Genomic DNA, 43,228 nt, shown 5'->3' with positions numbered 1-43,228 from the left:
CATCTTGAATGGAACGATTACGCTGAAGCCCTATACCTAATACTAACCACACGGCTTGTTCCGCTGGTAAGCGGCGCTTTCTGAGCGATACTCGTCCAGTTTGTTGAACTGCTTCTTCAACCCACTCTAAAGGAATATGTTTGTTAAAGACATCGATTGGACGTTCGTGGCAAAACTCTGCGGTAACTTGTAACTCTTTTGAAAACTCAGACATAAAAAATCGGCCGTAACTTGCGTTACGACCGATTATGTAGCTTCTATAGGATCGTTCAAGTAGCTAAACGATCGGCATTAAGCCTAGTGCTCGGTTTTTTTGTGGCTATTCAAACTCTTTGCCTTTGTTTTCAAGTGTACGTTTGCCACAGTCTTGGCAGGTTATGTAGCGATCCATATCGTAGTAATGGCCGCCATTAATAAACGTATGCGCAAACAGCTTAATCTTGCCCATTAAGGATGGCTCGGTATCGTAACTGCTTGGCTTGCGTACCAGCATCTCTTTGTGACTGGTGGGTTTGTTGCAAGCTTGGCAGTAAGTTGAGCTTGTCATAGAGAACACCTCCTGTGCGTTAAAAACTGTGTGGTTAAAAGACACAAGATCATGACTCTCATTTAAGTGTAACAGGGCTATTGAAAGAAAAAGTGAGCGCATAAGAGATATGCATCGCAACTATTGGTGATAAATAGCGCAATCAAATTGCTAATCACGTAATGCGAAATGTCGGTCGATCGGTTACCATGCAAGCCCTTATCACGTGAACAAAAAAGGCGTAATGCGATGCTAAGAGTGGCAATCAATGGTTTTGGACGCATTGGACGGAATGTACTCAGAGCGCTATACGAAAGCGAGAAGAACGACCAAATCAAAGTCGTCGCCGTAAACGAACTTGCGCAGCCAGAAGCGATGGCTCATTTGCTTCAATACGATACCAGTCATGGTCGTTTTGATAAAAAAGTCACCCATGACCAAGAGCATCTGTATCTGACTCACAAAGATGGTCAGTTCGACACCATTCGTATTTTGCACTTAGAAGACATTAGTTTACTGCCTTGGAAGAATCTAGAAGTCGATATTGTTCTAGATTGTACTGGCGTGTTCGGTAGTCGCGCTGATGGCATGAAGCACATCGAAGCTGGTGCTAAGAAAGTGTTGTTTTCTCACCCTGGCAGCAATGATCTTGATAACACCATTATTTACGGTGTTAACCATCATACTCTTACCAAAGATCATAACATTGTCTCGAATGGCTCTTGTACCACAAACTGTATCGTACCGGTTATCCAAGCGTTAGATGAAGCCTTTGGTATCGACTCTGGCACCATTACTAGCATTCACTCTTCAATGAATGATCAACAGGTTATCGACGCGTATCATGGTGATCTACGCCGTACACGCTCTGCCAGTCTATCCATCATTCCTGTGGATACCAAACTTCACAAAGGCATCGAACGCATCTTTCCGAAATTTTCTAACAAATTTGAAGCAATTTCTGTAAGAGTGCCAACAATTAATGTCACCGCTATGGATCTTAGTGTAACTATAAATACGAATGTGAAAGTTAATGACGTAAATCAAGTCATTATTAATGCTTCTCGGTGTACATTAGACGGCATTGTTGACTATACTGAAGCACCGCTGGTTTCCGTGGACTTTAACCACGACCCACACAGCGCCATTGTTGATGGGACACAGACTCGAGTGAGTGATGGTCGTCTGGTCAAAATGTTGGTGTGGTGTGACAACGAGTGGGGCTTTGCTAACCGCATGTTAGACACCGCGTTAGCAATGCAAGCGTCTCAGTAGTATCAAGGGCGCTCTTGGGGAAAATATTAATTTTGAAGGTTGAAATTAATATTCATGAGCCCAATATAAGTAACCAGTTGATGAATTCTAAAACTTGGCAAGAAGCCGGGTTTCAAAAACTTTATTTATTTTTTAGTTGAGAGGACTAAACATGTCTGTAATCAAGATGACTGACCTGGATCTAGCAGGTAAACGCGTATTTATCCGTGCTGATCTGAACGTACCTGTTAAAGACGGTAAAGTAACATCTGACGCTCGTATCCTTGCGTCTCTACCAACCATCAAGCACTGTCTAGAAGCTGGTGCTAAAGTGATGGTTACGTCTCACCTAGGTCGTCCTACTGAAGGCGAGTACGCAGAAGAGTTCTCTCTACAACCTGTTGTTAACTACCTAAACGACGCACTTGAGTGTGAAGTTAAGCTTGCTAAAGATTACCTAGACGGTCTTGAGCTAAACACGGGTGAGCTTGTTGTTCTTGAAAACGTTCGCTTCAACAAAGGCGAGAAAAAGAACGAAGAAGAGCTATCTAAGAAGTACGCAGCACTATGTGACATCTTCGTAATGGATGCATTCGGTACTGCTCACCGTGCACAAGCGTCTACTCACGGCGTTGGCATGAACGCGCCAGTTGCGTGTGCAGGTCCTCTATTAGCTAACGAACTAGACGCACTAGGTCAAGCAATGGACAAACCAGCTCGTCCAATGGTGGCTATCGTTGGTGGTTCTAAAGTTTCTACTAAGCTAACGGTTCTTGAGTCTCTATCTAAAATCGCTGACCAACTTGTTGTTGGCGGTGGTATCGCGAACACGTTCATCGCAGCTGCTGGTCACAACGTAGGTAAGTCTCTATACGAAGCAGACCTAGTAGACACAGCTAAGAAGCTAATGGACGAGTGTGCAATTCCAGTTGCTACTGACGTTGCATGTGCAAAAGCATTCGACGAGAACGCAGAGGCTGAAATCAAGCACGTATCTGAAGTTCAAGACGACGACATGATCTTCGACCTAGGTCCAGACTCAACAGCTGAACTAGCGAAAATCCTAAAAGATGCTAAAACTATCCTATGGAATGGCCCTGTTGGCGTATTCGAATTCAAGAACTTCGAAGCGGGTACAGAAGGCATTTCTAAAGCGATCGCTGAATCTGAAGGTTTCTCTGTAGCAGGTGGTGGTGACACGCTAGCAGCTATCGACAAGTTCGGTATCAAAGCTGACGTTTCTTACATCTCTACAGGCGGCGGTGCTTTCCTTGAGTTTGTTGAAGGTAAAGTACTTCCAGCAGTAGCAATGCTTGAAGAGCGTGCTAAAGCATAATTATCTTTTTATAAGGCGGACTAATGAGTCCGCTTTTATCTATGCTGCAATGGCTGGTTAACTTTGATACAATGCCGCCCATTGTGAGCAAACGATTGCCAATTTTTATTTAAAACGACAGAAAATAGGACTTATTCCATGTCTAAGATCTTCGACTTCGTAAAACCAGGTGTTATCTCTGGCGATGACGTTCAGAAAGTATTTGAAGTTGCTAAAGAGAACAACTTCGCTCTTCCTGCAGTTAACGTAGTTAACACTGACTCTATCAACGGTGTTCTTGAAGCTGCAGCTAAAGTTAAAGCTCCAGTTGTAGTTCAGTTCTCTAACGGCGGTGCTGGCTTCTTCGCTGGTAAAGGCGTTAAGCTTGAAGGTCAAGGCGCGCAAATCCTAGGTGCAGTTGCTGGTGCAAAATACGTTCACGCAGTTGCTGAATCTTACGGTGTTCCAGTTATTCTTCATACTGACCACGCTGCTAAGAAACTACTACCATGGATCGACGGCCTTCTAGACGCAGGTGAAGAGTTCTTCGCTCAAACTGGTAAGCCACTATTCTCTTCTCACATGATTGACCTTTCTGAAGAGTCTCTAGAAGAGAACATCGAAATCTCTGGTCAATACCTAGCTCGCATGGCGAAAATGGGCATGACTCTAGAGATTGAACTAGGTTGTACTGGTGGTGAAGAAGACGGCGTTGATAACTCTCACATGGACGCATCTGAGCTTTACACTTCTCCAGAAGACGTAGCGTACGCATACGAGAAACTAACGGCTATCAGCCCACGTTTCACTATCGCGGCTTCTTTCGGTAACGTACACGGTGTTTACCAAGCAGGTAACGTTGTTCTAACTCCAACTATCCTACGTGACTCTCAAGCATACTGTGCAGAGAAGTTCGGTATCGCACCTAACGCTCTAAACTTCGTATTCCACGGTGGTTCTGGTTCTTCTGAAGCAGAAATCCAAGAGTCTATCGGCTACGGTGTTATCAAAATGAACATCGATACTGATACACAGTGGGCAACTTGGGACGGTATCCGTACTTACTCGGCTGAGAACTTTGATTTCCTACAAGGTCAAATCGGCAACCCAACTGGCGAAGCTGCGCCAAACAAGAAGTACTACGACCCACGCGTATGGCTACGTGCAGGTCAATCTTCAATGGTTGCTCGTCTAGAGAAAGCTTTCGCTGACCTAAACGCTATCGACGTACTATAAGATTAAATCGAATAAGATTTAACTGATAGTAAGATGAAAAAAGTCGCTCTTTAGAGCGGCTTTTTTTATGCCTGGTGGAAAATAACGTGATGTGATTAAAAAAACTGGCACAACCGCTCTTGATTGCGTAACCTTTTGTTATGTTTTGTGTATTGGTATTTGTAATCGATATGCTTTAACGTTTTTGCGCGCCTTTGCTAATAAGTCAGTGGTATTAGCTAAGACTCGCTTTGCTCATCATTATCCTAGAGGTACACAATATGGCCAATGAGTCTGTTGATATTGAAACTCCCCTTGTAGACAGTTTGTCTCATGCTGAGAAATGGTTAACTAACAACTCTGATCTTCTAGTTCAGTATGGTGTGAATATCATTTCTGCACTGCTTATCCTGTTCATTGGTAACATCGTGGTTAAAGCGATTGCCGGCAGCGTAGCTAAGTTGCTGCACAAGAAGAAAATGGATAAGGCCGTTGTCGAGTTTATTCACGGCATCGTACGTTACACCTTGTTTGTTATCGTGCTGATTGCTGCACTAAGTCGCATCGGTGTACAAACCGCATCAGTGGTTGCGGTTATTGGTGCTGCTGGTTTGGCTATCGGTCTTGCGCTGCAAGGCTCGCTGTCTAACTTTGCTGCTGGTGTATTGATTGTTGGCTTCCGTCCATTCAAGTCAGGCGATTATGTAGAGATTGGTGGTGTTGCTGGCTCAGTAGATTCTATTCAGATCTTCCAAACTATCCTAACGACACCTGACAACAAAATGGTTGTGGTACCAAATGCATCGGTCATTGGCTCTCCAATCACCAACTATTCGCGTCATGCGACTCGTCGTATCGACCACGTCATTGGCGTCTCTTACGGTGCGGATTTGAAGAAGACACAAGAAGTGATTCGCAAAACGCTTGAAGCAGATGAGCGTATTCTAAAAGAGCCTGGCATTACCGTTGGTGTAGTCGCTCTTGCTGACTCTTCTGTGAACTTTGTGGTTCGCCCATGGGTTCGTACTGAGCAGTACTGGGATGTGTACTTCGATACGCTACAAGCGATCAAAGAAGCGTTAGATGCAGAAGGTATTGAAATTCCATTTCCACAGATGGATGTGCATTTAAACAAAGTGGACTGATCGTCCAGGCGTTAATATCAAATGTAAAAAAGGAGAAGCTAGGCTTCTCCTTTTTCTATTTCAATGACTTGGTTTGGAACGCTGTCTAGCACCTGTTTGAGAGCGCTACCATCAATACCAAATGTCCAATCAGGTTTACCCGGTGTATAAAGAATCTCTTCGGCATCAAATAAACGGCTATCGACAACAATGGTGATGTCTTCAGGGAGTCCTATCGGACATACCGCGCCAGGGACACAACCAATCTGCTCAATCATTTCCTCATTGCTGCAGATAGAGGTACGTTTGCCGAGCGCGAGTTTTAGTTGAGCTTTGTCTAACCTAGAGTCTTTATCGGTTAGAAACAGAGCAAACCCGCCGCCTTTCTTTTTTAAGAATAGGCTCTTGCTGTGCAGACCTGTCCAGCCAAGTTCTTTTGCTATACGAACATCTGTTTCAAAGTCCAGAATAGGCTCATGCTGCCATTTCGAAAAGGAGACCGACAAGGTCTCCAATAACGTAAGGTTGGCGAGATAGATGCTTTCTGTTCTATCCATTCAGGTTTACTCCATTAACCCTTTTGTAAGTAGTAGAGCAACAGTAAACATCATGGCCGCTACCGCCAAGTCGATACCTTTCTTAACCTTAGGTTTTGATAGTGTTGGGCCGAGTTTTGCCGCCCCCATCGAGAGCGAGTAGAACCAAACAAAGGAAGCCAGTACAGTACCTATAGCAAAGGCAATTCGGTCATTACCTTCAAACTGGCCACCGATCGAGCCTAGAATCACCACAGTATCCAAATACAAGTGTGGGTTTAGCACGGTTACCGCAAGGGCACCTAAAACCACGGTTCGTCTTCCGCGAGCAAGGACTTCACCTGATGACTCTTTTGCTGCTGGTGTTTTAAATGCACTACGCAAAGAGAGCAAACCATAACCGGTTAGAAAAGCGATACCACCTAGAGTCACTGCCGTTAGTAGTAGTTCGTTTTGCGACAATATCGCACCGCCACCAAAGATACCTAGTGAGATGAACGTCATGTCTAGCAGGCTGCACACCGTCGCCGTTGTCAGGTGATGATTACGTTTAATACCCTGATTTAATACATAAGCGTTCTGAGCGCCAATTGGGATAATCATTGTCGCACCCAATCCGAAACCTTGAAGAAGCACCCAAAAATTCACTTTAATTTCCTCACCACTGCATAAAAGAGAGCGAGAGAATAGCGATTCGATTATGATTAGGAAAGTTAATAATATTAATGAGAAATAAGCTTTGCTAATGGCTGTTTTGAGGGGTTAAAAGATGCGCGGATTAGACTATAAATGGATAGAGGCACTGGATGCGATTGTTGAGCAAAAAAGCTTCGATAAAGCAGCGGAGCACTTGTATATCTCTCAATCTGCCGTATCTCAACGCGTGAAGCAACTGGAAAAATGGTTGGCGCAACCAGTATTGGTTCGAGAACAGCCACCACGACCAACCGCGGTGGGGAAAAAGTTGCTTGGGCTATATCGTCGTGTGCGTTTGCTAGAACAAGAGCTGGTGCCTGAGCTTGCTGCCGACCTTGGCGATAAGCCGTTATCGGTTTCTCTTGCTACGAACGCAGATAGTCTAGCGACTTGGCTGTTACCGAGTTTGTTTCCGCTTCTAGAGTCCAAGCGCGTAGAGCTTGATCTTATTGTTGATGATGAAGGTCGAACCATAGAAAAGCTCAAAAACGGGGAAGTGGTGGGGGCAATAAGTCTAGAGCCACAATCGATTCCTGGCTGTGTCGCCGATTACTTAGGACGCGTTGACTATCTTTGTGTGGCGAGCCCAAGTTTTATCAAACGATACTTCAGCCAAGGTGTGAACCGGGAAACCTTGATGAAAGCGCCAGCCGTTGCCTATGACCAACACGACAAAATGCATCAGAAGTTTGTGAATCAACACTTCAATATTATGCGTGGCAACATACTTAAACATACAGTACGAAGCTCAGAAGCGTTCGTGAAATTGGCAGTCGCGGGTGTGGCTTACTGCCTTATTCCTAAGCTGCAAATCCAAGATGAACTCGAGTCTGGCGCCTTGATTGAATTGACGCCCAATATCTTGCTGTCACACCAAATTTACTGGCACCACTGGCAGCTTGAAAGTGGAGTGCTGAGTGAGGTGTCAGATGCCATTATTGGCCACGCTAGGCAGTTTTTGCCTCAGTAGTGACAGATGGTGTTTGGTCAATGTTCTGTCAGCTTTTTAATGTCTGGGAACCTATAATCCAAACCTATGCCTAATATTGAGTATAAGAAAATAAGACGAGGAGTCTTCATGAAACAGTCATTAGTTGTTGGTAGTTTAGTCGTCAGTCTATTTTCGGCTCCGGTGTTTGCGAGTCAGCCGGAATTTGCCCACATTTCTACAACAGGCTACGGTGAAATCCAAGCCAAGCCGGATATGGCTGAGTTTTCAGTTCGCGTGGTTCAGTCTCAGATGGATGCTGACCAAGCCAAGCAAGGTGTGGATTCTGTCGTCGACAAATTTCTTGATGACTTAACCAAGAATGGTATCGACAAAGCGGATATCCAAAGCTCAAATCTCTATCTTTCACCGCAGTATCACTACCCAGAAAAGGGCAAGCCTGAACTGATTGGCTATCGAGCGTCTCGTACGGTGACGGTTCAAGTGATGGATCTCGATAAGCTTAATAACTATTTGGATCTTGCTCTGGAGTCCGGGATCAATCAGGTCGATAACATTCAACTAAAAGTGAAAGACCAAGGTCAGTATCAAGAAGCGGCTCGTATGGCGGCGATAAAAGATGCGCAAAGCAAAGCGTCTTCATTAGCGAAAGGGTTTGATCAGCAGCTTGGCAATGTGTGGCGTATTGAGTACCGTCAGCAGATGAACCAGCCGGTGGTGATGCGTGCGATGGCGATGGATAGCAAGGCGGAGTCGAATAGTTATCAGGATTCGGTGATTACGATTCGTGATCGGGTGGATGTGACTTATCGGATTGGTGAGTGATGGTTTTGGGGAGTTTAGTGGGTTAGTAGTGCTTGCTATAAGCTAAGGTGTCTACTTTAATTGCATAATTTGTTGTAAGTTCAGCGCATTATACCCCCCTCTAGCTCCCCCTATATTAGGGGGAGAACAGTAGGCTTGCTCCTATCGTAGCATCGCCGTTTTCGTATAAGGCGATGCGCAGCGAGCCAGTGGTTCCTCCCCTTTAAGCGGGGCGCGTAGCCGGGAGGCTAGGAGGGGTAAAGCTCTTCAAACAAATTAGTGAAGAATACGCGCTCGCAACGTCCCTTCAATCTGCTTCAATTTCGCCAACGCTTCTTCCGAGCGCGCTGTCTCAACATCAATTACTACATAACCGATATCCGCAGCAGTCTGTAGGTACTGACCCGCGATGTTAATCCCTTCATCCGCAAAGATGGTGTTGATTTGCGTTAAGATGCCAGGGCGGTTTTGGTGAATGTGCAGTAGGCGCGAACAGTCTGTGTGCTCTGGCAGTGATACTTCTGGGAAGTTCACGCTTGATAGCGTTGAGCCGTTATCTGAATATTTCGCTAGCTTGCCAGCAACCTCAACACCAATGTTCTCTTGTGCTTCTTGAGTAGAACCACCAACGTGCGGAGTAAGGATCACGTTGTCGAACTTCAATAGCGGTGACTCAAACGGGTCTGCATTGGTTTTTGGCTCTTCTGGGAACACGTCAATCGCTGCACCTGCCAGGTGACCGCCTTCAAGGGCGTCACAAAGGGCAGGGATATCAACCACAGTGCCACGCGCCGCGTTGATAAAGATTGAGCCTGGCTTCATACGCTCGAACTCTGCCGCACCCATCATGTTCTTGGTTCCAGGAGTTTCTGGAACGTGCAGTGAGATAACATCACACTTATTCAATAGCTCAGTCATGGTGTGCACTTGTGTCGCATTACCAAGAGACAGCTTGTTCTCGATATCGTAGAAGTAGACACGCATACCCAAGTTCTCTGCAATGATACTCAACTGAGTACCAATGTGACCGTAACCGATAATACCAAGGCGTTTACCACGAGCTTCATAAGAGTTGTCCGCACTCTTCTTCCAAATGCCACGGTGAGCGAGAGCATTCTTCTCTGGAATGCCACGAAGTAGCAATAGGATTTGACCAAGGACTAGCTCAGCCACACTTCGCGTGTTTGAGAATGGTGCGTTGAAGACAGGTACACCGCGCTTAGCCGCAGCTTCAAGGTTAACTTGGTTAGTACCGATACAGAAACAGCCAATCGCCACAAGTTTCTCTGCCGCATTGATCACCTTGTCTGTCAGGTTAGTGCGGGAGCGAATACCGATAAAGTGAACGTCTTTTACCGCTTCCATTAACTCGTCTTCAGGTAGCGAGCCTTTGTGGTAAGTGATATTGGTGTAACCGGCAGCTTGAAGAACCTCTACAGAAGATGGATGCAAACCTTCCAGCAGAAGAATCTTAATCTTGTCTTTTTCCAGTGAAACTTTGGCCATTGAACTCATCCTTAACATGGGAAATTTGGGCTAAATTGGCGCACATTTGACAGTGAGAATATCAGGGAGGGAGCTTCCAACTGCTTGAGGCAAACGTTTTCCTTGTGCGTCTTGTGACCAATAAAGTAACAAAAAAGTTTAACGATGGGTAAGAAAATTACGGAATAAGGCATAATTTTCTTATAGGAAAACGAAAAAACGGCACCAGGGGTGCCGTTTGTAGTCAAATGACGTAATCGCGTTCAATATATCGGCCAGTTATAAGGCCAGTGATAGCGTGAACGCGCGTGTCATTAATCTTCGATTTTTGCGCCTTCTGGCGTACCAGTGATGATCACATCGGCACCGCGGTGCGCGAATAGACCCACTGTCACAACACCCGCTAGACCGTTGATGCTGTCTTCCATCGCTTTTGGATCGGTGATTTGCATGCCGTACACGTCTAGGATCACGTTGCCGTTGTCGGTCACAACACCTTCACGGTACACAGGGTCACCGCCAAGCTTTACCAGTTCACGTGCTACGTATGAACGTGCCATTGGGATAACTTCTACAGGAAGTGGGAACTTACCCAGTACGTCGACTGCTTTGGTGCCATCAACGATACACACAAATTTGTCCGAGATAGCGGCTACGATCTTCTCACGAGTCAATGCAGCACCGCCGCCCTTGATCATGTCACGAGCTGCGTTGATTTCATCTGCGCCGTCAACGTAAACATCAAGCGCTGCTACATCGTTACAGTCGAATACTTCGATGCCAAGTGCTTCTAGCTTCTCAGTTGAAGCGACAGAGCTTGAAACTGCACCTTTGATGTCTTCCTTGATTGTGCCTAGCGCATCAATAAAGTGGTTAACAGTAGAGCCGGTACCTACACCAACAATGCTGCCTTTCTCAACATACTTAAGTGCTGCCCAACCAGCGGCTTTCTTCATCTCGTCTTGAGTCATGGTGAAATCCCAATGTTTAGAATTAAGGTCAAAATGCGGGCGAATTATATATCAAAAACCGCAAAAAATGACGGTTAAGTTGGCGAAATGAAGAAAAACAGCAAAAAACAGCAATCGATTGCTCTTTTCGAGACTGTTTTTACCAGCGCCAGATTTTGCTTGGCGTCATGATGGTACTAAGCGGAATATCCCATGATTCAATTGGTAGCCTGCCGACTTGCTGGCAATCGTGAGCCAGTCCAATGGCATTTGGACCAGTCTGATTCGTGGCAAACGGTGCGAGGGTTCGGTCATAGTAGCCGCCACCCATTCCGAGGCGTTGACCATCGTCATCGAACGCAACAAGTGGTGTAAAGATGACATCCAGATCAGCGACAGGACATATCGTCTGCTTATCAAGCTTTGGTTCGAGGATTTTATATTGATTGTGCACCAGAGGCGTGGTGTATGCGTAGCGCAAGAATAGGAGATGGCCTTTGGAAAAAGGATGGATAACCGGAAGGTAGGTCTCTATTCCTTGTTGCCAGCACCACTCAATCATAGGTTGAGTATCCAGTTCGCCATCAGTGGCTAGATAAAGCGCGACTTTTTGACCAGCGCGGAGTTCGGGTAGCTGCTTGGCGCGTTCGACCAAGTCGAGAGCGTAGTGAGCTTGCTGATCTGAACGGATAGCTTGTCGGCGGCCCCGAATCAAGGTTCGAATATGCTGCCTAGTCGATGGTGACATTAGGAATACCCCAGAGTGCCGTTGAGGATTGTGGCCCTTGAACCAGCTGGTTCAAGGCGGATCAGCAATGATAACCGTAGGCTTCTCGATACGAGCCGAGCTTGCTCAATAGCTATCAAGTACTAACCCTTTGGTATTGCTTATCGGCTCAGGGACTTAAATCCACTGACGCACACCCCAGGGTAAAATTAGGCTTGCTGTCCTTGCTTTACTTTGCTTATGGCATCATCAAGTGATGCCGCGAGCTGCTCCATGCGCTCGTTCATCTCAGTCACTTCTTGAAGTGACTCATTACTGCGGTTGTTAAGCTCATATGACATATTAAGCGCCGCAATGGTAAGCAGTTTCAACTCGTTGGTTACTTTAGTCCTTTGGGACATTTCTTGCAATCGGTTATCTAAGTCTTTCGCCGCTTGAACAAGGGTATCTTTCTGATCTTCTGGGCAATTTACCCGAGTCAGTTTACCCAAAATTTCCACTTCGACAGCTTGATTTTCCATAATGACAAGAACTCTTTTAAGTATCACCAATAGCGGTAATGTTGAGGGAGAAACTATAGGTAAAGCCACATTAAGATTCAAGCTTTTCTGGTGACTCCGTGCCAAATGCGTGGCTAATCACACACGAAATCGACAATTCGCACAAAAGCTATTCAGAAACGAGTGGGACACCATTTCCGCCATGAGTGGGAAGTGGTAGCATTGCACATCCAATTCGAATAAAAGCGGCACTACTGGTGACCCAGTTGGCTGCCCTACAGGACAACGAGAATCGTTATGAGTGAATCAACACTACCCGATTACATTGCGGTAGCGACAGAGCTACAACAAGCCGGCCTTGCCGTTTCCCCTGCTGAACTGCACGGCCTATTGGTTGGCATGTTAAGTGGCGGTTTAGGTTTGAAAGATGACAGCTGGCAACCTCTGTTGTTTGACTACACCAATGATGGTCTAGGTTGGCCTCAATCTCTATTAACCCGTTCAAAAGCGCTGTTGGATTTATCGATCAAAGAACTGACGGAAGAGCAAAGCTTTGAGCTTGCTTTGTTTATTCCTGGCGAGGGCGTAGACGCTAGCTTATTTGAGCAAGCAGATGGCCTCAGCGAGTGGGTGAACCACTTTATTTCGGGACTCGGACTCATTAACGCTCCTTTAGCAAAAGCGTCGGCCGATACCAAAGAAGCGCTGGGTGACTTGGAAGAAATTGCTAGACTGGGCATCGATGAAGATGACGATCTAGAAGAGCAAGCGCAATTGCTAGAACAGGTTATTGAGCACGTTAAAGCTTGCGTATTGACTATTCACGCTGAGTTTGGCGTAAAACCAAGTAAAGCGGCTGAATCACCGACGATTCACTAATCTAGGTGCGGGTCAGGTTGGCGAACAAGGAGAAAGTCTGTGCCCAAAAAGTATGATGTTGTTATTGCTGGTGGAGCGATGGCGGGAGCGACGCTCGCTATGGCGCTGGACACTAGCTTTGATCATGCACTCAACATAGCGGTTGTCGAGTCGTTTGCACAAGACAATGCAACTCATCCTGGGTTTGATGCCCGGTCTATTGCTTTGTCACATGGTACTGTCGAGATCCTGAAAGGTTACGGCCTGTGGCATGTGATTGAGGATCATGCCACACCCATCACTCACATTCATGTATCAGACCGTGGTCATGCCGGCATGACCGACTTCTATGCCGATAAAGAAGGCCTTGATGCGATGGGTTACGTTGTTGAGCTTGCCGAGATAGGTAGACGTTTTAATAACGAACTCGCTAAGCGCGAACACATTGACTTATTCTGTCCTTATTCTGTGAGTGAAGTCGTACAGCATCAGCAAGCTGTCACCGTTGACATTCGCTCGCCTCAAGATGAAACCTTGCAGCTAGAGGCGAAATTGGTCGTTGCAGCGGATGGTGCGGATTCAGCTATTTGTCAGGCGGTAGGGCTAGAACAGCATACCCAAGATTTTGAGCAAGTGGCCGTTATCGCCAATGTGCTAACCAGTGAAGCGCCAAGCGGTCGAGCGTTTGAGCGATTTACCGAGCATGGCCCGCTTGCGTTGCTGCCTATGTCACAATCGCGAAGCTCACTCGTGTGGTGCATGCCGCCAGAGCAGGCCAAGTCGGTACAAGCGTTGCCAGACAATGAGTTTTTAGATGCGCTTCAAGAAGCGTTTGGTTGGCGACTGGGGCGTTTTGTTCGTGTCGGTTCGGTCGTGAGCTACCCGCTTTTGTTGAGATACAGACCACAAATCGTTGCTCATCGCGTTGCGGCGGTGGGAAATGCGGCGCAGACATTGCACCCGATCGCTGGACAAGGATTCAACTTGGGCATTCGCGATGTTGCGACATTGGTGGAATCGCTGCTTGAAAACCGAAAAGATGTGGGCGATTACGCTAATCTAACTAAGTTTCAAGCGCAACGTCAGACTGATCGAGAGCTCACAATAACTATGACGTCAGGTTTGGTGCGCGTATTTTCCAATGATTTATTAACGCTCAAGATGGCGCGAAATCTTGGATTGGCAATGATGGACAATTTCCCACGGCTTAAGACACCTGTGTTTAATCGTGCTTTGGGTGTGGTGAATAGGTAATACGAAGATGCAAAGTTTTGATATCGCCATCGTCGGTGGCGGAATGGTGGGACTCGCGTTAGCGCGTGCTTTGAAAGATACGGGGTTGCGAATTGCGATTGTCGAGGGCACGACGCCTTCAAAAGATCTCTCTGGTGATCCTGATATTCGTGTCTCGGCACTGAGCCGAGCCAGTGAAATGATCCTCAAAAACCTAGGCGCATGGGAAGCGATTGCCAAGCATCGCAATGCGCCTTATCAGGCGATGGAGGTCTGGGAGCAAGACAGTTTTGCCCGTATCGAGTTTTCTGCGAGTCAAATGTCCCAGCCTAACTTAGGCCACATTGTTGAAAACAGGGTCATTCAGTTGGCGCTGCTCGAGCAAGTCGAGCAACAAAGCAATGTGACGCTCTTCATGCCACATCGTTGCCAGTCGATGGCGATTGGTGAAAGTGAAGTTTGGACGACACTGGACAACGGTCAGTCGTTTACCAGCAAGCTAATTGTCGGTGCCGATGGCGCGAATTCTTGGGTTCGTAAGCAGCAAGATATTCCGCTTACCCACTGGGACTATGGACACAGTGCGCTCGTGGCTAATATCACCACTGAAGATCATCATGCCAAAGTGGCGCGTCAGGTGTTCACCTCTCAAGGCCCTCTGGCGTTTTTGCCGATGAATGAAGACAACTTGTGCTCCATCGTTTGGTCAACTGAGCCTACCCGCGCTGAAAAGCTGGCAAAGATGTCTGATGCCGAGTTCAACAAAGCGTTGACGGCAGAGTTTGATAGCCGTTTGGGTTTGTGCCAGGTGCAATCAGAACGTCGTGTATTCCCTCTTACCATGCGATATGCTCGTGACTTTGTAACTGAGCGTGTAGCACTAGTCGGCGACGCGGCGCATACCATCCACCCACTTGCTGGACAAGGGGTTAACTTAGGTCTGCTGGATGCGGCAAGCCTAGCTCAAGAGCTGAAAAAGCTGTGGCATGAAGGGAAAGATGTGGGGCGTAAGCGTCATTTGCGTGAGTATGAGCGCTGGCGTAAAGCCGAAGCGGCGAAAATGATCGCAGCGATGCAGGGTTTTAAAGACTTGTTCGAAGGTGATAATCCTGCGAAGAAAATGATCCGTGGTATTGGTATGAGCCTGGTCGGGCAGTTACCTGGTGCGAAACAAGAGATCATGAGTCGAGCTCTTGGGATGCGAGGTCGACTGCCGGAGCTTGCTAAGTCATTGGTAAGTCAAGACTAATAAACAGCGTTTGATTGAAGGAAACGTAAAGGACAGCCTTGAGCTGTCCTTTTTAATGCGTGGTATTCTTGCTTGCGTAGTAGAAACGAAATGAGGATGAGACGCAGTGGCAAGTTTGACTAAAATTTCAGTTAGGCGTACGCGCACCTCAGTCTCATGACTTCTTGGTTGATCTCTTTTACCGCTTTGAAATGGCGCTGTTCTGCACGTTCAGGGATGATCAGTTTGCCGTTGTCGAACTCAAAGCCACCGAGTCCATAAACGTAGATCTTTCCCTTAAACAATCGACTTATGTGTTTAGCAATCATACTTGGCGTATAGCGCTTAAACAGTCTCATTTAACCTTCCTTATAGTGTACCTAACGTTGTCCTAGCTCGGGAATTATAGATAAAACCCTTACTAAATTGTGTGATTAAGGAGGCTTAATTGCCCTCTTGTTGGCGTCACTTTGTTGTTTTGTGCTACGTTTTGCATTTCTTCTAACTTATCGCCAATGCCACGTGATACTTAGCACAAAAGCTCATTCTGGGGGCTTCCATTCTTACTTCAATATTGTTTCTGGTAGCCTAGCTGGTGAAAAGTGAGAATCAACAATATCGCATGATCTCGATGGTTGGTTTTATAACCGCCGCACAATAGTTACGTATTAATAGACCGGACAAAGCAAGAAAAGTTGTCATCTGACATACAAATTTACACATTCATGACCGAATGGGATTGGAAAGTATGTGGGAGAAAAACAAGACAAAAAAAAGCCCGCACAGCGGGCCAAATGTCACAGATGCATTACACAAAAGTGGAGTTACTGCCCTAGGCAGAGATTCACTCTAGTGTGTGTTTCAATTTAACCTTGGGATTAAATTGGACACAAAACCACCATAACGCAAAATTGACGTCGTGACTATTTATGCTGAATAAATGTATAACTTTTCATTGTTGCGTGTGGTAAAATCCGACTAAGTTCACACTTGATCATCCTTGGTAGACAAAATGTTGCATTTTGTAGCGCTAAATTTAACGCTAGGACAATTACGCGCTGGTGGCGTTGACGGCGATAGACATTGGATTGGCAAGCAGGCGAGTCACAACGATTAACGAATGATGTCGCTCCAGAGTGGTGAGCATTGTCTGGTGAGGTCATCCAAAGCCAGTTCGATGCCAGCAATACGCTCGCCACTGCTAATAGTAATGGTAGACGTTGCTTTTAGCGTCGAGTCAAACAGGATGGGCATTGGGGTTTTGAGTAATAGTGGCGTTACTGTGCCAAGCTTGTAGCCGGTTAGCAATTCGATATCTTGGCTGTCAACGCAAGTCATGCGCCTAGATTGCAGTGCCGCTCGAACCTTTTTAGGATCGATTTGGCGATCGCCTGGACAGCACGCTAGCGCATAGTGATTCCCCATGTCTCTCAACACCATGGTTTTAACCATCATGTTGGGAGTGATGCCTCGCAGCATTGCCGCGTCTTCAATCGACACGGCTTCACGCTGCTGCATCAGTACCCGAAATGGAATGCCATTTTGCGTCAAATATTGTGTGATCGCAGTTTCAATTTCGGGTACGTCAGTCATCAGTGAAGACACTGTGCTTATTCGCTATCGAGCGAATATGGTGGAAGTGACAATGACAGGCGGCTATCTGGTTGAGACGCTAGGCGGAATTCAACGTCGTCATCTAGGTTGTTGTTGATGATGATTGACGCCTTAAATGTGTGGTCATCGTATTGGAATACGCTAAGGACATCGCCTGCTTTACGCCAGTTGTCACCGACAGAGCGTTCAATGATGATTTCCTCATCGCAAGTCACGGCTGCGGTTAAACGGCCAGTGAGTGTCGCTAGCATGCGTTTGTTAATGCCGCGATATTTGGCTCGAGCGACCGTCTCTTGGCCGGTGTAACAGCCTTTAGCAAAACTGATACCATCCAATGCCTGTAGATTGAACGCTTGAGGAATGTGCTGGTTTTGTTGCTTTGCACTCAGAGTAGGTAGCCCTGCATCAATGTCGAACTGAGTCCAGATAGATTCTTGCACCCACTGAGTCTCTTGAGCGTCTAGGGATTCAATAAGTTCATCGCTTGCCAGTACCAGCCAACGCCTTTCATCAATGCGTACTGCACTGCTGCCATTTTGCTGTCTAACGTCACCTGCTGATGGGAAATGCTCATCAACCCACGTTTGAGCTTGCCCTCCCATCACACCGATGCACGCTTTGCTGCTTTGGGTGAATTCAACTTTAGAGAAGATGGCGTATTTTTTCAGCTCAACTAACTCTTGACCAATCGCTGATAGTGGCTGAAACATCGCGTAGCCTTGTTCTGTATGGAACAAGCGAAACACACTCCAGGCTTTACCTTTTGCATCACAATGAGCGCCTAGCGTGGATTGCTGTGCCTCCAATGAGACCACATCACAGGTCACCTGACCTTGAAGGTAAGACTTACGGTCATCACCCGTCAGTTCAATCGCGCCCCAAGAGCTGAGCGGCGTCAACATCAGTGCGGGAAGCGTTGTCTCTGGGGTAAGGGATAGTGCTTGAATGCTAGGTTGCCATTCCATAGGTTGTGATCTCTTTGTTATACATGGTTGATATGTTAATCGCGACGTTACCATTTGTCAGCTTAAACTGCTCAGTGTCAATGGATATAGTATCAATGGATAGTTCAATAAGCTTGGAAACCCAAATAGGGCTTGTTGCACGAAATCTTGTGAGCAAAGTTGAGTTTGTGTGATGCAGAGTGTGGTGGGACATGCACTTGCTTGTTACACTCGCCCAATAATGAGTAGTAGATGGAGATTAGAATGTACTCTAGTGAAGAAAAAGCGCGCATCAAGTGGGCGTGTCGTAGAGGTATGTTGGAGCTCGACGTCGTGATTATGCCTTTCTTTGAGGAGTGCTTTGATACTCTCAATGACCAAGAGCAACATGACTTCGTATCGCTGCTGGAATGCGACGACCCGGATTTGTTCACTTGGGTGATGGGGCATGGGCGTAGCGAAAACCTAGGTCACGCGTCGATGGTCGACAAAATCGTGGCACACAACTTAAGTAAAGTTCGCTAATCGAATTATATGGGGCAGGGCGAGGTTCCTCATCTTGACCTGCACCTGTCTTCTTGTTCCCTTCCTTCGGTTATTGATAGCCTAGTCAAATTCTCGATTTGTTTCGCCGTTCTCTTTTCGCCTCTGCCTCTAGCGATCTTGCCATTGGTATGGGGTGTGGTTGTGTCGACGTCAATGATACGGCCTTGTGCCACTGGGCGTCTGCGCTTTAAAGACGATAAGTGGCACCTTAATGAAGAAAGGCTAAATAAGGCGCATTTTAATCTCGCCTTATCATCATGGGTGATTGCCCTCTACGATGCTAAACACGGTTGGCGGCTTATTTGGCGTACAGCCACCACAGAGCGAAGTTACCGGCATTTAGCGGTAGTGGTAAAAGGGTGGCAATAAAAAAGCAGCCAGTGAGGTGGCTGCTTTCGGTTCTAACTTGATTAGGAGGATTAATTACGGCTCCAGAATCGTTGGACCACTGTTTTCTAGCATCTCAGGATAGTCGAGCGTGTAGTGCAGACCGCGGCTTTCTTTACGTTGCATGGCACAGCGAACCATCAGCTCAGCAACTTGCAGCAGGTTACGCAGTTCTAGCAGGTTGTTCGATACCTTGAAGTGGCTGTAGTATTCATGAGTTTCTTGTTGAAGTAACTGAATACGACGCAGTGCGCGCTCAAGTCGTTTATCAGTGCGTACAATGCCCATGTAATCCCACATAAACAGGCGCAGCTCGTGCCAGTTATGCTGAATGATGACCTCTTCATCAGAGCAGCTGACTTGGCTTTCATCCCAAGCTGGCAATGTGTCTGGATGAGTTGCGCTGTCGAATTTTTCCATGATGTCTTTGGCCGCAGACCAAGCGTATACCACGCACTCAAGCAGTGAGTTTGACGCCATGCGGTTTGCCCCGTGAAGACCGGTGTAGCTCACCTCACCAATCGCATACAACTGCTCAAGATCCGTGCGACCCGACTTATTTACGATGACGCCACCACAGGTGTAGTGTGCCGCCGGAACAATTGGGATCGGCTCTTTGGTCATGTCGATGCCGAGATCTTGCAAGCGCATGTGAATGGTTGGGAAGTGCTTGATGATAAACTCTTCCGGCTTATGACTGATGTCGAGATACATGCAATCTGCACCTAGTCGTTTCATCTCGAAGTCTATAGCACGAGCAACCACATCACGCGGCGCTAGCTCTTCGCGTTCATCAAAGTCCGGCATAAAGCGGGTGCCATCAGGGCGTTTTAGGTAAGCCCCTTCGCCTCGCAGCGCTTCGGTTAGCAGGAAATTACGTGCGTCTGGATGGAATAAACACGTTGGGTGAAATTGGTTGAATTCTAGGTTAGCAACCCGGCAACCAGAGCGCCATGCCATTGCAATACCATCACCTGAAGAAACGTCTGGGTTTGAGGTGTACTGGTACACTTTTGATGCGCCGCCTGTTGCCAGCACGACAAACTTAGCGCGCACGGTTTCAACGTGTTCTTGGTTGCGGTTCCAAATATAGGCACCAACAACTTTGTCTTTGCTGCCACCCACTTTATCTTCCGTGATCAAATCAAGGGCGTTGTAGCGCTCAAAGATTTCGATGTTTGGGTGATTCTGCACGTTGTCTTGCAGCGTAGTCTGCATCGCCATTCCCGTTGCATCTGCTGCGTGCAGAATACGACGATGGCTGTGTCCGCCTTCACGCGTTAAGTGATAACGAGGTGCTTCGTCCTTTTCGGTTTCAACTTGGTCAAATGGAACACCGCCATCGATCAGCCATTGCACGCACTCTTTCGCGTTTTCTGCAATAAACTGCACCGTGTCTTCTTCACACAGGCCAGCTCCGGCAATATTGGTGTCATTAACGTGTGACTCGATGCTGTCGGCTTCGTCGAAAACTGCGGCAATACCGCCTTGAGCGTAATAGGTTGCCCCTTCACTCAACGGCCCTTTACTTAAAACAATAACCTTACCGCGCTCAGCAACTCGTAGCGCGAGAGAAAGACCAGCAGCGCCACTTCCTATAACTAAAACATCACAAAGATGTTCTCGGTTTGTGTTCATAATTCTATTAAAATCCTGACCTATGGTAGAGCTAGCAAACTCTACCCAGCTAAAAGTGCACGATAGGAAGCTGCGTAATGCAGCTGGCGAAGGGCACTTGCTAATTGGATTACCGCCATGTGGAACGGGTTGAAAAACTCGTTGTGTTGTGGCGTTAACTAATCCATTCTAGTGAGTTGAGCCCATTGTAGTGGGCGCCAAATCACATTGTGAATGACAAATAACAAAAAAATCCAGAAAGTTTTGAACTTTCCCATTTGCATAGAGTCACAATAGTGCTCATGTTAGCGGTGGTGTCAAGACTACAATATGCATAATTAATACTCATATCTGAGAAGGTAAGGGTGAGAACGAATAGGAGTGAACGCTCGCATGAACGAGCAGCCGACCGATCAGGTGTTGATTGAGCGCGTTCAAAGTGGAGATAAACAAGCATTTAACCTGTTGGTTTTGCGCTATCAAAACAAGGTTTGCAATCTCATATCAAGATACGTGAGCAATTCGGGCGACGTAGCGGACATAGCCCAAGAAGCGTTTATTAAAGCGTATCGTGCGATCCCAACGTTTAGAGGTGAAAGCGCCTTCTATACTTGGTTGTATCGCATAGCAGTGAACACCGCAAAGAACCACATTGTTGCGCAGAGTCGCAGGCCACCGGCCAGCGATGTGGACGCAGAAGATGCCGAATTTTTTGAAACCGGTAACGCTTTGAAAGAAATTTCGAACCCTGAGAACTTAACGTTGTCGAATGAATTGAAGCGAACAGTTTTCGCTGCAATTGAAGCGTTACCAGAAGATTTGAAGACTGCAATGACCCTTCGTGAACTCGATGGTTTGAGTTACGAAGAGATTGCAGAAGTAATGGATTGCCCAGTAGGAACGGTACGTTCGCGTATCTTCCGTGCTCGTGAAGCGGTAGAGAAGAAGATTAAGCCTCTTCTTCAACGCTAAAACTAGTTACAACTATGGTGAATATAATGGCTGACAAACAGAAGCTTTCAGCATTCATGGACGGAGACCTGATCGACGACGCGCTAATCGAAGCGCTTGAGAATGATCAGGAGAGCAAACAAACCTGGCAAAACTACCACCTAATCGGTGATGTAATGCGTGGCGATGAGCCACAGAGCTTGGATTGGAATATTGCTGAGAGCGTCGCACTGGCACTCGATGATGAGCCAGCACATCAAGCGGTAAGTAAAGAGACAGTGATGCCGATTGAGGCACAACCTACACCGTCGCAAGCGAAACGTCAGCTACCTGCATGGTTAACTCAGTTTGGCCAAGTGGGCATTGCAGCGTGTGTATCGCTCGCCGTTATTTTAGGTGTGCAGCAGTTCTCTGGACAAGATGCAACGCAACCTGAAATTGAGCAGCTACCTGTTTTGCAAACTATCCCATTTGCGGGTAGTGCAGAGCCGGTAAGCTTGACTCGTGATTCAGTCGCGAGAACTAACCAGAATGAAAGCACTAACGTGCAAGAGCAGCGTCGCCGCATTAATGCTCTGCTTCAAGACTATGAGCTACAGCTACGCTTAAACAGTGACGATCAATCGTCTCTGACTACGGATACAGAATCGGTAATTGAATGAAAAAACTTCTGACCAGTTCGTTATTGCTGTTCAGTTTGTTTGCTAACTCGGCCTTTGCAGAAGAGCAATCTTCTGTAGAGGCTTTATTGCATCAAATGAATGACGCCAGTCAGCAATTGAACTACGAACTGTCCTATATCCTGATCAAAAAGAACAGTATTGAGCCTTTGTTGTATCGACATGCGAGGCATGAAGAGCAGCAATTGGCGCATTTGGTTTACTTGAGTGGCCCGGTTCGCGAGGTTATCCGCCGTGGCAACGAAGTCAGCTACATCGAACCTGGCGCCGATCCGTTCACAATAGAGTCGGGCAAGATGGTGGCACCTTTGATGCCACTGCTTAACAGTGATATCAAAAAACTGAGCCAGTATTACGACTATGTTCGCGTTGGCCGTGCCAGAGAAGCTGGAGCGGCGGCACAAGTATTTCGTGTGGTACCAAAAGACGGTCTTCGCTACTCCTATGTGTTGTGGGTGGATGAAAAAAGCAAGCTTCCATTGCGCGCTGATCTTCTCGACCGAGATGGTGAGATCCTCGAACAGTATCGTGTGATTTCATACTCCATCAACGACCACATCGCGACCATGCTTAGCTCACTCGATGAAGTACAACTGCCTGCGGTATTGTCGCTGCCAAAAGGCAATATCGAACAAACCTTCTGGCAAGTTGGTTGGGTACCAAGTGGCTTTACTCCGAAAGATCTTAATCGTTATCGCATGATCGCCACTGAAGATGTGGTGGAGAGTCAAATGTACACCGATGGCTTATTTAGCTTCTCTGTGTATGTCTCAGATCGAGACAGTAACTCGATGAAAGGCCAGTTAATTCGCCAAGGACGCCGCACAGTGCACAGCATTGTCACTGGAGACATGCAGGTCTCTGTGGTTGGCGACATTCCTCCTGCCACCGCGCAGCGTATCGCACAATCTGTTAAACTGAACAAAGTACAGCAAGCAGATGAAGGCGTAACCCCATGATGACCGCTCTTGCAACGGTGACCTCGGTTAAAAGCCGTGGTCATCGTTACCAAGTTAAATTGAGCTGCGACCAACAAACCAGTTGCAGCTCTTGCCAATCAAAAAACAGTTGTGGAACCGGTATAGTCACTAAAGCGGTCGGAAACAAGCAACTGAGCTGGCATCTACTGACCTCCAAAACCGTCAACCCTGGCGATGTTGTTGAAATTGCGTTTCCAGAGAAAAGTCTGCTGCAATCGGCGGCATTGATCTATTTATTGCCCCTGCTTTTTCTATTTTTAGGCGCGATGGCTGGCCAGTTGTGGCTGGCGCCACTGCTTGGCGGTAGTGAGCTGGTGGTGATTGGTTTTTCAGCAGTTTCTGCTTACCTTGGTTTCCGACTCGCGAAAAAATGGGTGTCACCAATGGAAGCAGCATCGCACCAACAGGTTGAATTGGTGCGGGTGCTCGGGCAGTCCATTGCCTAAATAAGGTGCGAACCGCAACGAAATTGGGTAGAATCTGCCAACTTAATTGAAATGCGTGTTTTTTCCGCTATTTCATTCCCTAATTGTTTAAGAGTTTAGCTACACCAAATCTATGAAGCACATTCGTAACTTTTCTATTATCGCCCACATTGACCACGGTAAGTCGACGCTGTCTGACCGTTTGATCCAAGTTTGCGGCGGCTTAAGCGACCGTGAAATGGCGGCACAGGTTCTTGATTCTATGGATCTAGAGCGCGAGCGCGGTATCACGATTAAAGCTCAGAGTGTTACTCTGGATTACACGGCGAAAGATGGGGAAACCTATCAGCTAAACTTTATCGACACTCCAGGACACGTTGACTTCTCGTACGAAGTATCACGTTCATTGGCTGCCTGTGAAGGCGCACTACTGGTTGTTGATGCGGGTCAGGGCGTTGAAGCTCAGACACTGGCTAACTGCTACACGGCGATTGAAATGGAACTTGAAGTAGTTCCAATTCTCAACAAGATCGATCTTCCAGCGGCAGAGCCAGAGCGCGTTGCTGAAGAGATCGAAGAGATCGTCGGTATCGACGCGATGGAAGCGGTTCGCTGTTCTGCGAAGACCGGTCTGGGTGTTGACGACGTTCTTGAAGAGATCGTAAAAGCGATCCCAGCGCCAGAAGGCAACCCAGAAGATCCACTGCAAGCGCTTATCATTGACTCTTGGTTCGATAACTACTTAGGTGTTGTTTCTTTGGTTCGTATTAAAAACGGCAAACTGAAGAAGAATGACAAGATCAAAGTGATGAGCACTGGGCAAGTTTGGGGTGTAGATCGTTTAGGTATTTTCACACCAAAGCAGATTGACACGACAGAGCTTAACACTGGTGAAGTTGGCTGGGTTGTATGTGGTATCAAAGACATCCTTGGCGCGCCAGTAGGTGATACACTGACTACGGCTAAGAATGGCTGTGAAGTTGCACTACCAGGCTTCCAAAAAGTAAAACCTCAGGTATACGCGGGTCTATTCCCTGTATCGTCTGATGATTACGAAAACTTCCGCGATGCACTAGGCAAACTTAGCCTAAACGATGCGTCACTGTTCTATGAGCCAGAAAGTTCAGCTGCACTTGGTTTCGGTTTCCGTTGTGGCTTCTTGGGTATGCTTCACATGGAGATCATCCAAGAGCGTTTAGAGCGTGAATACGACCTAGACCTGATTACGACAGCGCCGACGGTAGTTTACGAAGTAGAGAAAACTGACGGTTCACTTCACTATGTTGATAGTCCAGCGAAACTGCCGGCAATCAACGATATCGAAGAAATCCGTGAGCCAATTGCGCGTTGTAATATCCTGGTACCATCAGATTACCTAGGTAACGTCATTACGCTTTGTGTTGAGAAACGTGGCTCTCAGGTAGATATGGTTTATCACGGTAATCAAGTTGCTGTGACTTACGATATCCCGATGGCAGAAGTCGTACTCGACTTCTTTGATCGTCTGAAGTCGACGTCTCGTGGTTATGCATCACTGGACTACAACTTCCAGCGTTTTGAAGCGTCGAACATGGTGCGTGTGGACGTACTGCTGAACGGCGATACGGTAGACGCACTAGCAATCATTACTCACAAAGATCAATCTCAGACTCGTGGTCGCCAATTGGTTGAGAAGATGAAAGAGTTCATCCCTCGTCAGATGTTCGATATTGCGATTCAGGCTGCGATCGGTAACCACATCATTGCGCGTTCTACTGTGAAACAGTTACGTAAAAACGTAATCGCGAAATGTTACGGTGGTGACGTGAGCCGTAAGAAGAAACTGTTGAAGAAACAGAAAGAAGGTAAGAAGCGTATGAAGCAGATCGGTAACGTCGAGCTGCCTCAAGAAGCGTTCCTTGCGATTCTACACGTAGGCAAAGACTAATCCTTTTGCCTGACGTGGCGACATAATACAGCAGAAGTGAAAGTGCTCAGTGAGTGCTTTCACTTTCGTTATTTTTAAAGATACGAAAATTAAGGGAATTGAATGGCTAATACCTTCTCATTGATCCTCGTCATCGTGACGTTAGTGACTGGTGTTGTTTGGGTTTTGGATAAGCTCGTATTGAGAAAGCAGCGTCAGCAGAAGCTGGCGGGTATCCAAGCGCAAGCAAATCAAATTGATGAAGAGACAGCAAACAAAGCGGTCGCTCCATCTTGGTTTGTTGAGAATAGTGTTTCAATTTTCCCTGTAATTGCCTTTGTTTTGGTGCTGCGTTCGTTCATCTACGAACCGTTCCAAATCCCATCAGGCTCAATGATGCCAACACTACTGGTTGGTGATTTCATCCTAGTTGAGAAGTATGCCTATGGACTAAAAGATCCAGTATGGCGAACTCAGTTGGTTGAAACTGGCAAACCTGAGCGAGGCGATGTTGTCGTATTTAAGTACCCACCGCAGCCAAACATTGACTACATTAAGCGTGTGGTTGGCCTGCCGGGTGATACGGTTCGTTACAGCGCTCGTAAGGATATCTGTATTCAGCGTCCTGGTGAGTCAAGCTGTAAGCCGGTTAAGCTGTCTAATGTCCAAGACAGTCCGTTTATCCAAAATGGTATCCCGCTTATCCAAATGGATGAAAAGCTGGGTGAAGTCGGTCACCAAGTACTGGTGAATCCACTGCGTCGCGACCGTGTTGATCAATATCAGCCTCGCAACGGCGTGAACGAATGGGTTGTGCCAGAAGGTCAGTACTTTGTGATGGGTGATAACCGTGACAATAGTGCCGACAGTCGTTACTGGGGCTTTGTGCCAGAAGGCAACCTAGTAGGCAAAGCCGTGGGCATTTGGATTAGCTTCGAATTTGAACGTGGTGCAGATAGCATTCTGCCTACATGGATCCCAACTGGTGTCAGATTTAATCGCATCGGTGGAATAGACTGAACGAGAGAGCATGAATTCTCCTATTAAACTTTTAGAAAAAAAGCTCGGCTATCAGTTCAATGATAGCGAGCTGTTGATGCTGGCGCTGACTCACCGCAGCGCCCACGGCAACCATAACGAACGACTAGAATTTCTGGGCGATTCAATTTTAAGTTTTGTCATTGCTGACGATCTTTACCATCGTTTTCCTAAGGTAAACGAAGGGGACATGAGTCGAATGCGTGCCACCTTGGTTAGAGGTAACACTCTGGCTGAGCTAGGGCGTGAATTCGTCTTGGGAGATTACTTAAAATTAGGTCCAGGCGAGCTGAAAAGTGGCGGATTCCGTCGTGACTCCATCTTGGCTGATGCTGTTGAAGCGATCATTGGTGCAATTTATCTTGATAGCGATGTCGAGATGGTTCGCGGTATTGTATTGAGCTGGTATCAGTCGCGCCTTGAAGCGATCCAGCCCGGTGTGTCGCAAAAAGATCCGAAAACTCGCCTACAAGAGTTTCTACAAGGTCGAAGAAAACCACTCCCTGTCTATACAGTGACTAATATTAAAGGGGAAGCGCATAACCAAGAGTTTACCGTTTCCTGTGAAATAGCAGGTGTGGATAAGCCTGTTATCGGCAAAGGCACCAGCCGCCGCAAGGCAGAACAAGCGGCTGCGGAACTGGCTCTAGAGAAACTGACCAATGTCTGATAAACCAAACTCTGATCAAGAATTCGATCTCGATGCGTACTTCGCTTCGTCAAGTGAGTCAACGAGCTCTGAAACTCAAGAAAGCACAGGTGATCAACACTGTGGTTTTATCGCTATTGTGGGTCGCCCTAACGTGGGTAAGTCGACGCTGCTAAACCGCATCTTAGGACAGAAAATCTCGATCACCTCACGTAAACCGCAGACAACGCGTCACCGCATCATGGGTGTGGACACCGAAGGTGACTACCAAGCGATTTATGTGGACACTCCGGGTCTGCACATTGAAGAGAAGCGCGCGATCAACCGTCTAATGAACCGTGCGGCAAACAGCTCTTTAAGTGATGTGAACTTAGTGCTATTCCTTGTTGATGGCACGCAGTGGACTGACGATGATGAGATGGTGCTGAACAAGCTACGTAAATCAAATTTCCCGGTTATCTTATGTATCAACAAAGTAGACAACGTCAAAGATCGCAACGACGTAATGCTGCACATGCAAGAGATGACCAAGAAAATGGAATTTGTTGATGTAGTGCCGATTTCGGCTAAGCACGGCAAAAACATCGACGTGATTCGTCAACACGTTCGCAACCACCTTCCTGAAGCGGTTCACCACTTCCCTGAAGAGTACGTGACTGACCGTTCTCAACGTTTCATGGCGTCTGAAATTCTGCGTGAAAAGCTGATGCGATTCACGGGTGACGAGCTCCCTTACTCGGTGACGGTTGAGGTTGAACGCTTTGATTACAACCCTGATACGGATGGTTTCCACATCAATGCGCTGATTCTTGTTGAGCGTAGTGGCCAGAAGAAGATGGTGATCGGTAAGGGTGGCGAGAAAATCAAAACTATCGGCCGTGAAGCTCGTCTTGATATGGAAGAGCTGTTCGATCGTAAAGTGTATCTAGAGACCTGGGTAAAAGTGAAATCAGGTTGGGCTGATGATGAGCGTGCGCTGCGCTCTCTTGGCTACATCGACGATATCGAAAATAAATAATACCGTAGATCAGAGTGGCACCAGCCGCTCTGATCCCTTTTAGACAGAATATGACCTATGGATGGATTGCAACGCTGCTTTGTTTTGCATCGAAGACCTTACAGTGAATCGAGCTTAATACTCGATGTATTTAGTGAGGAATTTGGTCGCGTCACGCTGCTTTCCAAAGGCGCTCGAAGTAAGCGCTCGAACCTCAAAGGCGCTCTACAGCCTTTTACCCCATTACTGTTAAAGTGGTCCGGCAATGGCTCAATGAAGACATTGAGGCAAGCGGAAGCCATCAGTCTTGGTCTGCCGTTAACCGGTGTGAACCTCTATTCTGCCATGTACGTGAATGAGCTGATTGCTCGCGTGTTGGCAAGTGAGATCCCGTTTCCTGAATTATTTCACGACTATCTTCAAGCTTTAACAGAGCTCGCCCATAATACCAATCCTGAACCTGCCTTGCGGCGTTTTGAACTCGCTCTCCTTTCTGCAATGGGATACGGTGTAGACTTCTTGCATTGTGCTGGTACCGGCGAACCTATAGATCCGACAATGACTTATCGTTATCGGGAGCAGAAGGGATTCATTGCCAGTGTGCGGAGAGACAACCTGACCTTTTTAGGTGAAGAGCTCATTGCCATCAGTGAGCGACGTTTCCTGAGTAAAACACAGTTACAAGCGGCAAAACGCTTTACACGCATAGCATTAAAGCCGTATCTTGGCGGAAAACCATTAAAAAGCAGGGAGCTGTTTCGAGTGAAGCAGTCCTGATCATGGAGTAATCATCGATGAGTTCTATCCTTTTAGGTATCAATATTGACCATATCGCGACCCTACGTAATGCTCGCGGTACTAAGTATCCAGACCCAGTACACGCAGCAGAAATTGCTGAGCGTGCCGGTGCCGACGGCATCACGATTCACCTTCGTGAAGACCGCCGCCACATTCTAGACCGCGACGTGCGTATCTTGCGTGAAACGCTTCAGACTCGCATGAACCTAGAAATGGCAGTGACCGATGAGATGATCGACATCGCGTTAAAAACTAAGCCTGAATTCGTGTGTCTGGTACCAGAGAAGCGTGAAGAACTTACTACTGAAGGTGGTCTAGACGTTAAAGGTCAGTTTGAGAAAATCAAAGCAGCGACAGAGAAGCTTACGGCAGCTGGCATTAAAGTGTCTCTGTTTATCGATGCTGACCGCGAGCAGATCGATGCGTCGAAAGCAGCAGGTGCGCCATTTATCGAACTTCACACCGGTCACTACGCGGATGCAGAAACCGAAGAGGATCAACAAGACGAACTGAAGAAGATCGCGGCTGGTGCAAGCTACGCGGCTGACATCGGTATCACGGTTAACGCGGGTCACGGCCTGACTTACCACAACGTTGGTCCTATCGCGGCATTGCCAGAGATCTACGAGTTGAACATTGGTCACTCAATTATTGGCCGCGCTGTGTTTGATGGTCTTCATAAAGCCGTTGCCGACATGAAAGCGGTCATGGAAGCGGCGCGCCACGGTTAATCCGCGCGCGGTAAATAACGAGTAGAGGCTATATTGAGTGGCAATCTTAGGGCTTGGAACAGACATTGCGGAAATCGAGCGTGTAGAAAAGGCGTTATCACGAACGGGTGAGGCGTTTGCTAAGCGTATCTTGACTGACAATGAACTGATTCAGTTCCAAAATCTAAAGCAACAAGGGCGCTTTCTAGCGAAGCGCTTTGCTGTCAAAGAAGCCGCCTCTAAGGCGCTCGGTACCGGTATTGCCCATGGGGTGACATTTCACGACTTTGAAGTGTCCAACGATGAGCACGGCAAGCCCATCCTAACGCTCAATAAAAAAGCCGCACAGATTGCGGCTTCTATGGGGGTGGTCTCTAACCACCTCTCTATTTCTGATGAGCGACACTACGCTGTTGCAACGGTTATATTAGAAAGCTAGAACGATCTAGGCGTTGGAATCTAAGATCCCGACTCTTCTTTTCCCTTCAGATATAACTCAGAACTTTTCAACACCTTCTCCATCTCATCTTGCAGTTCAAACAGTTCAGGCTCAATGTCTTCCAGACTGTCCCCCGCACGCAGGGCTTTCTCTATCGTCGCACAGATGGATTTGAGTCGTGGTACACCGCAGTATGAGCAGCTGCCATGCAGCTTATGGATTAGGTGGATCACTTGATCCACGTCGTCAAAGCCATTGTCGAGTATGTTGTCGGCAAGCTCACCCACCTCAGGGATAAAGTCGACCAACATTTGTAGCATATCGATGGCGAGGTCTTCTTTATTGGCTGCTTGTTTAAGCGCTGCATTCCAGTCAATGACTTGTGATGTTGGCTTTTCCACCACGATAGGTGTGGCTTCAGCCGCAGCGCTAACATCGGTAGGGGCGACAAAGTCTAAGCAGGCTTCCGGCTCTGCTGGGCGCACAGGCACCCATTTGTTGAGTACCTGAAGTAGCATAGTTTCATCAATCGGCTTGGTGAGATAGTCGTCCATGCCTTCTGAAAGTAGGCGGTCACGTTCACCACTCATTGCGTGAGCCGTTACCGCAACCACAGGTGTGGCTGCGTTTTGCTGAGTCTCTTTAATGAGCTTACAAGCCGTCACGCCATCCATTTGCGGCATCTGAATATCCATGAACACGATATCAAAGTGCTGTTCTTGCGCTTTTTGCACTGCAGCCTGACCTCTCGTGCAAGACACCACGGTTTCGACGCGCTCAGAGAGCAGCGCAGTGATAAGCTTAAGGTTTGCTGGGTTATCGTCTACAGCCATGACGTTGAGGCTGCGTTTTTCTGTTGAAATCACCTCGACTGCAGGCGCTAGCTGAGCAGGCTGTTTATCGACTAACGATTGCAGCAGCTTTTTGCGTGACAGGGGTTTAGTCAAACATTGCACTTGGTGCGTTTGCATCAGGTAATCTGACAGTGCCAACTGGGTGCTAGCCGTACCTATGATGATGTTTGACGTCGATTGTTTGCAGCGTGTGATCCACTCTTCAATGACTGCGAGCGGCACTTCTTCATTGGTCGGTAAGCAAACAATAATGTAATCGAACGACTCGACACGCTCTGGCAATGTAGAGCGGTAGGTGACCATCACGCCTTCGTTGGTAAGCGTTTGTTGCAGCACCGACGCTGCTTGCATGTTCGGCTCTACCAGCAGTAGTCGCTTGTTATGGATAACTGCAGGGTCGATAGGGTCGAGCATTGGAATGTCGGTTGAGCTGAGTTTCACGGTAAACCAGAATGTAGAGCCTTGGTGCAGGCGACTGGTGAGGCTAATATCACCGCCCATTTGACCAACTAATTTCTGGGTAATAACCAGACCAAGACCGGTGCCGCCATAACGTCTTGAGATACTTGCATCGGCTTGACTAAACGCTTGGAACAGCTGCGCTTGCTGGCGTTCGGAGATGCCGATACCGGTATCGCGAACCATAAATTGCAGCTCGACACGATCCTCTTTACTGCTTTTTAGCTCCACCGAAATGTCGATATTGCCGCGCTCGGTAAACTTAATCGAGTTGCCAACTAGGTTAGTTAAGATCTGTTGAATACGCAGCGGGTCGCCGACTAGGCCGCTTGGGATTTTCGGATCCACTTTCAACGTCAGCTCAAGGCCTTTTTCGTGGGCGCTGGTGGCTTGCAGAGCAACCACTTCATCTAAGCTGTCTTGGAACTCAAATGGGATGTTTTCTAGCGCCAGTTTACCCGCTTCAAGCTTCGAGAAGTCGAGAATATCGTTGATGATGTTGAGCAGGTTGTTGGCCGATTTTTCGATAGTCTGTAGGTAATCAGTCTGGCTGTTGGTGAGTTGAGTTTTTAGCATCTGACGGGTAAAGCCAATCACGCCGTTGAGCGGTGTACGTAGCTCGTGAGACATGTTGGCCAAGAACTCAGATTTCACCCGAGCAGCTTCTTGAGCGCGCTTTTTAGCGATGTCGAGTTCCACGTTCTGGATTTCAAGCTGCTCAAGCGTCTCACGAAGGTCTGAGGTGGCTTGGTCGATACTGTGCTGCATCTCCACGTGGTATTCAGACAGTGATACTGCCATGGCGTTGATACCATTTTTTAGCGAGTCGAGTTCACCGTGCATTTTGCCTTCAATACGCACATCCAGATGACCTCGGCGGATGCGATCCACCATGTTTTTCATGTGTGAGATAGGGCGAGTGACGTCATACATCAAACGATAGGCAAAGATGCCGGACAGAATAAGCCCTAGCACCAAAACCAAGATGGCCGAGAAGACCTCCTGATACTGCTGCAATCGCAGCGAGGATAGGTCAAGCTCAATCGCCACGTAGCCAAGCATTTGACTTGTGGGGGTTAGCTCTCGGGCATCGGTCGCGAGCTGACTCTCTGCAATCACAGGAGCTCTGAGAATTAAGGTGTTGTCGCCAAACTCAGAGGAGCTAAGAAACGGGATGGGTTTGTCCTTGGGAAACGTCAGCGTGTCGAAATTTGGATGAAAGTTGGAGGTAACAAACAGCTCATGAGAAGCGTCGAAGACGGCGATACTGCGGACAAACTTGGAGTTTTTACGGTGCGCGTAACTAATCAGGCGTCTGACCGACTCTCGGTTTTGATTCACAAGCCCCTGCTCACTGGCAATCGCTAGCGGTTCAATAATACTTGAACCAGCATTAAGTACCTGTGACTCAAGGTCGTGATAACGGTTATATGAGAAAAAGGCACTAAGAAGAAGACCGATGATAAGGGTCGGTGCCAAGGTTAATGTGATTACGCGAGCGCGAAGGCCGTATCTGGTCATGTTAATTCGACATCATTATTTACCAACAGAGTGTCATCTGATGGGGGGATATGGGACAATACCCAGTATTGCATCCTCAAGATGACGTAAGCTTAATCAAAGCAGCGCTGTTCGACAATCATTCAGACCCAGAATAGTGAAACTCTAACAATATTTTATAGGCGCAAAGCATTAATGCTTTGCCTTGGAATTGGTCATGGCACGTTTTTTTAAACCAACAAAGAAAACCTCTTTCTCCAAAAAGCACCAAGAAGTGCAAATTGAACGCATGGATCACCACGGTGCCGGTATCGGCTACCTCAACAACAAACCAGTGTTTGTTGAGGGCGCGCTTGCGGATGAGAAGGTGTTGGTGCAGCTGACCGAAAGCAAAGCCAAATTTGCTAAAGCGAATCTCATCAAAATACTCAAGCCCGCTGAGCAGCGTGTTGAACCATTTTGCCCGCACTACAATGAGTGTGGTGGTTGTAATCAACAGCACTTAGAGCGCGAAGCACAAATTACCAACAAAGAGCGCGTATTGTCGCAGTTGATGACAAAGTTTGCCGGCCAAACGCTGGATTTATCCCCATCCATTACTGGCGAAGGGCTAGGTTATCGCCGCCGAGCAAGGCTTAGTATCCACCTCGAGAAGCAGCGCGGTCTAGTGATGGGCTTTCGCCGTAAGCAGAGCAATCAGATTGTCGATGTCGACCATTGCCCTGTGCTTGATGACAAGCTCAATGCTTTGATCCCTCAGCTACGTAGTATTTTTGCTGACTTCAAGCAGCCAGCGACTTTGGGACACCTTGAACTTGTGCTTGGTGACGCTGAGCCGGTTGCGGTAATTCGTCATACCAAGCCTTTGACTGGTAAAGACCAAGCGCGTTTGAAAGCATTTGCAGAGCAAGCCGGCGTGACGCTCTACCTTATGCCAGAAGCAAATCAGCTCGATAGAGTCGTCGGCGAGCAGCCGTTTTATGGCGAAGTCGGCGTGAAGCTGCCATTTTTGCCATCGCACTTTATTCAAGTTAACCAAGCGATTAATGCGCGTATGGTGGCTCAAGCGCTTGAATGGCTAGCACCAGAGTCAACCGAACGCGTACTAGACCTGTTCTGTGGCCTCGGCAATTTTACCTTGCCGCTTGCTAAGCAAAGCGCCCATGTGGTTGGTGTTGAAGGGGTACAAGACATGGTCGATTGGGCGGCGGACAACGCGAAACTTAATGGCCTTTCGAATGTCGAATTTTATCAGGCGAATTTGGAACAAGAGCTGTCGCAGCAGCCTTGGGCATCCCAGCAGTTTGATAAGATTTTGTTAGACCCAGCGAGAGCGGGTGCGAGCGGTGTAGTGGACCAAGTTTCCGCATTAGGTGCGACACGTGTCCTTTATGTTTCTTGCAATCCTGCTACCCTTGCGAGAGACAGTCAGAGCCTACTCGAACAAGGCTATACATTGACTCGTTTGGGTATGATGGATATGTTCCCTCATACCAGTCATCTTGAGTCGATGGCGTTGTTTGAAAAATAATGCAGATGTCATAGTAATAACGCTAACTGGGATAGGTTAGCGAACCAATAAACTAGGAAGAAAAAGAAATGGTTGCGGTAAGAAGCGCGCATTTGAACCCAGAAGAGCAGTTCAATTTGGATAATTGGATTGCGTCACTTAAGCAAGATAAAAACACCTCAAAAAGATTGAAAGACGTTTACCGTCAGTGTGAGGAAATCGTTGCCGATAGTGAGCAAGGGGCCTTGCTGTTGTGGCGCGGGAGAGAGATGAATGAAATCCTCATTACCCTGTCTATGGATAAAGCCACGTTGGTGGCAGCACAGCTCTATCCAGTCGTCTCTAGTGGCCTTTACGATCGTGAGCTACTAGAAGAAAACTACGGTAAAGAAATCATCAAACTGATCGACGGCGTTGAAGAAATGGCCGCCATCGGTCAGCTCAATGTCACCCTTGAAGACTCTGAGGCGTCGGGACAGGTCGATAATGTACGTCGCATGCTACTTGCGATGGTAGACGACTTCCGCTGCGTGGTGATTAAGCTTGCGGAGCGTATCTGTAACCTACGTGAAGTGAAAGATGAGTCAGATGACGTGCGCCGTGCGGCCGCAAAAGAGTGTGCCAACATTTACGCACCACTCGCTAACCGTCTGGGTATCGGTCAGCTCAAATGGGAAATCGAAGACTACGCCTTCCGCTACCAGCAGCCAGATACCTACAAACAAATTGCCAAGCAGCTTTCCGAGCGTCGTATCGTCCGTGAGCAATACATCAAAGACTTTGTTGATGACCTCACCAGTGAGATGCAAGCCTCTAGTATCCTTGCAGAAGTGAGTGGTCGTCCAAAGCACATCTACAGCATCTGGCGTAAGATGCAGAAGAAGAGTCTGGATTTTGATGAGCTGTTTGACGTGCGTGCGGTGCGAATCATCGCCGAGCGTTTGCAAGACTGCTACGCGGCACTGGGCGTCGTGCATACCAAATATAAACACTTACCTAGTGAGTTCGACGATTACGTCGCCAACCCAAAACCGAATGGTTACCAATCGATTCATACTGTGATCTTGGGGCCAGAAGGTAAAACCATTGAAATCCAAATCCGCACTAAGCAGATGCACGAAGACTCCGAGTTGGGTGTTGCTGCGCACTGGAAGTACAAGGAAGGCGGCAGTAGTGGCCGCAGCGGATACGATGAGAAGATCACTTGGCTGCGTAAGTTACTCGACTGGCAAGAGGAAATGTCAGACTCTGGCGAGATGCTTGATGAGCTTCGTAGTCAGGTGTTTGATGATCGCGTCTATGCATTTACTCCACGCGGTGATGTGGTCGACCTACCAATGGGCGCGACACCGCTTGATTTTGCCTACCACATTCACTCTGAAGTGGGACACCGATGCATTGGCGCTAAGGTAGCTGGACGTATTGTTCCGTTTACCCACAAGCTAGCAATGGGTGATCAGGTTGAAATCATCACGGCGAAAGAACCTAACCCATCTCGTGACTGGCTCAATCCGTCAACGGGTTTTGTACACTCTGGTCGAGCGCGCGCGAAGATCAATGCGTGGTTTAGAAAGCAAAGCCGCGAGAAGAATCTCGAAGCGGGTCGTGAGATCCTTGAGGCTGAACTGGCCAAGATCGGAGCTACACTTAAAGACGCTGAGCAATACGCCCTGAAGCGCTTCAACGTAAACTCTGCGGATGAGCTGTATGTAGGTATCGGCAGTGGCGATCTGCGTATCAACCAGATCATCAACCACATCAACGCCTTGGTAAACAAGCCAACCGCGGAAGAAGAAGATCAGCAAGCGCTTGAGAAGCTGCAAGAGTCAGAAAACAAAGCGCCAGCGCAAAGTCGCCCGCATAAAGATGCGGTAGTGGTGGAGGGGGTTGATAACCTTATGACTCACTTAGCGCGCTGCTGTCAGCCAATTCCAGGTGATCAGATAAAAGGCTACATTACCCAAGGACGCGGCATCTCAGTGCACCGCGCCGACTGTGAGCAGTTAGAAGAGCTCAGCCACCACGCGCCAGAGCGTATTATCGATACGGTTTGGGGTAACGGGTTTGTTGGTTCATACATTTTGACAATTCGTGTTGAGGCGATGGAGCGTGGTGGTCTACTTAAAGACATCACCGCTTTGTTGACCAACGAAAAGATCAAGGTGACCAGCATGAAGAGCCGCAGTGATTACAAGCGTCAGCTATCTATCATGGACTTTGATCTGGAAGTGAACAATATTGAGGTGTTGTCGCGCGTGACTAAGCGTATTGAGCAGATTAAAGATGTGATGAATGTGAAGCGGTTGGGGTAGTTTAGCGTACTATTTTAAGCTTGGCGATTTTACCCCCTCTAGCTCCCCCTTATTAAGGGGGAGAACCTATACTAGCTCCTAGCGTCGCATCGTATTTTGTAAGGCGATGCGCAGCGAGCCAGTATGCTCCTCCCCTTAATAAGGGGAGGCTGGGAGGGGTAAAAAACCACGCGCTCCCAACCAAAAAAACACAACCAAGGGCGAGTGCTACCACACTCGCCCTTGTCGTAACCAGGAACTTAACATGACCCAACCTATAGACCAACTCCTCACCATCATGGCGCAGCTCCGCGATGAAGAAAAAGGCTGCCCATGGGACAGAAAACAAACCTTCGAAACCATTGTTCCTCACACCATCGAAGAAACCTTTGAGGTTGTCGATGCGATTCACAACAAAGATTGGCCGAACCTAAAAGAAGAGTTGGGCGACTTACTTTTCCAAGTCATCTTCTACAGTCAGATGGCCAAAGAGCAGGGCTTGTTTGATTTTAATGAGGTAGTAGAAGGGCTTAACGAGAAGCTCACACGCCGCCACCCGCACGTTTTTTCTGACGTTGAGTTTGAAGATGAAGCGGCGATCAATGCCAACTGGGAGGTTGAGAAACAGAAGGAAAAAGCGCAACTAGGCAAAACCGCGCAAAGTATTCTAGACTCAATACCACAGTCGCTTCCTGCGCTTTCTAAAGCCAACAAAATACAGAAACGTTGCGCAAAATTTGGCTTCGATTGGGATGCACTTGGGCCGGTGGTCGAGAAGGTTCAAGAGGAGATTGAAGAAGTCGTTGAAGAAGCGATTCAAGTCGATGTAAACGAAGATAAACTGGAAGAAGAAGTGGGCGATCTTTTGTTTGCAGTAGTGAATCTTGCGCGCCATTTGAAGAAAGAACCTGAAGTGGCGCTAAGAAAAGCCAACGACAAATTTTCTCGCCGATTTAAGGGTGTAGAAACGCGTGCTGCGGGTGAAGGTAAGTTACTGACAGACTTTAGTCTTCAAGAGCTGGATGCGTTTTGGAATGATGTAAAAAAACAAGAAAACTGCTCGGATTTGTGAACGGCTTCTCACTGGTGTACGTTTCTACTATTGATTTGAAGCAAAAAATAAAAATTTTGAATGTGATAAGTTTCACGTTGTGGCGGTAATGGGCTTCTGGTATATTTGCATCCCGTCCAGAAGAAATCCATTTTCCCTCATTCAACCAACTTCAGGTTAAACATGACGACAAATTATATTTTTGTTACTGGCGGGGTAGTATCCTCTCTAGGTAAAGGTATTGCAGCAGCATCTCTTGCAGCAATTTTAGAAGCACGTGGTCTTAAAGTGACCATGATGAAGCTTGACCCTTACATCAACGTTGATCCGGGCACAATGAGCCCAACTCAGCACGGTGAAGTGTTTGTCACGGAAGATGGCGCTGAAACTGACCTGGACCTTGGTCACTACGAGCGTTTCATCCGTACCAAGATGACAAAACGCAACAACTTTACTGCTGGTCGTGTTTACGCTGACGTTCTACGTAAAGAGCGTCGTGGTGACTACCTAGGTGCGACTATTCAGGTTATCCCACACATCACAAACGCTATTAAAGATCGTGTCATTGCTGGCTCTGAAGGCCACGACGTTGCGATCGTTGAAGTTGGTGGCACAGTTGGTGATATCGAATCTCTACCATTTATGGAAGCAATCCGTCAGCTAGCGGTTGAGCTTGGTCGTGAGCGTGCAATGTTCATGCACCTGACTCTAGTTCCTTACCTAGCGGCTGCAGGCGAAGTGAAAACTAAGCCAACGCAACACTCGGTGAAAGAGCTTCTATCTATCGGTATCCAACCAGATATTCTTGTTTGTCGTAGTGATCGTGCGATCCCTGCAAACGAGCGTAAGAAGATTGCTCTGTTCTGTAACGTACAAGAGAAAGCGGTAATCTCAATGAAGGACGTAGATTCTATCTACAAGATCCCTCAGTTGATTAAAGCACAAGGTCTTGACGATCTTGTTTGTACTCGCTTTGGTATCACCGCTCCAGAAGCAGACCTATCTGAGTGGGAACAGGTTATCTACGAAGAAGCGAACCCAACAGCAGACGTTGTTATTGGTATGGTTGGTAAGTACATTGAGCTTCCAGATGCGTACAAATCGGTAAACGAAGCGCTTAAGCACGCGGGTCTTAAGAACCGTCTGAACGTGAAGATCAAGTACGTTGACTCACAAGATGTTGAGAGCAAAGGCGAAGAAGCACTAGCAGGTCTAGACGCTATTCTTGTTCCAGGTGGCTTCGGTGACCGCGGTATTGAAGGTAAGATCCTTGCTGCGAAATACGCTCGTGAGAACAAAGTACCTTATCTAGGTATCTGTCTAGGGATGCAAGTTGCGCTTATTGAATACGCTCGTAACGTAGCGGGTATGGAAGGCGCACATTCAACAGAATTTAACAAAGAGACGAAATACCCTGTGGTAGGCTTGATCACAGAGTGGGTTGATGGTGAAGGTAAAGTTGAAGAACGTACTGAAACCTCTGATCTTGGCGGTACAATGCGTCTAGGTTCCCAGCTATGTCACCTTGAAAAAGGAACGAAAGCGTACGAACTATACGGCAATGCGAAGATCCACGAGCGTCACCGTCACCGCTATGAAGTCAACAATGTACTTCGTCCTCAGATTGAAAAAGCAGGTCTAAAAGTTTCTGGTCTATCAGCAGACAAGAAACTGGTTGAAGTGATCGAGAACCCAGCACACCCATGGTTTGTTGCTGCGCAGTTCCACCCAGAATTCACTTCAACACCACGCGATGGTCACCCACTATTCTCTGGCTTTGTTAAGGCAGCAGGTGAATACCAGCGCGGTACTGAAGAAAAGTAAAAAGGATACGGGCGGCAGCGAAGGTTGTGCGGCTGCCCTAAATTTGACATTTATATTTAATGAGAGGAAACATTAATGTCTAAGATCGTTAAAGTTCTAGGTCGTGAAATCATCGACTCACGTGGTAACCCAACTGTTGAAGCTGAAGTTCACCTAGAAGGCGGTTTCGTAGGTATGGCTGCGGCTCCATCTGGCGCATCTACTGGTTCTCGCGAAGCTCTTGAGCTACGTGACGGCGACAAAGCACGTTTCCTAGGTAAAGGTGTTCTTAAAGCTGTTGAAGCTGTGAACGGTGCAATCGCTGAAGCTCTAGTTGGTAAAGACGCTAAAGCTCAAGCTGACGTTGACCAAGTAATGATCGACCTAGACGGTACTGAAAACAAGTCTAAGTTCGGCGCGAACGCTATCCTAGCTGTTTCTCTAGCAAACGCTAAAGCGGCTGCAGCGGCTAAAGGCATGCCTTTGTTCGAGCACATCGCTGAACTAAACGGTACTGCTGGTCAGTTCTCTATGCCTCTACCAATGATGAACATCATCAACGGTGGTGAGCACGCAGACAACAACGTTGACATCCAAGAGTTCATGATCCAACCAGTTGGTGCTAAGACTCTTAAAGAAGGTCTACGTGTAGGTGCTGAAGTATTCCACAACCTAGCTAAAGTTCTTAAGTCTAAAGGCTACAGCACTGCAGTTGGCGACGAAGGTGGTTTCGCTCCTAACCTTAAGTCTAACGCTGAAGCTCTAGAAGTTATCGCAGAAGCTGTTGCAGCTGCTGGTTACGAACTAGGTAAAGACGTGACTCTAGCTATGGACTGTGCAGCATCTGAGTTCTTCGACAAAGAAGCTGGCATCTACAACATGAAAGGCGAAGGTAAAACTTTCTCTTCTGAAGAGTTTAACCACTACCTAGCTGAGCTAGCGAACAACTTCCCAATCGTTTCTATCGAAGACGGTCTAGACGAGTCTGACTGGGATGGCTTCAAGCACCAAACTGAACTACTAGGTGACAAGCTTCAACTAGTAGGTGACGACCTATTCGTTACTAACACTAAGATCCTTGCTGAAGGTATCGAGAAAGGCGTAGCTAACTCTATCCTTATCAAGTTCAACCAAATCGGTTCTCTAACTGAGACTCTAGCTGCTATCAAGATGGCTAAAGACGCAGGTTACACAGCTGTAATCTCTCACCGTTCTGGCGAAACTGAAGATGCAACTATCGCTGACCTAGCGGTAGGTACAGCTGCAGGTCAAATCAAGACTGGTTCTATGAGCCGTTCTGACCGTGTTGCTAAGTACAACCAGCTAATTCGTATCGAAGAAGCTCTAGGTGAAAAAGCACCTTACAACGGTCTTAAAGAAGTTAAAGGTCAAGCTTAATCGCTGATTTTTAAGACTATTTAATGAAGCCGCTCTGAAAAGAGCGGCTTTTTTTGTACCTGATTTTTGTGAGTAGGTTAACTAAAATGGGTAACGGTGGAGTAACAGTATCCAGTATGTTACTTATGAATTAGCTCAGATGCGCTAAAGTGATAACAGTTCAATAAAACGTATCCCTACTTACTAGAGGAAAAGATCATGGCTAAAGTGACCAGCCCTACTACTACGTTTAACAACGAGTATTTCTCATTCATCGTTTCTGAATCTTGGAAGCACATCGGTGCTGACCAAACTCACGCAGATATCCTAGCGCACAACCTACTAGTAGGTGGCCTGCAAGGTAAACTACACCAAGGTCTTGGTGTAATCGAAGCGGTTACGATCCCTTACGAAGCTGGTATCCTAGATCCATCTACTACGCCGGAAATCGAGTCTGAAGGCGATACTTGGGCAGTTTACAACGGTAAGAAGTCTTCTGGTCACTATGTTTGTACTCTAATGGCACAAACAGCTATCGAGAAAGCTCGCAAGCACGGTATCTCTATCGTATTTGGTTACGACCACTGTGACGGCGGTAACTTCTCTAACTACACACAGATGGCAATGAAAGAAGGCATGTTCGCAATGTCTTCAAACAACTCTGTACCTCTAAACGCACCATTCGGCGGTATGGATCCAGCAATGTCTTGCCCTCCGTTCGATGCTGCACTAGTAGGCGGTGAAGAGCTACCTCTAGTAACGTCTATCATGATCGGTGAAGGTTACGACTCTCACATCTGTGATGCTATCGTAAATGACCGCGACCTACACGTTGCAGCTCTAGTTGACCAAGATACTGGTGAGCTAACGGCTGACGCGCGTAAATGGGGTTCTCTAATTGAAGGTTACGGCCGTGTTGCTGACTGTAAAGCACCATGGACGTTCCTAACGCCACGTCTTTACTCGCTAAACATCTGGAACGAAGTAATGACAGCAATCATCAACCCGAAAGGTAAGATTGCTCCTGAGCTTCCAGCAGTACCAAGTGATTTCTTCACTATGGAAGATGCGCCATGTCCAGTAGGTGGTTCTTACATCCTAGTTATCGACCCAAGCCACTTCGGCCCAATCGAAGAAGTGAAGCGTAAGAGCGACATGTTCGTTAAAGCAATCAAAGAAAACCGTCCACGCGCTGGCTTTGACAATGTTTACATCCCAGACGAGTGGGGCCTAAAAGCACTAGCAAACGCAACTGATGAGCACCAAGTAATGGACGCTCACTGGGACGGTTTCAAGTCTTTCCTAGAGCGTTCTGGCACTTCAATCGAAGAGCTAAACGCGAAGTGGGAAGCGAAAGTTGGCGCTGAGCGCGCTGCGGAAACTATCCGTAAATAATTGAAAATCATACGCACATGATTTTAAGCCCAGTCCTTTGGACTGGGTTTTTTTTGCTTGTAACCAACTGTTACTGGCTTAGTGAGATTGGTAGGGTTATTTTGAGGCGGACTGTCTGTATTGCTTTGGGCTACAGCCCTCAAACTTGTTGAACGCTCGAAAAAAGGGTGGTGCAGAGTGGTAGTTGAGTAGCTCTGCAATTTCAGCAATCGGCAGCGAGGAATTCGCCAAATACTCTTTGGCAAGCTGCATTCGGGTATCCAATACCAGCTGCTTAAAGGTGGTGTGTTCCGCTTCGAGTTTGCGTCTAAGCGTGCGAGAGGTCATGTTGAGGTCGTCTGCCACCATTTCCATGGTGGGTAAGCCATACTTCATTTGACTGAGTAGTTTAAAGCGAATTTGGTAGCTCAGCGGAGAGTCGAGGCTATTGTCGAGTCGCTGGCTTTGCACGGTGGCGATATGAGCAATGATCGCGGGTTGTAGCGTAATGTCATGGTGCACCCAATTGACGGGAAAGCGCAATTGATTGTTGTTGGCGTTAAAACTCAAGTTGTCGGTAAATATCTCTCGATACAATGGAGCGTAACTTGGCTCTTCGTAGGAAAAATCGACAAAAACATATTGAGATTTGAACAAGTCGCCAAGAAAATTTTTGAGTCCAAGGTAGTAGTGGCACAGAGACTCTTCAACATTATAGTGCTGCGCAGAACGTCCTTCAGAGCGGTCAACAATGGTGATGTAAGCCCATTCGCTATCGTAGCCAATATGAATATCCACATAATCTTTGGTCACAAACGAAAATTGTAACCCGGTATCGAGCAACTGCTTAATATTTTGACAGTTGATCATCGCATAGCCCCAGGCGCCCATATCTTGTAGCTTGAGTCGCTTTGCGATGCGCAGCCCC

Annotated in this window: 42 protein-coding genes and 1 other RNA gene (1 of these 43 running past the window's edge); 28 read left to right on the top strand and 15 right to left on the bottom strand. The window is 47.4% G+C overall.

The genetic code is table 11. The features are described 5' to 3' along the window. Positions 1-214, bottom strand: a 214-nt coding sequence (locus L4C42_RS07205; RefSeq protein WP_429759919.1) for a transposase domain-containing protein, incomplete at its 3' end; no start/stop codon positions are given. 105 nt (positions 215-319) lie between these two features. Next, positions 320-556 (bottom strand): hypothetical protein, encoded by a 237-nt coding sequence (locus tag L4C42_RS07200; RefSeq protein ID WP_418642257.1) that lies wholly within the window; start codon positions 554-556, stop codon positions 320-322. A 219-nt stretch (positions 557-775) separates the two neighbouring features. On the opposite strand from L4C42_RS07200, the gene epd reads away from it, so the two are divergent. The 4 genes from epd to mscS all read left to right on the top strand — a co-directional run bounded on the left by epd (position 776) and on the right by mscS (position 5,455). Next, positions 776-1,801: an erythrose-4-phosphate dehydrogenase gene (gene epd, locus L4C42_RS07195; protein ID WP_353497168.1), complete on the top strand. Its 1,026-nt coding sequence runs from the start codon at positions 776-778 to the stop codon at positions 1,799-1,801. Between the two features lie 151 nt (positions 1,802-1,952). Continuing rightward, a complete protein-coding gene (locus L4C42_RS07190; RefSeq protein WP_353497167.1) occupies positions 1,953-3,116 on the top strand; it encodes a phosphoglycerate kinase in 1,164 nt (387 codons plus the stop codon). Positions 3,117-3,254: 138 nt separating this feature from the next. Further along, positions 3,255-4,331: a class II fructose-bisphosphate aldolase gene (gene fbaA, locus L4C42_RS07185; RefSeq protein WP_353497166.1), complete on the top strand. Its 1,077-nt coding sequence runs from the start codon at positions 3,255-3,257 to the stop codon at positions 4,329-4,331. 260 nt (positions 4,332-4,591) lie between these two features. Further along, complete coding sequence (mscS, locus tag L4C42_RS07180) at positions 4,592-5,455, top strand: small-conductance mechanosensitive channel MscS (protein ID WP_042496213.1); 864 nt, start codon at positions 4,592-4,594, stop codon at positions 5,453-5,455. Between the two features lie 38 nt (positions 5,456-5,493). On the opposite strand, the gene L4C42_RS07175 is transcribed toward mscS, so the two are convergent. Next, positions 5,494-5,991 carry a YbaK/EbsC family protein gene (locus L4C42_RS07175; protein ID WP_353497165.1) on the bottom strand — a complete coding sequence of 166 codons (498 nt, stop codon included), beginning with the start codon at positions 5,989-5,991 and terminating at the stop codon, positions 5,494-5,496. Positions 5,992-5,997: 6 nt separating this feature from the next. After that, on the bottom strand, positions 5,998-6,618 hold the full coding sequence (locus tag L4C42_RS07170) for a LysE/ArgO family amino acid transporter (RefSeq protein ID WP_429759915.1): 621 nt from the start codon (positions 6,616-6,618) through the stop codon (positions 5,998-6,000). Between the two features lie 121 nt (positions 6,619-6,739). On the opposite strand from L4C42_RS07170, the gene L4C42_RS07165 reads away from it, so the two are divergent. After that, positions 6,740-7,636 carry a LysR family transcriptional regulator ArgP gene (locus tag L4C42_RS07165; RefSeq protein WP_429759914.1) on the top strand — a complete coding sequence of 299 codons (897 nt, stop codon included), beginning with the start codon at positions 6,740-6,742 and terminating at the stop codon, positions 7,634-7,636. Positions 7,637-7,744: 108 nt separating this feature from the next. Beyond that, the gene (locus tag L4C42_RS07160; protein WP_429759912.1) at positions 7,745-8,440 is read left to right on the top strand and encodes an oxidative stress defense protein; all 696 of its coding nucleotides are present in this window, start codon (positions 7,745-7,747) and stop codon (positions 8,438-8,440) included. Between the two features lie 255 nt (positions 8,441-8,695). Here the strand turns inward: L4C42_RS07160 and serA are convergent, their stop codons facing one another. The 5 genes from serA to zapA form a co-directional block, all read right to left on the bottom strand. Next, a complete protein-coding gene (serA, locus tag L4C42_RS07155) occupies positions 8,696-9,925 on the bottom strand; it encodes a phosphoglycerate dehydrogenase (RefSeq protein WP_353497161.1) in 1,230 nt (409 codons plus the stop codon). Positions 9,926-10,218: 293 nt separating this feature from the next. Next, a complete protein-coding gene (rpiA, locus tag L4C42_RS07150; RefSeq protein ID WP_353497160.1) occupies positions 10,219-10,875 on the bottom strand; it encodes a ribose-5-phosphate isomerase RpiA in 657 nt (218 codons plus the stop codon). Between the two features lie 139 nt (positions 10,876-11,014). After that, entirely contained in the window at positions 11,015-11,602 is a 588-nt protein-coding gene (locus L4C42_RS07145; protein ID WP_353497159.1) for a 5-formyltetrahydrofolate cyclo-ligase, read from the bottom strand. Between the two features lie 3 nt (positions 11,603-11,605). Then, a non-coding RNA gene (ssrS, locus tag L4C42_RS07140) (6S RNA) lies at positions 11,606-11,789 on the bottom strand. Position 11,790: 1 nt separating this feature from the next. Continuing rightward, positions 11,791-12,102 (bottom strand): cell division protein ZapA, encoded by a 312-nt coding sequence (gene zapA / locus L4C42_RS07135; RefSeq protein WP_353497158.1) that lies wholly within the window; start codon positions 12,100-12,102, stop codon positions 11,791-11,793. Between the two features lie 276 nt (positions 12,103-12,378). On the opposite strand from zapA, the gene L4C42_RS07130 reads away from it, so the two are divergent. Genes L4C42_RS07130 through L4C42_RS07120 form a run of 3 tightly spaced genes read left to right on the top strand, consistent with a single transcriptional unit; the run spans position 12,379 to position 15,421 of the window. Further along, positions 12,379-12,960 carry a YecA/YgfB family protein gene (locus tag L4C42_RS07130; RefSeq protein ID WP_353497157.1) on the top strand — a complete coding sequence of 194 codons (582 nt, stop codon included), beginning with the start codon at positions 12,379-12,381 and terminating at the stop codon, positions 12,958-12,960. Positions 12,961-12,999: 39 nt separating this feature from the next. Beyond that, entirely contained in the window at positions 13,000-14,193 is a 1,194-nt protein-coding gene (gene ubiH, locus L4C42_RS07125) for a 2-octaprenyl-6-methoxyphenyl hydroxylase (RefSeq protein WP_429759909.1), read from the top strand. A gap of 7 nt (positions 14,194-14,200) precedes the next feature. Beyond that, the gene (locus L4C42_RS07120; RefSeq protein ID WP_418641948.1) at positions 14,201-15,421 is read left to right on the top strand and encodes an FAD-dependent 2-octaprenylphenol hydroxylase; all 1,221 of its coding nucleotides are present in this window, start codon (positions 14,201-14,203) and stop codon (positions 15,419-15,421) included. Positions 15,422-15,552: 131 nt separating this feature from the next. Here the strand turns inward: L4C42_RS07120 and L4C42_RS07115 are convergent, their stop codons facing one another. From L4C42_RS07115 to ygfZ, 3 genes are all read right to left on the bottom strand, one after another. Further along, positions 15,553-15,759: a DUF1107 domain-containing protein gene (locus L4C42_RS07115; protein WP_353497154.1), complete on the bottom strand. Its 207-nt coding sequence runs from the start codon at positions 15,757-15,759 to the stop codon at positions 15,553-15,555. Between the two features lie 754 nt (positions 15,760-16,513). Further along, a complete protein-coding gene (locus tag L4C42_RS07110; RefSeq protein WP_418642258.1) occupies positions 16,514-16,993 on the bottom strand; it encodes an aminoacyl-tRNA deacylase in 480 nt (159 codons plus the stop codon). Positions 16,994-17,010: 17 nt separating this feature from the next. Then, on the bottom strand, positions 17,011-17,979 hold the full coding sequence (gene ygfZ, locus L4C42_RS07105; protein WP_353497153.1) for a tRNA-modifying protein YgfZ: 969 nt from the start codon (positions 17,977-17,979) through the stop codon (positions 17,011-17,013). A gap of 243 nt (positions 17,980-18,222) precedes the next feature. On the opposite strand from ygfZ, the gene L4C42_RS07100 reads away from it, so the two are divergent. Both L4C42_RS07100 and L4C42_RS07095 read left to right on the top strand, forming a co-directional pair. After that, the gene (locus L4C42_RS07100) at positions 18,223-18,483 is read left to right on the top strand and encodes an FAD assembly factor SdhE (RefSeq protein ID WP_353497152.1); all 261 of its coding nucleotides are present in this window, start codon (positions 18,223-18,225) and stop codon (positions 18,481-18,483) included. Between the two features lie 9 nt (positions 18,484-18,492). Then, on the top strand, positions 18,493-18,873 hold the full coding sequence (locus tag L4C42_RS07095) for a hypothetical protein (RefSeq protein ID WP_429759906.1): 381 nt from the start codon (positions 18,493-18,495) through the stop codon (positions 18,871-18,873). A gap of 54 nt (positions 18,874-18,927) precedes the next feature. Here L4C42_RS07095 and nadB read toward each other — a convergent pair whose 3' ends face one another. Then, positions 18,928-20,529 carry an L-aspartate oxidase gene (nadB, locus tag L4C42_RS07090; RefSeq protein WP_353497150.1) on the bottom strand — a complete coding sequence of 534 codons (1,602 nt, stop codon included), beginning with the start codon at positions 20,527-20,529 and terminating at the stop codon, positions 18,928-18,930. A gap of 372 nt (positions 20,530-20,901) precedes the next feature. On the opposite strand from nadB, the gene rpoE reads away from it, so the two are divergent. The 11 genes from rpoE to acpS all read left to right on the top strand — a co-directional run bounded on the left by rpoE (position 20,902) and on the right by acpS (position 30,081). Beyond that, complete coding sequence (gene rpoE, locus L4C42_RS07085; RefSeq protein ID WP_103882021.1) at positions 20,902-21,480, top strand: RNA polymerase sigma factor RpoE; 579 nt, start codon at positions 20,902-20,904, stop codon at positions 21,478-21,480. A gap of 14 nt (positions 21,481-21,494) precedes the next feature. Beyond that, positions 21,495-22,121 (top strand): RseA family anti-sigma factor, encoded by a 627-nt coding sequence (locus L4C42_RS07080; RefSeq protein WP_353497149.1) that lies wholly within the window; start codon positions 21,495-21,497, stop codon positions 22,119-22,121. After that, positions 22,118-23,098: a sigma-E factor regulatory protein RseB gene (gene rseB, locus L4C42_RS07075; RefSeq protein ID WP_353497148.1), complete on the top strand. Its 981-nt coding sequence runs from the start codon at positions 22,118-22,120 to the stop codon at positions 23,096-23,098. The genes L4C42_RS07080 and rseB overlap by 4 nt, the downstream gene beginning before the upstream one ends. Continuing rightward, complete coding sequence (locus tag L4C42_RS07070) at positions 23,095-23,565, top strand: SoxR reducing system RseC family protein (RefSeq protein ID WP_353497147.1); 471 nt, start codon at positions 23,095-23,097, stop codon at positions 23,563-23,565. The genes rseB and L4C42_RS07070 overlap by 4 nt, the downstream gene beginning before the upstream one ends. Before the next feature lie 112 nt (positions 23,566-23,677). Beyond that, positions 23,678-25,471, top strand: coding sequence for a translation elongation factor 4 (gene lepA, locus L4C42_RS07065; protein ID WP_353497146.1), 1,794 nt, complete (start codon positions 23,678-23,680; stop codon positions 25,469-25,471). Between the two features lie 102 nt (positions 25,472-25,573). Continuing rightward, positions 25,574-26,470, top strand: coding sequence for a signal peptidase I (gene lepB, locus L4C42_RS07060; protein ID WP_429759903.1), 897 nt, complete (start codon positions 25,574-25,576; stop codon positions 26,468-26,470). A gap of 10 nt (positions 26,471-26,480) precedes the next feature. Continuing rightward, positions 26,481-27,158: a ribonuclease III gene (gene rnc, locus L4C42_RS07055; RefSeq protein WP_353497144.1), complete on the top strand. Its 678-nt coding sequence runs from the start codon at positions 26,481-26,483 to the stop codon at positions 27,156-27,158. Continuing rightward, a complete protein-coding gene (era, locus tag L4C42_RS07050; RefSeq protein WP_353497143.1) occupies positions 27,151-28,155 on the top strand; it encodes a GTPase Era in 1,005 nt (334 codons plus the stop codon). Before rnc ends, era begins: the two co-directional genes overlap by 8 nt. Positions 28,156-28,212: 57 nt before the next feature. Beyond that, positions 28,213-28,911: a DNA repair protein RecO gene (gene recO / locus L4C42_RS07045; RefSeq protein WP_353497142.1), complete on the top strand. Its 699-nt coding sequence runs from the start codon at positions 28,213-28,215 to the stop codon at positions 28,909-28,911. A 17-nt stretch (positions 28,912-28,928) separates the two neighbouring features. Beyond that, positions 28,929-29,663 (top strand): pyridoxine 5'-phosphate synthase, encoded by a 735-nt coding sequence (gene pdxJ, locus L4C42_RS07040; RefSeq protein ID WP_353497141.1) that lies wholly within the window; start codon positions 28,929-28,931, stop codon positions 29,661-29,663. Positions 29,664-29,700: 37 nt separating this feature from the next. After that, complete coding sequence (gene acpS / locus L4C42_RS07035) at positions 29,701-30,081, top strand: holo-ACP synthase (protein ID WP_353497140.1); 381 nt, start codon at positions 29,701-29,703, stop codon at positions 30,079-30,081. A 20-nt stretch (positions 30,082-30,101) separates the two neighbouring features. Here the strand turns inward: acpS and barA are convergent, their stop codons facing one another. Beyond that, positions 30,102-32,915: a two-component sensor histidine kinase BarA gene (gene barA, locus L4C42_RS07030; RefSeq protein WP_353497139.1), complete on the bottom strand. Its 2,814-nt coding sequence runs from the start codon at positions 32,913-32,915 to the stop codon at positions 30,102-30,104. Positions 32,916-33,111: 196 nt separating this feature from the next. Here barA and rlmD point away from each other — a divergent pair, with 196 nt between their 5' ends. From rlmD to L4C42_RS07000, 6 genes are all read left to right on the top strand, one after another. Next, positions 33,112-34,425 (top strand): 23S rRNA (uracil(1939)-C(5))-methyltransferase RlmD, encoded by a 1,314-nt coding sequence (gene rlmD, locus L4C42_RS07025; RefSeq protein WP_353497138.1) that lies wholly within the window; start codon positions 33,112-33,114, stop codon positions 34,423-34,425. Positions 34,426-34,493: 68 nt separating this feature from the next. Further along, positions 34,494-36,716 carry a GTP diphosphokinase gene (relA, locus tag L4C42_RS07020; RefSeq protein WP_353497137.1) on the top strand — a complete coding sequence of 741 codons (2,223 nt, stop codon included), beginning with the start codon at positions 34,494-34,496 and terminating at the stop codon, positions 36,714-36,716. Positions 36,717-36,960: 244 nt separating this feature from the next. Further along, positions 36,961-37,767, top strand: a complete 807-nt coding sequence (gene mazG, locus L4C42_RS07015) for a nucleoside triphosphate pyrophosphohydrolase (protein ID WP_429759898.1) — start codon at positions 36,961-36,963, stop codon at positions 37,765-37,767. Between the two features lie 162 nt (positions 37,768-37,929). After that, positions 37,930-39,570 (top strand): CTP synthase, encoded by a 1,641-nt coding sequence (gene pyrG, locus L4C42_RS07010; protein ID WP_353497135.1) that lies wholly within the window; start codon positions 37,930-37,932, stop codon positions 39,568-39,570. Between the two features lie 75 nt (positions 39,571-39,645). After that, positions 39,646-40,947, top strand: coding sequence for a phosphopyruvate hydratase (eno, locus tag L4C42_RS07005; protein ID WP_353497134.1), 1,302 nt, complete (start codon positions 39,646-39,648; stop codon positions 40,945-40,947). 198 nt (positions 40,948-41,145) lie between these two features. Continuing rightward, the gene (locus L4C42_RS07000; protein WP_353497133.1) at positions 41,146-42,321 is read left to right on the top strand and encodes an Ldh family oxidoreductase; all 1,176 of its coding nucleotides are present in this window, start codon (positions 41,146-41,148) and stop codon (positions 42,319-42,321) included. Positions 42,322-42,417: 96 nt separating this feature from the next. Here the strand turns inward: L4C42_RS07000 and L4C42_RS06995 are convergent, their stop codons facing one another. After that, positions 42,418-43,228, bottom strand: partial view of a helix-turn-helix transcriptional regulator gene (locus tag L4C42_RS06995; protein ID WP_353497132.1) — the 3' portion only. It continues 215 nt past the right edge of the window; the window shows 811 of its 1,026 coding nt (coding positions 216-1,026); its start codon lies off the right edge, out of view; its stop codon occupies positions 42,418-42,420.

The organism is Vibrio wakamikoensis (assembly GCF_050337275.1).
Lineage (GTDB): Bacteria > Pseudomonadota > Gammaproteobacteria > Enterobacterales > Vibrionaceae > Vibrio > Vibrio chaetopteri.
The sequence above is the reverse complement of the archived record's forward strand: the minus strand, read 5'-3'. Positions and strand labels throughout refer to the sequence as shown.

What these genes read in the sequence shown, in the direction of transcription:
- rpoE (WP_103882021.1), top strand. Translation starts at nt 20,902, where the DNA reads ATGAACGAGCAGCCGACCGATCAGGTGTTGATTGAGCGCGTTCAAAGT.
- L4C42_RS07190 (WP_353497167.1), top strand. Translation starts at nt 1,953, where the DNA reads ATGTCTGTAATCAAGATGACTGACCTGGATCTAGCAGGTAAACGCGTA.
- rnc (WP_353497144.1), top strand. Translation starts at nt 26,481, where the DNA reads ATGAATTCTCCTATTAAACTTTTAGAAAAAAAGCTCGGCTATCAGTTC.
- L4C42_RS07080 (WP_353497149.1), top strand. Translation starts at nt 21,495, where the DNA reads ATGGTGAATATAATGGCTGACAAACAGAAGCTTTCAGCATTCATGGAC.
- ygfZ (WP_353497153.1), bottom strand. Translation starts at nt 17,979, where the DNA reads ATGGAATGGCAACCTAGCATTCAAGCACTATCCCTTACCCCAGAGACA.
- pdxJ (WP_353497141.1), top strand. Translation starts at nt 28,929, where the DNA reads ATGAGTTCTATCCTTTTAGGTATCAATATTGACCATATCGCGACCCTA.
- L4C42_RS07100 (WP_353497152.1), top strand. Translation starts at nt 18,223, where the DNA reads ATGTACTCTAGTGAAGAAAAAGCGCGCATCAAGTGGGCGTGTCGTAGA.
- L4C42_RS07000 (WP_353497133.1), top strand. Translation starts at nt 41,146, where the DNA reads ATGGCTAAAGTGACCAGCCCTACTACTACGTTTAACAACGAGTATTTC.
- L4C42_RS07095 (WP_429759906.1), top strand. Translation starts at nt 18,493, where the DNA reads ATGGGGCAGGGCGAGGTTCCTCATCTTGACCTGCACCTGTCTTCTTGT.
- lepA (WP_353497146.1), top strand. Translation starts at nt 23,678, where the DNA reads ATGAAGCACATTCGTAACTTTTCTATTATCGCCCACATTGACCACGGT.
- L4C42_RS07160 (WP_429759912.1), top strand. Translation starts at nt 7,745, where the DNA reads ATGAAACAGTCATTAGTTGTTGGTAGTTTAGTCGTCAGTCTATTTTCG.
- nadB (WP_353497150.1), bottom strand. Translation starts at nt 20,529, where the DNA reads ATGAACACAAACCGAGAACATCTTTGTGATGTTTTAGTTATAGGAAGT.
- recO (WP_353497142.1), top strand. Translation starts at nt 28,213, where the DNA reads ATGGATGGATTGCAACGCTGCTTTGTTTTGCATCGAAGACCTTACAGT.
- epd (WP_353497168.1), top strand. Translation starts at nt 776, where the DNA reads ATGCTAAGAGTGGCAATCAATGGTTTTGGACGCATTGGACGGAATGTA.
- eno (WP_353497134.1), top strand. Translation starts at nt 39,646, where the DNA reads ATGTCTAAGATCGTTAAAGTTCTAGGTCGTGAAATCATCGACTCACGT.
- barA (WP_353497139.1), bottom strand. Translation starts at nt 32,915, where the DNA reads ATGACCAGATACGGCCTTCGCGCTCGCGTAATCACATTAACCTTGGCA.
- L4C42_RS07110 (WP_418642258.1), bottom strand. Translation starts at nt 16,993, where the DNA reads ATGACTGACGTACCCGAAATTGAAACTGCGATCACACAATATTTGACG.
- L4C42_RS07070 (WP_353497147.1), top strand. Translation starts at nt 23,095, where the DNA reads ATGATGACCGCTCTTGCAACGGTGACCTCGGTTAAAAGCCGTGGTCAT.
- L4C42_RS07175 (WP_353497165.1), bottom strand. Translation starts at nt 5,991, where the DNA reads ATGGATAGAACAGAAAGCATCTATCTCGCCAACCTTACGTTATTGGAG.
- rpiA (WP_353497160.1), bottom strand. Translation starts at nt 10,875, where the DNA reads ATGACTCAAGACGAGATGAAGAAAGCCGCTGGTTGGGCAGCACTTAAG.
- L4C42_RS07115 (WP_353497154.1), bottom strand. Translation starts at nt 15,759, where the DNA reads ATGAGACTGTTTAAGCGCTATACGCCAAGTATGATTGCTAAACACATA.
- era (WP_353497143.1), top strand. Translation starts at nt 27,151, where the DNA reads ATGTCTGATAAACCAAACTCTGATCAAGAATTCGATCTCGATGCGTAC.
- L4C42_RS07130 (WP_353497157.1), top strand. Translation starts at nt 12,379, where the DNA reads ATGAGTGAATCAACACTACCCGATTACATTGCGGTAGCGACAGAGCTA.
- relA (WP_353497137.1), top strand. Translation starts at nt 34,494, where the DNA reads ATGGTTGCGGTAAGAAGCGCGCATTTGAACCCAGAAGAGCAGTTCAAT.
- L4C42_RS07120 (WP_418641948.1), top strand. Translation starts at nt 14,201, where the DNA reads ATGCAAAGTTTTGATATCGCCATCGTCGGTGGCGGAATGGTGGGACTC.
- zapA (WP_353497158.1), bottom strand. Translation starts at nt 12,102, where the DNA reads ATGGAAAATCAAGCTGTCGAAGTGGAAATTTTGGGTAAACTGACTCGG.
- L4C42_RS07145 (WP_353497159.1), bottom strand. Translation starts at nt 11,602, where the DNA reads ATGTCACCATCGACTAGGCAGCATATTCGAACCTTGATTCGGGGCCGC.
- rseB (WP_353497148.1), top strand. Translation starts at nt 22,118, where the DNA reads ATGAAAAAACTTCTGACCAGTTCGTTATTGCTGTTCAGTTTGTTTGCT.
- pyrG (WP_353497135.1), top strand. Translation starts at nt 37,930, where the DNA reads ATGACGACAAATTATATTTTTGTTACTGGCGGGGTAGTATCCTCTCTA.
- mscS (WP_042496213.1), top strand. Translation starts at nt 4,592, where the DNA reads ATGGCCAATGAGTCTGTTGATATTGAAACTCCCCTTGTAGACAGTTTG.
- rlmD (WP_353497138.1), top strand. Translation starts at nt 33,112, where the DNA reads ATGGCACGTTTTTTTAAACCAACAAAGAAAACCTCTTTCTCCAAAAAG.
- serA (WP_353497161.1), bottom strand. Translation starts at nt 9,925, where the DNA reads ATGGCCAAAGTTTCACTGGAAAAAGACAAGATTAAGATTCTTCTGCTG.
- lepB (WP_429759903.1), top strand. Translation starts at nt 25,574, where the DNA reads ATGGCTAATACCTTCTCATTGATCCTCGTCATCGTGACGTTAGTGACT.
- fbaA (WP_353497166.1), top strand. Translation starts at nt 3,255, where the DNA reads ATGTCTAAGATCTTCGACTTCGTAAAACCAGGTGTTATCTCTGGCGAT.
- mazG (WP_429759898.1), top strand. Translation starts at nt 36,961, where the DNA reads ATGACCCAACCTATAGACCAACTCCTCACCATCATGGCGCAGCTCCGC.
- L4C42_RS07165 (WP_429759914.1), top strand. Translation starts at nt 6,740, where the DNA reads ATGCGCGGATTAGACTATAAATGGATAGAGGCACTGGATGCGATTGTT.